Below are 56,490 nucleotides of genomic sequence, written 5' to 3'. Positions count from 1 at the left end.
ATAAAGTTTATAGCCAAACTCCTACTCAAAGACCTAATTTATATGAAGATAATTTCAACTCACAATATCAAAGAGATGAGGTTATCTATGAAGAACAATCTATCAAACCAGATTATTCAAAACCAGAATTAGATTTTCCAAAGAATCAAAATATCCAGTTTGGTGTTGAATATGCTGCAAACTCAAAACCTCCTGCAATCGGTAAAAATTATACAATCCGGTCAAATTCAATCATTTACAATGATGTTGTCATTGGAGATAATTTCAGAACTGGGCATAATGTCGTTATTCGTGAAAATACCAATATTGGAGATGATGTTTTGATTGGAACCAATACTGTTATTGAGGGTGATGTAATCATTGGAAATGATGTTAGCATTCAGTCTAATGTATACATTCCAACTAATTCTGTAATTGAAGATAATGTATTTATCGGCCCATGTGCTTGTTTTACAAATGATAAATATCCAGTTCGTATTAATTATGAACTTCAAGGACCTAAAATAAGGCGTGGAGCTTCAATTGGAGGCAATACAACATTTCTATCAAATGTTGAAGTAGGAGAAGGAGCCATCGTTGCTGCTGGAGCTATTGTAATACACTCTGTTCCACCATTTTATTTAGCTATTGGAACACCTGCACGTATTAAACCACTCCCTGATCATTTAAAGGTTCCAAATAGATTTTAATTAAAGGAGATTTTTTATGGCAAAGTATAAATGTAAAATTTGTGGTTATATTTTTGATGAAGACAATATTGAAGAAGGGTTAAATATTCCTGCTGGGATCAAGTTTGAAGATTTGCCCTCTTCGTTTAAATGTCCAAAATGCAAAATGTCAAAAGCTATGTTTGAAAAAATATAGATTAATTTTATATAGTTTATTGATTAAAATATTAAATAAACTATTTAATAAATATTTAGAGGTTTGTTAAAATGGCAAAATTTAAATGTAAATTATGTGGATATGTAACTGATGAATTCGAAGAACTCCCAGATGACTATAAATGTCCTATGTGTGGGGCATCAAAAGACATGTTCGAAAAAATAGAGTAGGTGTTATGAATGGCTTATATTTGTAAAGTTTGTGGATTCGTTTTAGAAGAAGATGAATTACCAGAAGATTACATTTGCCCAGTATGTGGTGTACCTGCAGCAAATTTTGAAGAACAATAAGTTCTTTTCTTTTTTTATTTTTCCAAAAACTGCTTATTTTTAAATTTAGTATTAATTTTTCCAGAGTATTTTTCAAATATTTTTAAAATATCTCTGTTGTCTTTTGATACAATGTCATAGCTAACTTTATCAGTATACTCTTTGTTTATGATTTCTAGATTATTAGTTCTAACTTCACTATCTACTGTTTTTATGTCTGAGTATTCAAAGTTAATGATATAGATATCATATTCTTCAATTTCAAGTATTTCAGCTTCACCAATAGCTTCCATAACTGATTTTGAATATGCTCTTACAAGCCCTCCAGCTCCAAGTTTGATTCCACCAAAGTATCTTGTAACAACTGCTGTAACATTGTGAAGCTCGTTTTTTCTTAAAACATTAATCATTGGTTTTCCTGCAGTTCCACCAGGTTCACCATCATCATCGAAGCCTTCTCCATCACTTACAATATAAGCTGTACAATTGTGGGTTGCATCATGATATTGTTCATTGAATTTCTGAATTATAGCTTTTGATTCAGCTTTTGTTTTAGTCGGAACTAATGAACAAATAAATTGGGACTTTTTGATATTAATTTCAATTTGTATTGCTTTTTTAATAGTTTTCATTTGTATCAATATATTTTTATATTATAGTAAACATATTATTGTTAATATGATTTTATAAGGTGAGATTATTGTCTAGTAAATCTGCAACTTTTTTAGTAATATTTATAGTAGCTATTATAGCTTTTTGCTTAGCTTGCGTTTGTGCATCCATGACTGGTGAAATATCAATTTTACCTAATGGAAATGAATCTGAAGGAGTGTTAGATAATCTTTCAACAATTATTAATGATTCTGAGGATACTGGTGAAAGTTATAGTTCTCAAAATCATGATGATTATAGCTCATCAAGTTCTGATAGTTCATATCGAGAGTCTAATGTAGAAACTACAGTAGATAATTCACACTCATCAAATCAAGATAATCCAGAATCATCAAACCATGCTGATAATAGTAATAAAGATACTCATGATGATAACCAACCAAGTTCTGATGAGTCTGGTGAGTCAAATTCTAATGCTGAAAAATAAAAATGATAGTTAATAATCTAATAGTTTTTCGATGTCTAGAATTACGGAGTTGATAGCTAGATTAAACAGCATTTCTCCGTATTCTTCATCTACATAAACACCATTTTCTTCAATATCACGTGCACCTTTTTCAATGTTTGGATCATCTTGGCGTGCTTGTTTAAATCCATATAGACCAACTTCTTCATATTCATTGATATTGGCTTGATTTATCACTTCTTCTTCATTGATAATACCTAAGACTTTCGCCATAGAAAGTTCTCCACTTCCTCCATGTGGACCTTCAGAGGAAATTACTTTATTATTAAATAGAATGGATAAGTCAGTTTTATCTTCAATATCCCATAATTCTGCCATTAATGGAATGTTTCCGCCGTGGGCATTGACAATCACTACTTTTTCTATATCTAAGAATTTTTTAGCATCATTAAGTGTTTTGATAACATTTTCTTTTAAAGTTTCAAGGGAAACATGTTTTCCATGGTCAATTGTGTCTAATTCATAGGCAGGGAATATTATTCCTAAAAATTTTGCTCCTGTATGGAGGGAGGACTGAAATGCAATATGTGCTCCAATTTTTGCATCAGTATCTATTGGAAGTGCTGGACCATGGTTTTCAAGGTGTGATCCAAGTGCTATAATTCCAATTTTATGAATTCCAGGGTCTCTTATATTTCCTGCTTGATATCTTAATTTAGCCATACTAATCACATTATAATTCAAAGTTCCAAATATCGTCACCAACATAGTGTTTGGTTTCAATTGCTTTTCCAGAATCATTTTCAATCATTTCTTCACTGGAAAGTAAACTTACACCAATAGCTAATGGTTTTCCGTGTGTTTCATCAATAATTAAAACAATATTTCCAGGTTCAACATCTTCTGAGGCATCAACAATTCCAGGACTCATAATATCTGCACCATTACTTACAAATCTAATAGCTCCCATGTCTACTGTTACAGTTTTAGCATCAATTTCATTAGCAAGCGCTGCTTTAAGTGTTGGAAACGGTCTTTCGTCAATTAATATGATATATGGTTCACCATCAACTAATATAAATGAATTAGGTTCTGCTTCAAGTATTTCAACATTTTTTTTTCCTTGAAGTAAATTTCCATATTCACCTAATTCTGCTTTTATTTCTTTAATTTTCTTTTTTTTCAAGAAATTTCTCTTTTTAATTTTTATAACCATATTAAATCCCAATTAATATTTTTATTAAATAATATTTATTGTTTAAAATAAATAAATTTATTTATTTATAACTATTTGAGATGGGAATAACATTGTATTTTATCCTGATTAAAATCCATGATATGTCCTGTGATAGTTAGAGTCATTTTTAATTAGTGCCAATGCATTTGAAAAATAATTTAAATATTAGTTTGGCTAATTAATAAGTATAAGTATTATTTTTTAATCTTTTTACTGGAAATAAAGTAACATTTATATACTAGATTAACTATAATTAATAGTATTAGTTTTAATTAGGTTTTGTCTTATCTTAACTTGATTATATTATGTCTAATAATGAGTGATTACTCAATTCATATTAAAAAACTAAAATTTGTTAATAATATAAGGTGATATAATGAGCGGACAAAATGTTCAAAGACCACTTGACGCATTAGGAAAATCTGTAGATGCTCCTGTTTTAATAAAACTCAAAGGAGATCGTGAATTTAGAGGCATACTTAAGAGCTTTGATTTACACATGAATTTAGTTCTTAATGATGCAGAAGAGTTACAAGACGGAGAAGTTACTAGAAGACTCGGTGTTGTGCTCATTAGAGGAGACAATATTGTTTATATTTCACCATAAATATTATTCAATACTTTCTAGATTATAGTTTTACGATTAAATAAAGGAGGTGTATCAATGTCAAAGGGAACTCCATCAATGGGTAAAAAAAATAAAAAGACCCATATTAGATGCAGAAGATGTGGTAGAAACACTTACCATATACGTAAAAAAGTTTGTGCTTCTTGTGGATTTGGTAAATCTAAAAAACTCAGAAGATACAGCTGGCAAAATAAAAAACCTACTACTAGACAAAGGTTAGTATAGGTTTTTTTTCATGTACTACTTTCGTAGTACTATTTTTAATTTATTTGGGATAATAAACGCATATTATCTCATAAATCAACTATTTTTAGAATTAATTTAATTAACTACATTTCTTTCTTCATTATCAATGAATGCTTTATAATTTTCAACAATTTCATTTACAAGTCTTTTTCTAGCATCAATACTTGCCCATCCAATATGGGGAGTTATTATTATATTTTTAGCATTAAGCAAAGGATTGTTTTTACTCATTGGTTCAACTGTAACAACATCTACTCCAGCAGATAACACTTTTCCACTATTTAGTGCACTAGCTAAATCATTTTCATTTACAAGTCCTCCTCTTGAAACGTTAACAATTCGAACTTGATCTTTCATTTTCTTAATGTTTTCTTCTCTTATGATTTCACTGGTTTCATCTGTTAGTGGGCAATGAAGTGAAATAATGTCTGATTTAGTAAATATTTCATCTTTATTTACAAAATTAATTTCATCTTTACTATATTTTTCTGGATGTTGCGTATTTACAAGTACATTCATTTCAAAGCATTTAGCTATTGTAGCAACCTTTTTACCAATATTTCCATAACCAATAATTCCTAAGGTTTTGCCTGCGAGTTCTGTTATTGGACTAAGCCAGTAACAAAATATTTCTGAATTTATCCAGTCTCCATTTTTCACACTTTGATTATGAAGCTCCAAGTTACATGTCTGTTCTAGAATAAGTGCCCATGTAAGTTGAACAACACTGTTTGTACTATATGATGGGACATTAGTTACGGTTATATTTCTTTTTCTTGTAGCATCTAAATCAACAACATTATACCCTGTAGCACATACTCCAATATATTTGATATTAGGGCATTTATTCAACACTTTTTCATCTATTATGACCTTATTGTCAAATATGACTTCTGCATCGCCAATATGGTCAATCTTGTTTTCTTCAGTTGTATTATCATAAATAGTCAAATCAACATATTTGGAAAGTTCTTCCCATGAGATGTCTCCTTTGTTGATTGCAGATTCTTCAAGTAGTACGCCTTTCATTTTTTTCATAAAATCATCTGGAATATTCTTTTAATTTAAATTTTAATTTTGAATTTAATGATATTTATATTATTTAAAAAAGGTAAGTGGTATATTATTTAGTGGGGTTAATCAAATGGTGATGGTTATAATAATATTAGATAAGTAAGTTTGTTACTTGGCCAAGAAGTGATTCAAAGTTTACTCCACGATCTTGGAAGTTTGGTTGTTTTGATGAAACAATCATTGCATCATGGGTGATATTTCCTGCAAATTCAACAGCATCTGCAAGATTTTTACCAACCATAATCGCTGCTAAGAGTGCACTTGCATATAAATCCCCTGTGCCGTGTAACATGTAAGGTAAAAATTCATTGGATAATTCAACAATATCCATATCTTTACCACCTACAAAATTACGGATGATGCCATCATCACGTTGAATACCTTTTAATACAACATATTGGGCTCCATGGTCTAAAAGAGCATTTAATATACGATGTGCTTCATCATCATCAATATTTGCACCACCCCATTTTTCACCAATAGGTTCTCCTAAAATAATAGCTGCTTCTGTAAGGTTAGGAGTAAGTATATCTGCTTCAGATGCAAGGTTTGCCATTGCTTGGCATAAATCATCATTATAAGTTGGATATATTTCTCCATGGTCTGCCATAACTGGATCTACAACTTTTAAAGCGTTAGGGTATGTTTTATACACGCTTTTAATTACTTCAACTTGTTCATCTGATCCTAAAAACCCTGAATAAATCGCATCTACATCTATGTCAATTTCTTTCCATGTATTTAAATAATCATTAAGGATTTCTGTGGTATCATGCATATACCAAGTAGGATATGCGGTGTGATTTGAAAATAAACCTGTTGGAACTGGGCAAACATCACAGCCAGCTGCTGAAAGTACTGGAATAGCTACTCCAAGTGAACATTTACCATATCCGCATAAATCATGAATAGCAGCTATGCGGGGAATATAATCTTCTTCTCTTTTATATAATACAATTTCATTTTTTTTAATATTTTCTTTGCTCATTTTTTTACCTCAGGCAAAATACTAATCATTATTTCATTTTTGAAATTATTATAGTTTAGTTATTATAATTCTTTTTTTGATATTAGTACAATTAATTTATATATCATTTGAGATAGCTTTAGATAAATTTATATAACAATTGATATAATATTAAAATTTATCATATTAAATCTTTAGGGGTCTTTTTTTGGTTGAATTAAAAGATATAGCTCAAGAAAATGGTGTTGATTTAGAAAATTGTGTTGTTTTTATAAGAGGTAAAGAGGATATTTTAGCTGTTGATATTTCTAATGCAGGAATTAGACAAAGAAGTGATGATACAATGGCTTTTACTTTTTCACTTAATCCAAAGCAAGCTTTAAAACTAGAAGAGTATTTTACTAAATTTGCCACAGGTGAAAAATTTTACTTTGATATTTCTCAAACTGGTTATAGGCCGCTTTATTATAGGGGTTTATCTACAATTACTAAAGAGATTAGTAAAGAATATGATGCAAAATTTAATATAACTTTATTTGCTCAAAAAGCTATTGTAGAACCAGATGATTCTTATTTTGCACCGACATGTGCATGTTGTGAATTCTGTCATTTATAATGGTGATATTATGTTGGGTTTAGAATTTTCCAACTATATTACATTAACTTCTAAAAAATTAAATAAATCCCTAAAATTAGATCAAAGAAGAGTTAAAATAAGAGAAAATAAAAATGGTTTAATGGCTATAAGTTATATAGGGCCAGTATTTGAAATAATGGATTTAGAAAATTTCTTTGATGATATGGTTTCTTCTGAAAAATTAAGTATGGATATTGGTGAATCAGGAGAGTTTAATGTAAGCTTTAGGGGAATAATAGATGGTAAAGGGAAAAATTTTCCTCAAAATTTAGATCATAAAATTATTCTCCTACAAGAACCTACTTGCCTAGATGAGAGGGTTAATATTCAAAAAACAGGTTTTTCAAAGTTTAAATTAAAAGATGAATTTTTAGATTAAAGTTCATCTTCAACTGCATCCCATAAGTCAACAGCCCAGCTATTTCCACCATCAATTACCATGTCAAGTAATCTTACTTTACCATCTCTAAAACGAAATAGTCTGTAGTCTTGTTGGGTTTTTCTTCCATTCTTTTCTTTATTGCAGTCAAGATATATTCCTTCATTGTATTCTTCTTCAAAGTTTCCTGCTTTAACAAAGTCTCCTACAAGAGAATATCCGTTTTTAACACTTTTATCAAGTTCTTCAACGGTTTTTAACCATCCACCTTTGGATCTAAATTTCATATCAGGGTCAATTTTTGTTATTTCTTTTTGCCAATTTATAATCATGTTTACCAAATCCTCATGTTTGTTTTTACTTTGGTATTTATGAACATATAAATAAATTGAAAGAGCATTTGAAAACAAATACATTAATGGTTACTTATATATAATTAAAAAATCATAATATTTTATATTATTAATTTATTTAGGCTATATTTATGGATTTATATGAAAAATTTGGCATTAAAACGGATAACAAAGTTTTATATGAAATGGCATTTACACATGGTTCATATTCCACTAAACATAATTTAGATTATAGTTATGAAAGATTAGAGTTTTTAGGAGACTCAGTTTTAAGTGTAATTGTTTCAGAGTATTTATATAAAAAATATCCTCACTATGGCGAGGGCAAATTAACAAAATTACGATCAAATTATGTTTGTCAATTTGCATTAATTCACTATTCTCATGAATTAGGGCTTGATAAATATTTGAATGTTGCAGCTCAGGAATCAAACTTAAGTAAAAATGAGATATTATCTATAACTGCAGATATTTTTGAATCATTTTTAGGAGCAATGTTTTTAGATCAAGGTTGGAATTTTGTAAAAGAGTTTGTATCAAATTCAATATTTAAATTCATTGATGCAAATACCATATTTTTTGCAGATTATAAATCTGCTATGAAGGAATATGGTGATGCCAAAGAATTAGAGGTTTCATATAAAATTCTAAAAGAATATGGTGTGCCTCATGATAAAACATTTGTCACAACAATATTAATTGACGGTGAAGAAATGGGTGTTGGAGAAGGTAAGAATAAAAAAGAAGCTGAACAGGCAGCTGCAAAAGTAGCAATTGAAAAGTTAAATATCAAAGTGTTTTAAATGAATAAGGAATCTGTGGGAATTGTAGAAACTAAATATCTGGACATATCCAATCCAATTACATTAGATGGCGGTGAAAGTCTTGAAAAAGTTACTGTAGCCTATGAAACTTATGGGGAACTTAATAAAGAAAAATCCAACGCTATTTTAATTTGTCATGCATTAACTGGTGATGCTCATGCTGCAGGATGGCATAAAGGAGATAGAAAACCTGGTTGGTGGGAAATGGTAATTGGTCCAGGTAAAGCATTAGACAGTGAAAAATACTTTATAATATGTTCTAATGTATTAGGGGGCTGTAAAGGAACTACTGGTCCAAGTTCCATTAATCCTAAAACAGGTAAAGAGTATGGGCTTGATTTTCCTGTAATTACTATTAATGATATGGTTAAAGTTCAAAAAGAACTAATAGATTCTTTTGGAATTACTCAATTAGCTGCTGTTATTGGTGGATCTATGGGAGGAATGCAGGTTCTTGAATGGATTGTAAGTTATCCTAAAATGATGAAAAAAGCAATACCAATAGCAACTGCAGGAATGTCTTCACCTCAGCAAATTGCTTTTAATGCAGTAGGTCGTCAATCCATATTTTCAGATCCTAATTGGCATGATGGAAATTATTATGATGCTGGTGAAATTCCAAGTAATGGTTTATCTCTTGCACGTATGATTGCCCACATTACTTATTTAAGTGATGAGTCAATGGATATTAAATTCGGAAGAGGTCTTCAGGATAAAGACGAAATTAGCTATGATTTTTCAGTAGATTTTCAAGTTGAAAGTTATCTAAAACATCAAGGTGAAACATTTGTAAAACGTTTTGATGCTAATAGCTATTTATTTATTACAAAAGCAGTAGATTTATTTGACATGTCAGTTAATAATTCATTAATTAATGGATTTAAAGATGTTGAAACAAAAATTGAAGTTATTTCAGTTGACAGTGATTGGTTATATCCAACCGAGCAAAGTATGGAAATCGTAACGGCTCTTAATGCTAATAATGTTGATGTATCATTTTCAGAAATAAAATCAAACTATGGTCATGATGCATTTTTACTTGAGAGAGGTCAACTTAATTATATTATCTCTAATTTCTTATCTGAAAATGTTGTTGATGATTTGATGATGGAAGAAATAGCTACAATCAAAGAAAACGCTGAAATTGTTGATGCTGCTAAATTAATGGTAGAGAAACATGTAACTCATATTCCAGTCGTTAATGATAATTTTAAACTTATTGGAATTGTTACAAGTTGGGATTTATCTAAATCTATCGCTACAAATTCTAATCGTCTAAAAGATATCATGACAAAAAATGTCAAATATTGTCATGCAGAGGATGCAATTGAAGAAATTGCACGTAAAATGCGTAAATTTGATATTTCATGTCTTCCTGTTGTGGATGATGACATGAAAGTTGTAGGTCTTATAACTACTGATCAAATTAGTAATTTACTTAGTTAAATTATTTCTTTTTTTATTTATCTTAATTTTTGGAGTCGTTATTATTTCAAGAAAGTCTAAATTTATTGATGGTGTTAAAAAAGGTATTCCAATCACTTTTGGATATGTTCCTATGGGAATTGGGTATGCTGCAATTGCAATCAAAGCTGGTATGGCTCCATTGCAAACAGTTTCAATGTCTGTTTTAGTTTATGCTGGAGCAGGTCAGTTTATTGCCGCATCAATGGTATTGACTAGTGCTAGTGTAATGGCAATTGTATTAACTAATTTTGTTGTTAACTTAAGATATTTTGTAATGTCTGCTTGTGTGTTAAATCAAGTTGAAGATTCTAATTTACCTTTGAATATATTAGCAGCCCATACAACTGTAGATGAATCCTTTGCTATGTTTTCATTAAGTGAAGATTCAAGTATTTGGGTTTATTTAGGTATTGCAATAACAGCATGGTTAAGTTGGATTTTAGGTGCAATAATTGGTGTTGTAGTATTGGACTTGCTTCCAGTAATAGTTACAAATAGTTTTAACATTTCACTTTATGCATTGTTTGTAGCAATATTAATCCCAGCTATTAAAAAAAGCAAACAAATTGCACTTTTGGTTGTAATAACTGCTATTTTAAATATTATTTTAAGCCAATTTTTGGGAAATTGGTCTTTGATTGTATCAACACTTCTTGGTGCAGTAATTGGAATGTATATAGTTGATGATGAATATTTGGTCCAAGGTGATGCTTAATGGATTATATGATGTTGGTTATTATAGGATGTGCTCTTGCGACATTTATTCCAAGGCTAATTCCTGCACTATTTATTGATAAACTTAATTTTTCACCAAAGTTTGAGAAATTTTTGGATTTGATTCCCTACACTGCTCTTGCAGCATTAATATGTCCCGGTGTATTGACAGTTGATAATGAATTATGGTATATTGGTCTTATTGGAGCTATTGTAGCAGCATGTCTTGCTTGGAAAAAGGTACCAATGGGAGCTATTGTAATTATAACTGTGGTTGTTTTAATAGCTGTGTATTCAATTGTTCCTTTTTTCTGATTTTATAAAATAAAGGGAATAAAAGGATGTTTAGAAACATCCTTAGTTTTTGATATGCTTTAGCGATTATGAGTTGAAATCATTATAATTTGATATCTTTTTTATTTAAATAGAAATAGGATATTCCTAAACCTATAATAAATGTTATTAAAATGATTGTATATATTATAGTTGTATTAGAGGTATATTGAGCTATTTCTCCTGCAGATATAATTCGTGGAAGTATCCAAGGATAATAAATTCCTTCATTATGACCATATGCAAACAGATTTCCAAATGTTAAAATAGCACCTGTAATCATTGCAGGAACCATATTTTTCATTAGCATTGAAATAAACATCAAAGGAGTCATGACTAAGAATAATAAAAAACCTCCTAAGAGGATTTCACCATAGTATTTTAGAATCAAATTTATAGTTATTCCTTCTATTCCAGTAACATATGCGAGTAATACAGAAGCAAAGAAACATACAGAACATAATATTAAAATCCAAATCAAAAATGCAATTGATTTACCTATCAAGTATTTTGATCTTGAAATTGGTGTGGGTATGATTGATTTTAGAGTATGTTCGTTAAATTCCCTGCTAAAAAGATAAGCAACAACGATTGTTGTTAAGAATATCCCGAAAATAGATAGCATATATAAATTTGTCTGTCCTGATAAAAATGCAAAATTAATGGGCTCACCATAATCAAACCTTCCTGGAAATACTAAATATACAAGTAAAGCTGGGGCTAATGAACCTAATAAACTCAATATGAACACTTTGGAATTTTTTAGTTTAAAGAACTCCATCAAAACAAAATTAATCATAAATCTCACCATATGTCTCTTTTTTATCAATTAAGTTAGTGAAATACTCTTCTAAACTTTCTTCAACTATTGATATTTCATTTACTTCAATTCCTGCATTTACGAATAATCTATTAATATTAGCTCTTAAATTAAGTTTGGTGAGTAAATGAATCTTGTTTGTTGTATTATCGACTTTAAAGTCAATTCCATTTATTAAATGTATTTTTTCCAATATTTTACAAGCTAAATCAATATCAGATACTTCAAAAGTAACATGTTTATTTAGTTTTTCATTTAATTGGTCCAGAGATACTTCTTCAATTAATAATCCATTATCCATTACACAAATAACATCTGCAATAGCTTCAATTTCACTTAGAATATGACTTGAAATGAGTATTGTAGTCCCGTAATTTTTAGATAATTCTTTTAAAAGATTTCTTATTTCTTTGATTCCCATAGGATCTAAACCATTAATAGGTTCATCAAGAATTAAAATCTCTGGGTTATGCATAATAGCAGCTGCAATTCCTAATCTTTGTTTCATACCTAATGAAAAGTTTTTAAATTTTTTATCTTTAGCATCGGATAGTGAAACTATTTTTAATGCTCTTTCTACATTTTCTTTTTTATAGTTTCCTCTAAGCTTTGAGAAGACTTTTAAGTTGTCAAATGCAGAAAGATTTTCGTAGAATCCTGGAGTTTCAATAATTGACCCTATCTTTGAATAAATTTCTTTGGAATTTTGTTTATAATGTTTACCAAAGAAAAATATATCTCCATCTGTTGGTTTTGAAAGATTTAAAAGCATACACATGGTTGTTGTCTTTCCTGCACCATTTTTTCCAAGTAATCCATATATTTTTCCTTTTTCAATTTTCATGTCTATGGAATTTACTGCCAATTGTTTTTTGAATCTTTTTTTTAAGTCCTTTTGTTTCAATTATATATTCAACCATTTTAATACCTCGATAATAGGTTAGTTAAAAAATTTAACCATTAAAATGGGATTCATATAATTAGTTATGCGCATAATAATTTTTTTGAACCCTGTGCAATATATTTCTAATAATATGTCAATAATTTTTTATAAAAGTTAAAAATACATTACATATGTTAATAATTAATTACATATTATATATACTTTTCTATTTTTTATTTTTTAATAAATTCTTAAAATTTTCATTTTAAATTTTAAATAAAAATTTATTAATCTTTTTTATAGATAATTAAACTAATATGCTGTTAATTTTATTGAAAAACGTTATATTTAATTTATTTTAGTTGTATGATCTAATTATATTAATTTAATTAATAATGATTAATTTTATATACTATGTAATTTAATATTTACATAAGTAATTAGATTTTGACATAATTACTTATGTGCTTAAATACTTTTTGAAAAATTAATTAATTTGTGGATTATTATGAGAACCATAATTAAATATTTAAGACAAGAGCTCAAAATGAGCCAAAAAGAACTTGGAGATAAAGTTGGAGTTACTAGGCAAACAATAAATGCCTTAGAAAATGGTAGATACAATCCTTCTTTATTTTTAGCTTATGATATAACCCGAGTCTTTAACAAAATGTTATTCAAAGAAGATCGAAAACAGTATTTTGTCATGGAAGATATTTTCATATTCGATGATTATTATTAGGTGATTAAATGATTTTAGATATATATAAAGATGCATTTGAATATTCTGCTAAAGATTGGAAAACACTATTAATATTGGGAGTAATTTGCTTATTCAGCTTTTTACTAATACCATTATTTTTGATTACAGGATATAATTACAGAGTTGTTAACACGGCAGTACATGGAATTATTAATGGAAGAGATCCATTACCTGACTTTGATGATGTTATTTCAATGTTTATTGATGGAGTAAAAGTTGTAATAATTCAGATTATTTACTTGATTGTTCCGGTAATTACATTTATTGTATTTATTCTTATTGCTAGTCAGTTATCTGGTGCTTTAAAATCTACTGTAGTGCTTATTGGATGTTTAGCAACATTAATTCTTGGAATTATTGCGTTTTTAATGATTCAAATGGGAATATGCCACATGGCTTATAATGATGGAGCATTTACAAAAGCATTCGCATTTAAAGAAATAAAAGATGTGATTAATGAAATTGGAGTATTTGAATGCATTTTGACTTATGCTGGAATAATTATTATATGTGTAGTTCTAAGTGTTGTTGTTACAGGAATAACTGGATTAATATTTACAGTATTTGGAATTTCAGGATCTATTTTAGGTGTTGGTGCAGGAGGAATCCTTCTTTTAGGCACATTGGTTAATGCAATAATTACAACATTTATTGTAGGACCATATTTAAGTATTTTTGCTGGAAGATCAATAGGATTATTATATACAATGCAAATATAGGTGATAATGATGGCAAGTATAACTGATTGTGTCGTTGAAGGGTTAAAATATCCTTTCAATGATTTAAAAAAAGTATTATGTTTTGGAGTGTTATTCACATTAACTAATTTAATATCATTTGCTATTAGCTTTAAATTCCTTGATATTCTAAAAGCATTTTCAAAATTAAGCGATCATGGAAATAATGTTGTTAGTATATTCCAATTACCTGCTAATGATATGTATATGATGATTGCTTTGTTAATTATTAGTTTAATCATCGTATTGTTTATAAATGGATATGAATGGGCTATTGTCAAATGTTCAATAAATAAAACTGAGAACCTCCCAGGATTTGATAATATAAGAGAAATGTTTGTTAATGGAGTGAAATATTTCATTGTTACTGTTGTATACAATATTATTCCACTTGTGTTATTGGGAATTGGTATGAGGTTTATCAATGAATCATTTGGATTAATTTTAGTGTTAATCTCAATAGTATTATTCATAATAGCTAATTTCCTTCTTATCATGGCTATAAATAATATGGTGGCACATGATAACTTTAAAAAAGCATTTGACTTTAAAGAGATAACTGGAAATATTTCTAATTTAGGATGGGGTAAATATGTAGGAATACTCATATTCACATTTATTGTATACTTCATTATAATGATTGCTATAGGGTTAATATTATCCATCATAACTATGTTTATTATGACAGGAATCAATGATAATTTCATTGTTGTATCTATAATTTTAGCAGTAATTGAAGGATTGTTTATATCTTCATATATGGGAATATTCTATAATAGAGTATTTGGATTAATTTATAGAGAATCAATTAAATAAGTAGGATGTTTATAACATTCTATTTTTTTTTTATTTTAATGGGAAATGATTTCCTTTTTAAGATAATGATGATTTATCATAAAATTTTAAACTTCTTATTTTTAAACCTTAAATTATAACTATCACTAAGTTGTAATAATTATTATATAACTAATAAAGGATTTTTTTGATAATATGTGTTCAATAGTAGGATTGCAAGGAGATGTCAAAGCAGAAGATATTGTTAAAATGTTGAAAGTTTCTAAAAATAGAGGTCCAGATTCATCAGGTATTTATTTAGATAAAATTTATGAAAACATTAATTTAGATGAATTTAATGATGAAGGCACATATCCTATAGCTTTTGGACATAATTTGCTTTCTATATATGATTCAAATAATAGAATTTCCAAACCTCAACCAGTATCTAATGGCAATATTGTTTTAGTGTTTAATGGGGAGATATATAACTTCCAAACTATTGGGAACTTTTTATCAAAAGTAGGTGTTGATGTTGAAATTACTTCTGATGTGGAAGCATTATTATATTTAATTGATTTTTATGCTAAAAAATTAGATTTACTTAAATCTGTCCAATCAGCAATTAGATTGATTGATGGGGATTATGCATTTGCAGTATGGGATGGAGAAAATTTAGCTATTGCACGTGATCCATTAGGTGTCAAACCTTTATTTTATGTAGAAAATAAAGGATTTGCTTCTTCAAGACAAGCATTAAATGAAGTGGGATTTAATGACATTAAAACATTAAAACCAGAGCATATTCTTTATAATTGGCAGGATATACCTCCTGTTTATCCAATTCATGAAAAAGTCTTTGAAGGAGATGTAACTAAAATAGATAAAATGTTAAGACTAAGCCTTGTTAAGAGAGTTGAAGGATTAAGGGAAGTAGGTGTAATTTTCTCTGGAGGTATTGATAGCTCATATTTAGCATTGCTTTTAAAAGAAATATCTGAAAATGTTCCTTTAAAGATTAAATTATATGCAGTAGGCCGTAGTGAATCTCATGATGTTGAAGCAGCAATTTATGCTTCTAAATTTTTAAACTTAGATTTAGAAATCTGCGAAGTAACAGAAGAGTTAATACATGATGCATTGCCTAATGTTGTTAAAGCTATTGGTGATGATAATCTAATGAAAATTGGTGTTGGTCTTACAACTTATTTTGCAACTGAAATGGTAGCTCGTGATGGTATAAAAGTAGCTATTTCAGGTCAAGGTGCTGATGAGCTATTTGGAGGATATAAAAGATATCTAGAAAGTTTTGTTAATGGAACCCTAAACTATGATTTAAGACAGGACATGTCTAATATGTATCATGTAAATCTTGAACGTGATGATGCATGTTCCATGCTTAATGGAGTTGAATTAAGATTACCATTTTTAGATAAAGCATTAGTTGAATTAGTTTTAAACATTCCAGATAATAAAAAGATTGTTTCAATGCATGATGATATGAGAAAAAGTATTTTAAGAAAATTAGCTTTTGAAGAGGGTCTTGATTATGAAATTGCTTATAGACCTAAAAAAGCAGCTCAATATGGAACAGGTATTGATAAAATCTTGAGAAAAAAGATTATAAAAGATACAGATATTTCTAAATTTCTTTAAACTATTTTTTCTTTTTTTATTTTTCAATCATTTAATATTAATAGAAATATAGCATTTAATCTTTAACTTTATTAATATTAAAAGATATAATATTTATATTATTACTAATTAGGAGTTTATATTATGACAATCGAAAAAGATGCAGAAGATATTATAGAAAAATTTTCAAAAATTTTAGAAGACATTCCAGATTCAGATGAAACTTGGTATATTACTGATAATTTAAATTTAACACGTGAAGATGAATCACAAGAGAAAAATTCTGAAAAAATTTTAAGGAATGCAAGAATTGATAAAGATGGAAATCTCATAGTTAAAAAAGCAGATTGGACAGCTTAAGGAGGAGTTAAATGAGAATGGACTTAGTTCTTGAACTTTTAGATGTTCCAGGACAACTCATTAAGGTATTAGAACCAATAAGCGCTCTTGGTGCTAATTTAGTGACTGTTATTCATAAAAGGGACTATAAAACTGAGCATGGAAATGTTCCTGTTCAACTTACTATTGAAGGTGAACTTGAAAGCCTTAAGGACGTAGTAAACAGATTTGGGGAGTTAGGATTCAGTATTATTGAAATGGATGGTGTTGTTAGAAAAGAAACAATTACTACAATTTTGTATGGCCATATTGTTGACAGTGATGTAAGAGATACTATGGATAAGATTAATAATCTTGAAGGTGTAGTAATTACTGCATTTGATATTAAATTAAATGGTGAGGAAGAATCTACTGCATTAATTAATATTGAAGCAGATATTGGTTTAAAACAGAAAGTTTTTGATAAAATTGCAGAAATTGCACAGGAAAAAGAATTATTAGTGATTAATGAGGTATAAGGGATTATTATGGATGAATGTAGAGTCATTATCATGGGATTTGGTTCAGTAGGTCAAGGTGTAGCTAATGCAATTTCCATGAAAAAAGATTTAATTAAAGATAAAACTGGAGTGAATGTTAAAATTGTCGCTGCAGCTGATTCATCTTCATCTGCAATCTCACAAGATGGATTGGATGAAGAATTACTTTTGAAGACTAAAAAAGAAGATGGGAAATTATTAGCATACCCCGAATTTGGATCTGATATAAATGGTGCAGATGTTTTAGATGCTGTTGAATACGATTGTCTTATTGAAGCAACTCCTACAAATATCGTTGATGCAGAACCTGCACTTTCATTAACATATAAAGCATTCGAACAAGGAAAAGATGTAATAACTTCTAATAAAGGACATTTAGCTCTTAAATTCAGAGAAGTTGTTGATGCAGCAGAAAAAGCAGGTGTAGAATTTAAATATGAGGCTAGTGTCGGTGGTTCAATGCCAATTATCAATTTTACAAAAGATACATTAGCATCATGTGAAATTAAATCAATTAAAGGTATTTTAAACGGTACTACCAATTATATTTTATCAAGAATGACCTCTGAAGGTTCAGATTATGAAGTTATTCTTAAAGAATCCCAAGATTTAGGAATTGCTGAGACAGACCCAACACAAGATGTTGAAGGTATTGATGCAGCTTGTAAAACTGTAATTCTTGCAAATTCACTTTTAGGAATTGATGCAACTTATAGTGATGTTAAAGTTGAGGGTATTTCAAAAATTAATTCATATGCAATTGAACTTGCTAAAAAAGAGGATTGTTTAATCAAATTAATAGCTGAAATATCTCCTGATAATTTACAAGTATCTCCTCGTTTAGTTAAAAGAGGAAGTTCCTATGATGTAAGTGGAACATTAAACATGGCTACAATCAAAACTGATTTAGCTGATGAGGTATCTGTAATTGGACTTGGAGCAGGTTCTCTTGAAACTGCTTCTGCGATGTTAACTGATTTAATTAATGTTTTAAAAAATAAAAATTAATTATTTTTTTACTTTTTTTTGATAGCATGAAATATGTAATATTTATTTTAGATGGTTCTAGCGACCTTCCACTAGATGAAATTGATGGTCAAACTCCTTTAAAAGTAGCTAATACTCCAAATATTGATAAATTAGCTAAAGCAGGATATGGCGGATTAACTAATAATGTGCCTGAGGGATACACTCCAGGTTCAGATGTAGCTAATATGAGTATATTCGGATTTAATCCAGTAGATTACTATACTGGTCGTGGTCCTCTTGAAGCAGGTAGTGTTGGAATCAAAACCACTCCATGTGATGTAATTTTTAGATGTAATACTATTTTTGAAAAAGATGGAAAAATAGAAGATTTCAATGCAGGTCACATTACAACTGAAGAAGCTGATGTATTAATGAAAGGACTAAACAAATATTTCCAAGAAAAATATCCTGGTTTTAAAGGAAAATTCTATACTGGAATTAGTTATAGGCATTTATTTGTTTATTCTTGTGATAATATTGAGGATGCAGAAACATTATCTAGTATAAAAACTATGCCTCCTCATGATATTTCTGGTGAAAATATTATTGATAACTTATTGGGTGATTGTGAATTAGCAGAGGAAATTCAATCTATAATGTTTGAATCAAAAGAATTCTTACAAAACCATGAAATCAATCAAAAAAGAGAAATTCCAGCTAATATGGTTTGGTTATGGGGGCAAGGAGTAACTCCAAAATTACCTAACTTTAAGAAGACTTATGGTCTTGATGCAGCAGTAATTACTGGTGTAGATTTACTTAAAGGAATTGGAGCATTTGCAGGAATGGAAATTATTGATGTGCCTGGTGCTACTGGATTTTTCGATACAGATTATGAAGCAAAAGGAAAATATGGAATTGATGCATTAAAAAGAAATGATGTATTATTTATCCATATAGAAGCACCTGATGAAGCAGGACATGCACAATTACTTGATGAAAAAGTAAAAGCGATTGAGCAAATTGATAAATTTATTGTTGGACCTATTTTAGATAGTTTAAAAGACCAAGATTACAGAGCAGCAATATTACCTGATCATCCAACTCCAATTGACATTGGAACACATACTCGTGATGATGTACCAATAATTATGTATGCCACTGATATGCCAGGTGATGAATGTGATGCATTTGATGAAGTAGCTGTTCTTAAGGGTTCTGTAACTAAAAAAGAAGGTTATAAATTAATACAAAGATTAATTGATGGGGATTTTTAAAATGAAAGTGTTATTAGTAAATGGAAGTCCAAATAAAAAAGGATGTACTTATACTGCATTAACTGAAGTTGCAAAAACTTTAAATGCTCATGATATTGAAACTGAAATATTTTGGATTAAAACAAAACCAATCACAGGATGTGTGGCTTGTTCTAAATGTATTGAATTAGGTAAATGCACATTCGATGATGATATTGTTAATGAATTTGTTGAAAAAGCATATGATGCTGATGCATTTGTATTTGGTTCACCTGTTTATTATGCAAGTGCAAATGGTTCATTTATTTCATTTTTAGATAGAGCATTTTACTCAAATGCACATGGAACTGGTGCTGAGGCATTTAAACATAAACCGGGTGCAGTTATATGTTCTGCAAGAAGAGCAGGTACTACTGCAACATATGATCAATTAATTAAATACTTAGGAATTTCTCAAATGCCCATTATTTCATCATTTTATTGGAATATGGTTCATGGAAACACTCCTGAAGAAGTACTCCAAGATGAAGAAGGATTAGGAACTATGAGGCAATTAGCACATAATATGGCATTTTTCTTAGAATGTCTTGAGGCAGGTCGCGAAAAAGGTTTAACTGTAACTGAGGAATCTAAACCTCGCACAAATTTTATAAGATAAATTATGAATATATTTAAAACACCTGAAGGGTATATTTATTCAAATAAAGCATTACTTGCTTTATTTATACCACTTTTAATAGAATATGCTTTAGAATTTTTTGTAGGATTCGCAGATTCTTTAATGGTTGCATCATTAGGTGAAGCAACAATTTCTGGAGTTTCTTTAGTTGATTTTTTAATTCAACTTCTTATTTTTTCTTTTTCAGCTCTTGCAACAGGAGGAGCTGTTGTGGCTGGACAATATTTAGGAAATAAACAAATTGATAAGGCTCAGGATTCTGCCAATCAGTTGGTTTGGTTTTCAACTGTTTTATCAGTTATATTGATGGTTTTTGTTATTGTTTTAAGACAATTTTTAATAGGAATTTTATTTGGTCAAATTGAAGCAAATGTTTGGCAAAATGCTGATAAATATTTATTTATTGTAGCTTTATCAATTCCGTTTTTAGCTATTTATAATGCAGGTGCAGCTATTTTTAGGACAACTAATGATGCATCACTGCCAATGAAGATACTTCTTGTATGTGATATATTAAATGTTATAGGTAATGCGATTTGTATTTATTATTTAGGTTGGGATGTTCGTGGTGTTGCTATTCCTACAGTAATCTCAAGGTTATTATCTGCAATTTTAATATTGTATTTTGTTCTTGATGAGAATTATAAATTACATATTAAACGAACATTAAAGCATAAATTTGATTTTAAAATACTTAGGAAAGTTTTAAAAGTTGGTATTCCTTTTGGTATTGAAAATGGTTTATTTCAATTTGGAAGAGTATTAGTTTTAAGTCTTGTATCAACATTTGGAACAATGGCAATTGCTGCAAATTCTGTAGGTTATACAGTAGGGATATTTTCAGTATTACCTGGTTTTGCAATTAATTTAGGTTTAACTGCAGTAATTTCAAGATGTGTAGGTGCTAATGATTATGAACAAGCTAGATATTATAATAAAAAATGTTTAATAATTGTTTTCATTTCTCATATTATAATTAACTTAGTCATATTTGCTATATTACCATATATATTAAATGTTTATCAATTATCTGCCCAAACTTCTGCTATGACAACTGAAATGGTCATTTGGCATGGGATATTTGCTATTATAATCTGGCCACTTGCTTTTACATTGCCAGCTACATTTAGAGGTGCTGGTGATTCAAAATCAGTAATGTATATTAGTTTAATTGTAATGTTCATATGTAGAATAGCTCTTTCATATGTAATTGCTGATTGGATGGGTGTTGGAGTATTCGGAACATGGATTGCAATGTTTATTGATTGGTATGTAAGGGCAGCGATTTATGTTTACATATATTTCTCGAATAAATGGACAGAATATAGGGTGATTTAATGGATGGAATCGTATATAAAAACACACATAACTTCAGTAAAAAGGAACTTGAAGAGTTATTTTTATCTGTAGAATGGTCATCTGGCCATTTTTCAGATAAATTAGTAATAGCTATGAACTTCAACACAGTCTTTTCTGCATGGGATGGAGATGAACTTGTTGGTTTGGTAAGTGCTATGGATGATGGGATAATGAATGCTTATGTTCATTATTTACTTGTAAAACCTGAATATCAGTTAAAAGGAATAGGAAAAGAATTAATAAATAGAATTAAACTTCATTATAAAGATTATATGCGTATTGTAGTAGTTGCATATGATGCGGAAACTAAATTTTATGAATACTGTGGATTTGAGAAGTCAGATGATTCAAGTCCAATGTTTATAACAAAATTATGGACATAGGTGATTTTGTGGTATTGTTTAGAGGAGATATTAAGTCTAAAAGTTTGCAAAGGCGTACTTCTATTAGTGTAATATTGCCTGCAGATAATATGCATTTTTTAAATGATTCAGAAGAAATTATTCCACAGCCTTATAAAACATTGTATCTGCTCCATGGATTGTATGGTAGTGATGATATATTCCTTGCAAATACTTCTATTCAGAAATTTGCAGAAGATAATGGAATAGCTATTGTAATTCCTTGTGGCGATAATAGTTTTTATGTAGATAACAAGCAAGCTCATGCTTATTATGGGCAATATGTAGGACAAGAATTATTAGATATTACAAGAAATATTTTCCCATTATCTCATAAAAGAGAGGATACATTTATTGCAGGATTTTCAATGGGTGGATATGGAGCTATTAGAAATGGATTAAAATATTCACAAAACTTTTCAAAAATCGGAATGATTTCAGCAGCTTTAATTACGGACGAAATAGTTAATTATGAAGAGGATAGTAATGTATTACGTTCTAGGGCATTTTATGAATCATGTTTTGGTAGTTTAGATAAAATTAAAAACTCAGATAAAGATCCAAAATATTTAATTGATTCATGTGAGGATATTCCAGATATATTTATGGCTTGTGGCATTGATGATTTTTTATATGATAAAAATATTGATTTTTATGAGTTTTTGAAGTCAAAGAATATTAATGCTAAATTTATTCAAGATTCCGGAGAACATACCTGGGAATTTTGTGATAAATATGTTAAAAAATTTATTGAAACATTAATTTAATTCTGTTTCAAAATATTTGTTAGATTTTATATATTATGACAAACTAATGTTATAGTATAAGTTTTATTTATGGAGAGGATTTTTCTGACAAAGTACATTATTATAACTGGTGGGGTAGTTAGTTCCATAGGTAAAGGTATTACATCTGCATCTATGGGAAGAATTTTAAGATCTTATGGTTTAAATGTTTCAGCTATTAAAATAGATCCATATTTGAATTGGGATTCTGGAACACTCAACCCATATCAACACGGTGAAGTATTCGTGACTAGTGATGGTATGGAAACTGATTTAGACCTTGGTCATTACGAAAGATTTTTAGATGTTGAACTTAAAGGAATGGCAAATATTACTACAGGTAAAGTTTATGAATCTGTCATTGCTAAGGAAAGGGCAGGTGGATACTTAGGTGAATGTGTACAAGTTATTCCACATATTACTAATCGTATTAAAGAAATGATTAGGGAAAACTCTGAAAGTGCTGATTATGATGTTGTTTTAGTTGAATTAGGAGGTACTGTTGGAGATATTGAAAGTCAACCTTTCCTTGAAGCATTAAGACAACTCAGAAATGAAGAAGGTCGCGAAAATGTTATGTTTGTCCATGTTACATTTATTCCCTACCTAAATGCAGCTGGAGAATTCAAAACAAAACCAACTCAACACTCTACAAAAGAATTAAGAAGTGTTGGTATTAACCCTGATGTTATAGTATGTAGATCACAAAAACCAATTGATAATGGCTTAAGAGGAAAAATTGCTCATTTCTGTGATGTTGATATTGAAGCTGTTGTAAACACTCCTGATGCAGATACAATTTATGAAGTTCCTTTAGTTTTAGAGGAGCATAATATTGGTGAATTCATTGTTAATAGAATTGGATTAGACATAAAACCTAATCATTCTAAATTAAATGAATGGAGAGAAATTGTTAAATCTTTAAAAATCAAGGAGCCTGTAGTTAATATTGGTATTGTAGGTAAATATGTAGAACTTGAAGATTCTTACATTAGTATTAGAGAAGCATTAATTCACGCAGCAGCAAGTATTGGTGTTAAAGCTAAAATCAAATTTTTAAGTTCTGATGTTGAAAAATTAGACCAAGATGCTATGGCTGAATTAGATGGTATTTTGATTCCTGGAGGATTCGGAGAACGTGGTTTTGAAGGTAAATTAGATGCAATTGAATATGCAATTGAGAATAATATACCTTTATTTGGTATTTGTCTTGGAATGCAATCTATGGTGACTCAATTTGCAAGAAGAAATGGTTATCCTGGTGCAAATAGTTCTGAGTTTGATGATAATTTAGAATTCCCTGTTATTGATATGATGGAAGAGCAAAAGAAAATTAAAAACATGGGTGGAACCATGCGTTTAGGATCTTATGATTGTAAAATCATTGAGGGTACTAAAACTTATGAAGCTTATGGTGAAGAAGATATTGAGGAACGTCACAGGCACAGATATGAATTCAATAATGATTATAGGAAGGATTTACAAGAAAAAGGTTTAATTATATCTGGAACCAGTCCTGATGACTTTTTAGTAGAAATTGTTGAATTACCAAATCATCCATGGGCTGTTGGTTGTCAATTCCATCCGGAATTTAAATCTAGATTAAATAGGCCTCATCCTTTATTTAAAGCATTTTTAGAAGCTATTTATGAATATTCTAAAAATTAGCTTTTTTCTTTTTTTCTTTTATTAAAATCAATTTTACGCGTCTATTTTCTATTTAATTAATATTGTTTAAGGTTAAATAATATAATTATGATTATGGATGTTATATTTTTAATTCAAATACTTATAACTGTTTTATTTTCTATAATTGCTGCAATTTATGATATTAAGAGTAATATTGTTCCAAATAAATTAAATTATTCTTTGATATTTTTTGGATTGTTTTCGAATTTAATTTTATCCATTATTTCAAATAATATTAAATACATTTTAGCTTCATTTATTTCAATGATTATTACTTATATCATAACTTATATGTTGTGGAAATTGAATATTTGGGGTGGTGGTGATGTAAAGTTATTTACTGCTATTGCCACAGTAATACCTTCTGGTCTTAATATTAATTTTTTGAATATTTTTCCACAATTATCTGTGTATCCCTTTTCATTTAGTGTTGTAATTAATAGCATTCTAGTTTCATTTCCATTTTTAGTTGTATTTGTTGCTCATTTGATATTTAAAAATAAGATATTTGATGATAATATTGATTTTTTAGTTAATATTTTCAATATAGGAAGCATGAAGTATATAAAAAATTCAACATTAAACAAATTGATTCCAATTAAAGATCTTAAAGAAGGAATGATTATTAATGATTATTATTTCAATAATGAGTATATTATTGAACTTTTAAGTGGAATAGAAGGTAATCTGGAGATATACAAATCAAATTGTAATGATTTTAAGTATTATTTTAAGTCACAAAGTGCAGGTGGAATAACCAGTAATGAAGTATGGCAACTCAAAATCATGAATTCACAAAATATAATATCAGACAATATATCAATTAAATTGTCATTTCCATTTACTCCAGCAATATTGTTTGGATTGATAATAGCAGTAATCTATGGAGATATGATGGTATTGCTTGTAAAAAATGTATTTTTGGTGATATGATGATTAAAGAAAGTGGAGGTCAAATTTCATTAGAATATATGATGATATTTACAATATCTCTAATTATTCTAATTGTTTTTACATTGCCTCTTGCAGAAGATTTGATTAAAGATACTTTGGATATATCGGACTCTTTAAATGTCAAATCAGATTTATCAGAAATATCTAATGCAATTAGACAGGTATATGGTGAAGGTCAAGGATCAAAACAAACAATTATCATTGAAAGTAAAAACAGACTTAAAATAGATATTTTAGATAGTCATGTTTCGACTAGTCTTAAACTTAAATCCAATTCAAAAAAGGATATAAACGAATATGTAACATCAAATATTCAAAAAACATCAATTTCCATAGATAAAGGAAAGAATACTATAATTGTAGAATGGCCAATGAATTCAAAAAATATGTTGATTTATACAGTATAATCAGTTCTATACAAAATTATTTTAACTATCTCATTTAAATATATAATTATAATAATTGAATAGGTGAATTTATGGATATAATAACTACAATTATTTACCTCTTTTTGTTTATAATAATGATGGTATTTGTTTTTTCAATTGGAATGTTAAAAAAATACATGCCTAAAAAAGAGGTAATATTAGTACTTCTTGTAGCTTTTTTAATTGGTTCAATTGGTGGGGCATTTTTCCTTGATCCGATTTATGATGAGCTACCGAATGTTGTGAATGCTTTTGAAAGAACAATGCCGAATAATGAAGAAACATTATATTTGGATTTGTCATCTTCAATTAATATTGATGAATTAAAAAATAACTTATCTGCAACTGATGGTTTTAAATCATTTGATGAAAAATCGATTAATATTCCAATGTGGTCATTTAATGAGCGAGAGCATGATTACTTTGATAAGATAGTTGGAAATATTGATTCAAATTATAAAAATCATACAATAGGTAAATCCGATATTCAAATTACTCTTGCAGATAATTATTCATCCTCTCAAGCTTTGAAGTCTTTTTCAAATTGGTATAAACTAGTTTATGATGATACTATATCTTATGCACAGGTTCATGCAGTATTAGTTGTCGATTCATCATCTTTTGATGAATTTGAGCAAATCTTACTTCAGAGAGGTATTGTTGCTTCAAAAATAGAAGGACCAATCCAAGATAGTATAAACAATACAAACTCATCAATGTTGACTAATACAGAGTTTACATTGGTTTGTGGTGGTATTGGTGTTGTTGTAGCATTTTTAGGAATTTATATTGATTCTGTTGTTCCAATAGTTAGGAAAACTAAGAAATTCTTAAGAGAAAAACGTAGACGGTAATTTTATGAATGTTGCAGTATTATTTTCAGGTGGAAAGGATAGTACTATGGCATTATATTATGCCCTAGAAGCGAAAGAAGATGTTAAATATCTTCTTTCCATGAAATCTAGAAATGATGAATCGTACATGTTTCATGTTCCCAATATCCATCTAACTGATTTGCTGTCAGAAGCATTTGATATTCCTATAATATCAGTTGAAACTGATGGGATTAAAGAAGAGGAACTTAAAGATTTACGTCATGCTTTTGAAAATCTTAAAAGTTTAGGTGTTGAAGCTATATATACTGGTGCACTGTATTCACAATATCAAAAATCAAGAATTGAGAAACTATGTGATGAAGTAGGGCTTGTAGCTATTTCTCCTTATTGGCATGTTAATGAATTGGAGTATATGAGAAAAATAGTATCATTGGGTTTTAAGATTGTAATCTGTGGAGTTGCAGCTTGGGGTTTAGATGAATCATGGCTTGGAAGAGTCATTGATGATGATGCTATTGATGAATTAGTGGAAATTCATGATAAATATTATGTTGATTTAGCTTTTGAAGGTGGTGAAGCCGAAACATTAGCTATTGATGGTCCTATTTTTAAAAAAAGAATTAAAATATTAAAGGATAAAAAAGAATGGAATCATGATAGTGGTGTTTATATTATAAAAGAAGCTGTTTTAGAAGAGAAATAAATTTAAAATTCTATTTCCTCTAAAAACTTATTTATGTTATTAGTATAACTGGTTAAATCTGTTTCATTAATAATTATTTTATCTGAAAGTGATATTACATCTCCAATTCCGAAATTTAATTCCATTTGATCTCTTGCTTTAAATTCAGTATAATCAGTGGAATCATCTTCTCTCATTCTATTTTTTAATCTTTCAAATCTTAGAGTTGGATTAGCAAAAATTGATAATATTATAAAGTTTTTGAAGTTTTCTTTAAACATATTAACTTCATGTGGACTTCTAATGCCTTCAACAATAATTTTGCTTTCGGGTTCTTCTTCTTGAAGTTTTTTAATTTTTTTAATAGTTAATTCTGAAACAATGTATTGCCCAAATTCTGCTCTTAAATTTTGAGCGGTTTCTTTACTGCTTTCTCCTCTTTTTTTAGCTTCTTCACGTATGATATCTCCCATACTTACAATAATTGCTCCTCTTTTTATTGCAATTTCAGAAACTAAACTTTTTCCAGAACCTGGTAACCCGGATATTCCCATTACTTGCATTATTTTCACTCTTTTATTCTAATTTGTTCTAATGATTCTTTTAAATTCTCTTCATTGTCAAAGTCTTCAACAATGTCAATTAATACTTTTTTATCTTGGGTTTTTAAATCAGTAGCGATTTTTGTCATGAATGGTATTGCACGAACAATGTTGTCCATAATAGAGACATCAGACATTTTTGATGTTCTAGAAAGTGGGTTTAAATCAATAGTGATGATATTTTTACCTCCTTTTTTCAATATTTCTGCTCTATCTCCATCTTCAAGAGGGATTAATATTGTATCTGCTGTGTAAATTCCATTTTTACTAGCACTTGCTCTGTTATTTTCTATATCATTGATGTATTCAATATCATCATCAAGACCACCAAGTATGTTTGTATAGCCGTGATCTTTGTATAACTGTGTAATTATTTTGACTCTTTCGTCTGTTCTATAAAATAAATTAATTTCAATTTTAGCATTAATAACATTTGCAAATTCAATTATTTCATCAATAGCTAATGCTGTTGTGTTTCCATTAACTGAAATCACAGGATTGTTTGATATAAGTAATGCTGCAACAGCAACATACATTGCTCTTTTTGCAGGATATGTTGTTTTCTCACCAATCAAATAATCAAAAGATTCGCCTCTACCATGAGCAATTAAAGCAGAATCTGCTAAATAACCTTCTTTAGAAGCGTTAACCATTTTTTCTCTTAAAAGTAATGATTCATATCGAGGGTGTGATTTTGGTATCATATTTTAATCTCCTTATTTTAAATCAATAGTCATTTGAGCTAAATATCCTATAAATGTTGTAATTAATAGAGTAAGTATTATCATTGAAAAAATGTGCATTGGATAATACCCAATGATATAAATTTCTTTTTGGGGGTTTATGAAAAATATATAATCAAGAATGATGTCTATTATGACAAAGATTATTCCTACTAATAAACCTTCAAAAATTTCATTATCATCAATAGCTCTAATGTATAATATTCCAAAAAATCCAGTTACAATTATTGTAATGATAGGCACTACTATGTTAACATTATGGACGTTTGCTGTAAAAAGAGGGTTAAATATGGATGAAAATACAAAGGTTAAAAGCCATATTAATACTCCAAATATTATTGCTAATTTAATTTTCATAGTAAAACCTTTTAAAATAATTGTTTATTATTTCTGATTTAAAAATAATATAAATTTTTCTAAGTTGCTATTAGATTGTAATTGTAATTAAAAATTATTTTTTTTATTAAAAAAATATATATTATTTGCTTAATATATTTTATTTTGATGGATGGTTATAGTGAGCATGAAAGATATTTGAGAAATGCATTATTTGGATTAAATGATTCATCAAATCCAAAACAAAAGGAAAAGAAGTTATCTAGTCATTATTTTGAAGATTTAAAGGAAAAATTGTTAATGCAATATGTGGATAAATCATTAAAAGATGTGATGGATTGTAATATTTGTAAAACCTCCTTTGGAGATGCATTGAAAATTACTACAAAAGAGAAAATTGATTTTAATATTAAAGATAATGACTTTAAAAATCAAATTAATCATAATCTTAAATTACTTCCAAGAATTGGTCTTAAAACTGAAGAAAACCTTAAGAATAAAGGTTATCTTACAATAGAATCACTTAAAAATCATGATAAATACTGTGATGTTGCATCAAACTTTTTAAATAAAATTGATGAGATGTCTTTTCATGAAATAGTGGATTTATTGGATAGTAATAAGTATTCTAAAAAGTGTAGGGATAATTTACTTAAATGCATAAGCTTAACTGATGTTGAAAACTTTAAGTTTATGGATATTGAAACTAAAGGGCTTTCAAATGTTCCAATAATTTTAATAGGTGTTGCTGAAATTAAAAATGATAAAATAGTTGCTTCACAATATTTCCTACGAGATTATGTTGAAGAACCTAATATTATTGAAGCATATCTCAATCATTTAGATGAAAATTCTGTTCATGTTACATTTAATGGAAAAAGTTTTGATGTTCCATTTATAAAAAATAGATGTGTTTACAATAGACTTGATTGTAATTTGGATTTACCTCATTTAGATTTAATGTATTTTGCAAAGAATTTATGGAAAGATTCACTTCCAAATTGCCAACTTCAAACTATTGAGCAAGAGATGTTTGGAATAACTCGTCATGAAGATGTTCTAGGTCAATATATTCCAGGATATTATGATACTTATTTGTTTGAAGATAATATAGGTCCTGTTGTTCCAATAATTGAGCATAACTGTCAGGATATTATTTCACTTGCAAGTTTTCTTGAGAAAATGTATGAGGATGTAAATTAGTATGGGTTTATTTGATAGATTTAAAAAAACTGATAAGAAAGAAAAGAAACTAATTCCAGATAATTTAGATATTGATGAAGAGGAATTACGTTTAAAAGAAATAGCTATTAATCATAAAGATAGGCTTGAGCGAGCACAAGCAGCAGATAAAATTTCAAATGAGTTTGTTGCACTGGATATGGCTAAAACTATTAAAGATAGAGCTATTAGATTAATCGCTGCAAACAAATTAAAAGATGAAGATTTATTAAGGGATGCTGCTTTAAATTCACAGTTTTTTGATGTTAGAAGTTTTGCATGGGAAAGACTTGGTGAAAACAACAAGTCCATAGCTGAAATGGTAATAAATACTAAGAGAAATTCTCATATAGATGAACTATTTGATAAGGTTGTTGACGGGGAAACTCTTAAATGGATTGCAATTGAAGCAATTGATAAAAAATACAGAACACGTGCTTTAAATAAAATTGATGATGCTGAAATATTATATGATTTAGTTTTTAAGTCAAAAGACAATTCTATTAAAAAAGCAGCTATTTTAAAAGATTCTTTTGTAGATGAAGATATTCTTAAAAAATTAGCTGTGGAAGATAAAGATGAAGGAGTAAAAAAAGCCGCAATTAGTAAAATTAAAAATGAAGATTCACTTGCATTAATAGCTCAAAGTGAAGATAATGCAAAGGTTCGCTCTTTAATATTTGATAAAATTAAAAACCCAGAAATTTTAAAGAACATGGTTTTAGATTCAAAAAAGTCTGATGTTAAAATTGATTTGATTAATAAGATAGATGATGAAGATATTTTAGCTAAAATTGCACTTGAAGATAGTGATAAAATAGTTAGAAGTGAAGCTGTTAAAAAAATAACTGATGAGAAAATATTAATTAAAGTAATTAATACAGAACAAGATAGATTTGTTCGCCAAATTGCAGTAAAAAACATAAATGATCCTCAAGAGTTAATTAAAATAGCTCTAAATGATGATGATCAATTTGTAAGAAATCATGCGATTTCAAATCCTGCTTTAACTGATGAAAATGATTTCAAATACTTAGCTATTAATTCAATACATGAAGATGTAGCAGAAGAGGCACTACTTCATATTAATAATGAAAATGATTTTATTGATATACTGAAAAATGCTAAAATTGATTCAATTAGGAAAAATACACTAGATAATATTAATGATTTAGAAACATTAATTAGAATTGTCCTTGCAAATGAGGATGAAGAATTTTCCCTTAAAGCATTAAATAAAATTAAAGTTGAAAAATGTTTAATTAAAATTTATGAACAAGGTATTTCAGAAAATATATCCATCAGAGCAATTTCTTTAATAAAAAATCAAAAATATTTAGGTGATGTTGCTAGAAATGAATCATCCTGGAGAATTCGTGAAGCTGCAGTTAAAAAAGTATTAAGTAGAAAAATTCTAAAAGAAGTTTCAAATAATGATGAAAATGAGTATGTGAGAAATGTTGCTAAAAAGAAATTGAAATTATAAATAATATTCAACTTCTTTTCTTTCACTGTTTGCACTTTCAAAAACAGGTTTTTTAGCTTCGAATGCTTCACCAGTAAATCTTCTAGCGTTTTCTTCACAAATGTGAATACATGCAGTACATCTAGAACATATATCAAGGTCAATAGCTGCAGGATCATCATCAGGAATTGCTTTTTCAGGACAAACTGTAACACAGTCATAACAGAATACACATTTATCTACATCACAGCTTATAGTAAATGGTAATTGCTTGTGATCAACATATGGTTTGTTTCCAGGAATTTCTGATTGTAAAGATTCACCAGATTCTATTTTTTCCACACATTTTTCTCCAAATTCACTGAGTTTTTCTAAATCAGCACTATCTGGTCTTCCTACTGCAACACCATCAAAAATAGAGTGATGGCTAACTGTAGAAATAGCTGCTGTAACATCAAAGTTATTTTCTTTGAGAAGATTTACTAATTCAAGTAATGCATCTCCTACTTTAGCATTTCCATAGTTTGCAACAGCTATTGCTTTTGTATTATTTCCAGATAATTTAGATAATCTGTCACGAGCAGTTTCTGGAATTCTTCCAGCAAAAACAGGCATTCCAACAATAATAATGTCATCATCTGTAAATTCTTTATTTTCACTAAAGTGTAATAGATCACAGACTTCACTTTCATACTCAAAACTGTTAGCTATTTTGTCTACTACTTGTTTAGTTGTCCCAGAAGGACTAAAAAATATTTCTGTTATTTTCATATTTTCACCTATATAAATCTACTGAATTTTTTTATATGAAAAAAATGATAATTTGACATATATATCATATTTTTGAATCTAGTTGTGTTTGTTAAGATAAATTATTATCCTTATAGTTATTTTGTTAAGTCCATTTTATAATTTTTCTTATTTTTAATAGTTTCTAAGTTTTATCTATTAAATTTAAAAAATTAACAAAGTTTTTAAAAGAGTTTTATATTTAAAAGTTTATCAAATAGGAAATAGAAATTAATTAATATTAATTAAATTATAAATTTATTTTGGTGATATGATGGAATTAATGAGAGAGCTATCTTTAGCACCAGGTGTATCTGGTTCAGAAGAAAAAATAGCTGAAATTATTACACGTGAATTAGAAGATGTGGCTGATAAAATTGAAATTGACAGTATGGGAAACCTTATTGCAACTAAAAAAGGTGAAAAGAAAGCTCCTACTGTAATGCTTGCATCTCATATGGATGAAATTGGATTGATGGTAAGATACATTGATGATAATGGTTTTATTAAATTTTCAAATATTGGTGGAATTAATGATCAAATGTTAATGAACCAAACTGTAACTATTCATTCTTCCGTTGGAGAACCAATTGTAGGTGTTATTGGCTCAAAACCACCTCATGTAACAACTGCTGAAGAAAGAAATAAAGTTGTTAAATCTACAGATATGTTTATTGATATTGGTGCAAAAGATAAAGAAGAAGCAGAAAAAATGGTCAAAATTGGGGATAAAATGACCTTTAATTCTTTATTTGTTGAATATCCAAATAATTTAATCATGGGTAAAGCATTAGACAATCGTGTAGGTTGTTATGTAATGATGGAAGTTTTAAAAAGAGTAAATACCAGAGCTACTGTTTATGGTGTAGGTACTGTTCAAGAAGAAGTAGGACTTAAAGGAGCTAAAACTTCTGCATTTAAATTAAATCCTGATCTTGCTATTGCACTTGATGTAACATTATCTGGTGATCATCCTGGAATTAAACCAGAGGAAGCACCTGTAGTAATGGGTAAAGGTCCAGCTATTATTCTAGCAGATGCAAGTGGAAGAGGTATTTTAACTCAACAATCTGTAAAAGACTTACTTATTAATGCTGGAGATGAAAATGAAATTCCATATCAATTAGAAGTAAGTGATGGTGGAACTACTGATGGAACTGCAATTCACTTAACTCGTGAAGGAATTCCAACTGGTGTTTTATCTGTTCCTACTCGTTATATACACACTCCTGTAAGTGTATGTAGTATGGATGATGTTGAAGCAACCATTGAATTAATTACTGAAGCTATTAATAACTTATAGTGATTAAGGAGATAAATTTAATCTCCTTACTTTTTCATTCTATTTACAGATGAATTTATATTCTTTACTTTAAAGATAATATAAAAAGGTGAAATTATGGTTAATTTAAAAGGTAGTAAAACTGAAGAAAATTTAAAATTCGCATTTGCTGGTGAATCTCAAGCACATACAAAGTATCAGTACTATGCTAGTCAAGCTAAAAAAGACGGTTATGTACAAATAAAAGAAATCTTTGAAGAAACTGCTAGAAATGAAAAAGAACATGCTAAATTATGGTTTAAATATTTGCATGATGACGGAGTACCTTCCACTCCTGAAAACTTACAAGATGCAATTGATGGTGAACATCATGAATGGTCTGAAATGTATCTTGAGTTTGCTGAAGTTGCAAGAGAAGAAGGCTTTGATGAAATTGCAGATAGACTTGAATGTGTTGGAAAAATTGAAAAAGAACATGAAGGCAGATATCAAAAATTATTAAACAATATTAAAGATGATTCTGTCTTTGTTAAAGATGAAGAAATAGAATGGAAATGTGGAAATTGCGGATATATTCATAAAGGTGCTGAAGCTCCTGAAGAATGTCCTGCATGTGCACATCCAAAATCTTATTTTGAAATTAGAGCTCAAAATTACTAAGAGAATTCATTTTCTCTTTTTACTTTTTTTTAATAATTTCAAATATTCTAATTATTTAAATCTGTCATCTGATTTTTGTGATTTTGCTTTTTGATGTTTTGATTCAAACCAACCTATTTTTAACTCGTCAATTGTGTCTTCATATAATTGTGGAACATATGGTTTAATATCTAAAAGAGGGGTTCCATCAAGAATATCTATATTTTCAACATGTATTGTGTTTCCTTCGACTTTATTTAATTTGACAACACTCATTCCAATGCGGTTTGGTCTTTTTGGGGATCTTGTTGCAAATACGCCATGTGTTTTTGTGTCCATAAATGGTTTGACTTCAAGTTTGTATCCTTCAACTTTGTGGAGTAAATAAATTAAATGAATGTGTGAGAATTCGTTTAAATCTTTTAAACCGTCAATAAATTTGTTTTCAATTTCAATTGTTCCTTCTATTCCTTTTGCTCCAGTAGGTTGAATTGGCATTCCTTCGATTTCTTTGAATTGTGTGTGGATTGTACCAATTGATTCTAATTCGATATTCATAGTTATTATATTCAACTTTATATCTTAAAATATTTTCTTTTTGTTAATTTACGATATGAATGATTTTAGGTAATCGTTTTTAAAATGCTTTTTTACATTAAAACAAAAGATTTATATATCATTTCGTACTACATATTTATTGAAGAATAGTATATGATATGAATCATTTACTGTTTATTTTTAAGGAGATTATTAATATGCAATTAAGTGCAAGAAATCAATTAAAAGGTAAAATAACTGATGTAGATTTAGGTGCTGTAATGGCTAATATTAAAATTGAAGTAAGTGAACCTAACGCTATTACTGCTGTAATTACTAGAGAATCTGCAGAGAAATTAGGTTTAACTGAAGGTGATGATGTAACTGCTATTATCAAATCTACCGAAGTTATCATTGGTAAATAAATATTCAAGGGATTAAGATTATGCAATTAAGTGGAAGAAATCAATTAGAAGGTAAAATAACTAGTGTAGATTTAGGTGCTGTAATGGCTAATATTAAAATTGAAGTAAGTGAACCTAATACTATTACTGCTGTAATTACTAGAGAATCTGCAGAGAAATTAGGTTTAACTGAAGGTGATGATGTAACTGCTATTATCAAATCTACCGAAGTTATCATTGGAAAATAAATTTTAGGATTAATATCCCATTAATCCTACTAATATTAAAATTATAAAAATAATAACGCCTGCTTTTAATAATGTTTTTAAGTTTTTAAGTATAGCATAAATTATTAAAAACAAGATTATTAATCTTAAAATAAAAAGTAATGAGAACAACTTTAACCTCCTGCGAGAATAACTTTTGTTCCTTCATCTGAAATTTCTTCTTTTTTAAACTCAACATCAAATTTAACTGTTTCAATTACTTCTTTTAAAGCGTTATAACTTTCATCTCTGTGATAACCTAAAACAGCAACTAAGAATAATAAATCACCGGTGTAAAATTCACCTATGTAGTGTACAACAGATATTTCAGCAACATTGTGTTTGATTTTAGCATTTTCAACAATTTTTTCAATTTCAGCTTTAGTTTTTTCTTTATCAGGTGTAGTTAAAATCAACTTTTGTAAATTCATATTTTCTTCTTTTCCCCTTACAAAACCTTCAAAACTGAAAATAGCTCCACAATAATCAACTTTGCTATTTTTCTTTAATTCATCTATTAAATCTGCAGTTGTAACTTTGTCTTCTTTTGATTCAATAACTCTTACAACCATTATCTCATCTCCATTATTTTATATTGTTTTTTGTATTATTATATTTCACTAATTTCTTTTAAAGATAAATTTTTTATTCTCTCAACACCATTAATCTCTTTAATAAGATTAACAGTTGCATTAGGAACTAATTCCTGCCAGTTTTCACCTTCAATCATTCTACGTCTAACTTCTGTTCCAGATAATTGTAACCTATCATAAAGTGGAGGTTGTCTAACTTCATATCCTTCTTCTAAAAATAGTTGTTTAACCAAATTATTTCCAGAATAAACCTTTGTAAATGGAGGTGTTAACATTTTAACATGAGAAACCCAAAGAGCATTAAAATTAATGTCTTGCATAGGAATGATATAGTATTGTGATGGATTAATGCCACGATCAGCTAATGCCTGATTAATCATAACAACACGCTCACCAGCAGTAAATGGATTTTTTATACTATGGCTCAATTGAGCACTACCTATGCCGATTATAATTTCATCTACTTCCTCTAAAATGCTATCAATAATCTGCATATGTCCATTATGGACAGGTTGCATTCTTCCAATCAAAATTCCACGAACTTTATTCATTTTAATCACTTAAGCTTCTAAACTATCTAAACTTTTAACTAAATTCTCTGCAGTTTTTTGTTTTTCCATTAAAGCATCAGTAGTTGAAATTTCCATGAGTAATGTATTAATTCCTTTTTTTGCTATTGGTATTGTAACTTTTTCAGGACTTGTCCCAGATTCAAACTCATAATCAACTAAATTAACATCATTAGCAATTTTTGAAATAAAAGAGTCAATTGTATCAGTTCTGTTAGATAGACTAAATATGAAATTGGAATATTCATAATCAGGATTTATTTCATGAACATCTATTACAATAAATGGTTTATCTTTAACAATATTTGGAACAATATATTTATTAGCTAATTCCTCTCCAGCGGGTCTTGTATCATCACGTGAAGTTAAATTGTCTTTAGTCTTAATATAATATATTACATATTTCTTAGTAAGATTATTAGTTCCATCTTCAGAGGTAATATTGTAAATTGTTTTATTTACAGCTTCGTGAATTTCATGTTCTCTTGGATGAACTCCTAAAATAAGTCCAACGGTCTCATTAGAGGACATATTTCCTGCCTCAATTTTATAAACAGTACCATTATTATTATGTCCCACTTTTGTAATATTATAATCATTATCTGGTGTAGTCATAATAGAACTAAAAATAACTACTAAATTAAATATTACTATAATTATTAGAACAATAAGTAATAATTGATATTGCATTTTTTTATTCATAATTTAACCTTATTTTGTTTTTAATATAATTAGATATCTAACTAAACTTATATTAAAGACTTTTTACTTATATCTTATTAATTAAATTAAGGAGTTTTTTCATGGAAAATAAAAATATAATTATTATTCTTGCAATAGTTGTAGTGATTATTGCAATTGCTGGTGTTTTATTTGCCACTGGTTTTATTGGTGATAATAAAAATGTTGAAACTACTCCATTTAAAATGGATTTTATGGAAGGTAGTTTTGTAGGCAATGTAAGTCTTGAAAATGATAAAGAAAAGTTCATGCATTCTTATGAAGATAAAGAAAATAAAATAACTTATAATATTTCTACTGTAGATAACTCTTCAGCTTTAATGGAAATATATCAAATTCAAGGTGTGGGTTATCCTGAAGTAAGAACATTCAACGGTAATGAATGGAATATCTATTTTACACAAGCAATTCCGAATACTAATTCAAGTAATAGCTCTTCTAATGATAATGCTGTAATGAATATTATTATTGGTGAATCACAAGGTAAAAAACAAGGTTATTTAATTTATATGATTATTGATGGAAAATCTAAAATCAATGCTACTGGTAATATATATAGTGAAGCATATACTGATTATTTTGAACCGTTACTTGAAAGTCTAACTTTAAAAGAAAGTAAAAATGTTCCACATATTTATGATGAATTTGGACTTTCAAAAGAACAATTTAATCAAGAAATGGATTTAATACAACAATATAAAGCAGGAAATACCTCTGTACTTCAAGGAGCCCAATAATCATGAAAATTACAGTCTTTCATGCAAATGAATGTGATAGGAAGAAATGCACATCAATAAAAATGGAAAAAATGGGTAAATGTAGATTAGTTTATGATATTAATAAAATTCCAAGTGGTGCAATTGTTTTAAATCCCTATGCTGAGAAGGCTGTATCATATGAAGATTATAGATATGTACAAAGAAGAGGGGTTGTAGGTTTAGATTGTTCTTGGAATGAAGTATCTAAATCTAAAAAATTCTTTTCTTTATCAAAATATCATAGATCACTTCCTTTTTTAATAGCAACAAATCCTGTAAATTATGGAAAACCATGTATTTTATCAACAGTTGAGGCTATTGCTGCAACACTTTATATTACTCGTTTTAAAGATGAGGCACGTGAAATGATGGATGGATTTAAGTGGGGACATACTTTTTTAGAGTTAAACCATGATTTACTTGAAGCATATAGTGAAGTGGATACTAGTGCTGAGGTTGTTAAAGTTCAAAATGAATTTTTAGAAAATTCTCAAAAAGAAGATATTGATTGATTTAAAGAGATTTATTAGTTAATCTCTTTTTCAAATATTTTATTTTTTATAAAAGCATATTTTCTTTATTTAAAGTTAAATAACTAAACATTTAAATACTATTAAGTTTAAATAATTAATTAATAGTTATGAATACCATAACAGTTTATTATTATTAATTTTCACGGTTATAAGGAGGAGTTTTAATGGCAAGATTCGAAGAAGCAGAAAACAGAATGTTCAATGTAAAAATCTGCTTAAAATGTAATGCTCGTAACCCTGCTGGTGCTACAACTTGTAGAAAATGCGGTTACAAAGGATTAAGATTCAAAGCTAAAGAACCAAGAGGATAAATTCATTCTCTTATCTTTTTATTTATTTTTTTTAAACTTATTTTTAACTAATTTTTATTTATAAACAATTAATTTAATATATTATTTTTAATAAATTCTATTTTAGGTATTCTTATGAAAGATGTTGAAAATTATATTAGAGAGATATTAAAAAGTAGAAAAATACATTTTACTTTAATAGACCCTGATGAACAAACACCGGAGGAAGCTTTAGAAATAGCTACTCAAGCTATTGAGGGTGGAACTGATGGTATTATGATTGGAGGATCTACTGTTGATGGTGATGATGTAGATAATACTTGTAAAATATTATCTGAGAATATTGCTGTTCCAATTATTATTTTCCCAGGTAATACTAGCAGTGTAAGTAAATATGCTGATGCTATTTTTTATATGAGTTATGTGAACTCTAGAAATCCATATTGGATTAATGGTGCTCAAGCATTAGCTGCACAAGCAGTTAAAACATCTGGAATGGAAGTATTATCCATGCATTATATGGTTGTTTCTCCTGGTGGAACCGTTGGTTGGGTTGGAGATGCAAATTTAGTACCTAGAAATAAACCTAAAATACCTGCAGCATATGCAATGTCTGCAGAATTATTTGGAATTAAATTCTTTTATCTTGAAGCAGGTTCAGGTGCAGAAGAACCCGTCCCTCCAGAAATGGTTGGTTATGCTAAAATGGCTGGTCCAAAAAATATTCTTATTGTTGGTGGAGGAATTCGTGATGGTAAAGCAGCATATACAGCTGCAAAAGCTGGCGGAGATATTATTGTAACCGGTACTGTTGTTGAAGAAGTCGATAATGTAAAAGATAAAATTCAAGAACTAACTGGAGCTATTTTAAAGGCTTCAATGGAGTAGTTTTCAACTGCTCTTACAATACTTTTTTTATTTATTATTAACATAATTATTTTATAGTGATATTTATGTTAAATTCATTATATGAAAAAGCCATAACTAAAAGAGGATTTATTCGTGATATTGATTCACAAACAGATGTTAAATCTAAATTAGAAGATAAATGGTTTAATAGGGATATTCTAGAAAGTAATGCTGATTTTTCTATTGCTGCAGGTGATGGAAGTTTTAATAAAAAGAAATTTCTAACAACTAATTTTTGTGCAGTTGGTGCGGAATCCATAATTTATGATGAGGGTAATATTAAAAAAATCGATGATTCAGATATTTTTGATATTCCACATGTTTCTTTTTTAGATGAACTACTTGGTAATTATATGGCAATTTATGAACTTAAATGTGCACTTAGAGCTATTAATGATTATGATGTTGATTATTATATGTTTGATGGGTCTATTCTTGGAAATTTACAAAATGCATTTCCAAGTGGTGCTAAATTACCACTTAAACTTAAAAGTCATTTAGATGAGGGATTACTTAAAGCGTTTGAGGAAAGATTAGTTATAAATAAATATGGTTTGGCTTTTCCAGAAATTAGGGATTCACTAAATCTTGTTGAATTGCCAAAAAATGAAAATTCAAATAAAATAGAAGAATATAACCTCTACCTTGCATCTATTGAAAAAATTGTTCTTTTAAAAGAACTTTTACAGTTTAGAAAAAGAATTATTTCAATTTCAAAATCATCATCTGATAATGATTTATTTCAGTGGAATATTCCAGATATTGCATTTTTAGATAAATTCACAGAAAAACAAGGAATCTCATCAATTAAATATAGACAAGTTCATGAAAAAGTGGCATTTCCATACTTTGGTGATTTGTTTAAGAGTATAACTTTCACAATATTTTATATTAGATTACAAGACAAGAAGAATGTATTAAAAGTAGAATTACCTTATAAAGCATCAAAAGAAGAAGTGTTTGAGTTAATTAAAAAAATTAATAAATTAACAGTTCAAGGTTATCCATATTTACTTAATAGAGCACATAATGATGTTGTAATTACAAATAAGAATATTAAAGAATTATTGAAAATAGCTAGAATTTATGAAACAACTAATAGGGAAGTGATGTCATGGTAGTTGGAATTTGTATTGGGGAAACTTCACTTACAGAAGTAACATTTATTTCAGATAAGATGCCAAAAGTTGGCGAATATGTTACAATGGAATATGACGGGAAAAAAGTTTTAGGAATGATTGAAAATTTAATTAGGGGAAATGATTCTTTAAATGTAGATATTAATGATTTTAATGCAATTCAAAAGATTGCAAGACTCGAAGTTGGTGACAATTACGTTAAAGGTAGAGTGAAAATTCTTGGAGATGTAAACGATAATTTAAAATTACCAAGAACACCAGCACTTCCGGGAACAGAAATCCATTTAGCCGACAAAGAAGTTCTAGATGAAATATTTAGTGTAAAAAACCCTATTAAGTTAGGTTGTCTTGTAAATCAAAGTGATGTTGATGTTAATGTTGAGGCAAATCCAATTTTATCAAGACATTTAGCTATTCTTGCAATGACTGGTGCAGGTAAATCAAACACTGTTTCTGTTTTAATAGACCAATTATTAGGTTATAATGTTCCTATTTTTGTTTTTGATATGCATGGGGAATATAAAGATGCAGAATTTCCAAATGGTGAGGTTAATGTAATAAAACCTAAACTCAATCCTCATTATATGAATTTCTATGAAATCAAAAAATTAGTAAATATTGGAGCAAATAGTTTTATTCAAGAAAGACACTTTAGAAAAGCATTCAACGAAGCTCAAGCAATATTAAGAAATGGTGAAAATGAAACTATCAACTTTTTAGAGATAATGTATGATATTCTTGAGTCAAAGTCTATGGAAGAAGGTTCTGATAGGCAAATAATTGATGTTATGAATAAAATCGATGATGCTATGCTTAAATATTCTAACTTATTTGATAAAAATGCTGGAAATATCTTATCAAATATCAAAAAGGGACATGCTAATGTTTTAGATTTAAGTCAAGTTGATGAAGCAGTAGCTAGTGTTTTAGTGAGTCATATTTTAAGGAATTCACTCCAAAGAAGTAAAAATTCAGCTCATAAAGGGGACAAGAAAGAATTACTTGATAATTCAGTATTTTTTATTTTAGAAGAAGCACATATTTTAGCTCCAAATAGACGAGAATCTGATTCTAAAAGGTGGATTCAAAGAGTTGCAAGAGAAGGTCGTAAATTTGGTTTAGGATTATGTTTAGTAAGTCAATCCCCAAAAACTGTAGATCATGATGCATTATCCCAAATGAATAATATGATTATTTTAAGGCTTGTTGAACCTGAAGATCAAAGGCATGTTCAATCAGCTAGTGAAAGTTTATCACAGGATTTAATAAATCAACTGCCATCATTAAATGTCGGAGAAGCTATTGTTTTAGGATTAATGAGTAAAATACCAACTCTTGTTAAAATTGACAAGTTCAAAGGGCGCCGTCATGGTGATGATATGGATATTGTTTCTTACTTCAAAGAATCTTTAAAAAGAGATGAAGAAGAAATTAAACATGATGAAAGAGAGTCATTAGATATGGGATATGATTATTAATTCCATATTTTTTTTTAAAATTTTTCAATATGATCTATTTTTAATGCAATTTTTATTTATTTTCAAATGCTCTCATTGAAAACTATTAAATATGGAAAATCATAAAATAGTATTTACTTAAATACTTTAGATAGTGTTTATTGGTTATATACAAAAATTTTAAAGGTAATATAATGAAATTTGCACATTTGTCAGATACTCATTTAGGTTATCGTCAATTTGGTTTAATTGAACGTGAAAAAGATTTTTATGAAGTATTTGAAAGAGTTATAGATAAAATTATTGAAGAAAAAGTAGATTTTGTAATTCATAGTGGGGATTTATTTGAAACTGCAAGACCATCTCCTAATGCACTTTTAGCCTTTCAAAGAGGTTTATTGAAGTTAAAAGGTGCTGGAATTCCAATGTATGCAATTGCAGGAAATCATGATTCTGTAATACGTAGAGGTGCTATTCCACCACAGGTAGTATTTAAAAAATTGGGTTTAAAAGTAATTAGTCCAATTAATCCCAATTATATACAGGGGGATATTTTTATTGCAGGTTTACCATATTATCCATCATCAAAAAGTAAAATATTAAAGTCTAAATTAGCAGAATTATCTAAAAAAGCAGCTGATTATGAAAAATCTATTTTAGTTTTACATCAAGGTATTGATAAATATTTAGGATATCAATATGAATTGGAAATTGGTGATATTCCAGATAATTTTACTTATTATGCTTTTGGTCATATTCATAAATATGTTAATGAATCTTTTGGTAAAGGAAGATTAGTATATCCGGGATCAGGGGAAATCTGGAAAACTAATGAACTTGAGGATTATAAAAAGAATGGAAAAGGTTTTGTTGTTGTTGATTTTGATGGTCCAAAACCTATTGTTAAAAGAGTAAAGATAGATATTCCTCGTGAGTTTATTAAAAGGTCACTTGATTATGAAAACTTAGAAAATGGTATTGCAGGTATTAAAGAAACAATTAAAGATTTTGATAAACAACCTATTTTAGATTTAACAATTAGAGGTGTTGAATCTGATGCAGGTGATGTTTATGATATTATTAATGAAGAGTTAGGTGATTTATCATTAATGATTAGACCAAAATTTAATGTTAAAAGTGATGAACTCATTGATGAAGATTATATTAAACAGAAAGGTTTAGGAGCTAAGGAGATAATTGTAGAACAATTAAAGAAATATAACAATGATGATGTAACTCAGTTAGCTATTAATTTGTATGAATATTTATCAAAAGATAAGATTGAAGAGTCAGAGGATTTAATTAAACAATTCTATAATGATTTTTATAATTCTACAAAAAATGAAATTGAAATACAAACAGAAGAAAAAGTTGAGCTTAAAGCACCTCAAAAAAAGTCAGAGAGTATTCAAGAAACATTTAATGAGGTTTTAAAATGATTTTCACGAAATTAAGATTAAAAAATTTCAAATCTCATGAGGATACAATTATTAGATTTGAAAAAGGTATTAGTGTTATTGTAGGTGAAAATGGTGCAGGAAAATCAACAATTTTGGAGGGTATTAGTTTTGCTTTATTCAAACAACATACTGGTAAAAAAATTGATGATTTAGTTAGAAATAATGCAAATTCAATGTTTGTTGAATTAGAATTTATTTCTAAAGGAAAAAAATACAAAATTATTCGTGAAAAAAAATCAAACTTAAAATCTACATTATATAAGAAAACTTCCATTGAAGGTGAATATATTCACGTTTGTAGTGGAGATAAAGAAATATCAAATGAAATCCATGAAATCTTGGATATAGATTCTGATTTATTCTTAAATGCAATTTACATTAGACAAGGAGAAATAGCTGAATTAGTTGACAAAACTTCTGCAGAGAAAAAGCAATTAATTGCTAAATTATTAGGTATTGACTCTTTAGAAAAAGCTTGGAAACATTTATTACCAGTTATTAATGATTATGAAAATCAACTTTCAGAACTTAATGGTAAACTTTATAATTCAGAGGAATTAGCAGATGATTTGACTAAAAAAAGAGAAGAATTATCCTCATTAAAACAAAGAGGACATGAACTTGAGGAAAATATTGAAGAAGTCAATGTGTTACTTAAAGAGATTTCTGAAAGCAAAAGGAACATGGAAAGAGAAAAAGAAATTCATGAAACACAAGTTATTAATCTTGAAAACGAAGAAAAAATATTGTCTAAATTAGAACAAGATAAACATGGAATTCAAGATAATTTAGATAAGATTAAGGAAGCTGAAGAAAAAATTTCAAGATTAGCTAAATATGTATCTAAATTAGATCTTTATCTTGATTTTGAAAAGTCTGTTTTAAGTATTCAAAATTTAAAAGAAAAAGAACAAGAAATTGATAATAAATTAGATTCTATTGCTCAGCAAAAACAACTTGTTGAAGATAATAAAGAGGATTTTAATAAATTTTTAGCTTCAGAAGAAGAAATTAACAGATATAATAATCAAAAAGTTAGTTTTGAAAAAGAATTAGCTACTATGGCTAAACTTGATAATGATAAAAAAGATCTTTTAAAAGAAATCCAAGATGAACGGGATGAAATTAATCAATTTTTTGTCATAGCTAAAGATAAATTGAATGATTATGGAGTAGATCAGGATAAATTAACTGAGGTTAATGATATTGAAAGTATTGAAAAAACAACAAATAGTTTTTTTGATGAAATATCTGAAAAAATTAAAAGTTTGTCTAATGATATTGTTGCTAAAAAGGAAGAGATTATTGTTTTTAAGCAAAATATTAAATCAAGCCAAAAACCTTTAAATGATTTGAAAAATGTTGAGGGTAAGTGTCCAGTTTGCCAAGCAGATATTGATGAAAATAAAAAATCAGAATTAATTAAACAGTATTCTATTGAAATTGAAGAAAATAATAATTTAATTTCAGAATATGAAGAAAGTGTTCGTTTACTTACTAAAAATAAACTAAGTTTTGAAGATAAATCTAATAAATTATCTGAATTGTCTAAGGAAATCATTGAATATAAACATAAATTTGGTCATTTGCAAAATCAACTAGTTAAATTAAATAAACTCGATGATGAGCTTACATCTAAGGAGTTTATTAGTGGAAAATTAGGTGAATTAATTCTTATTATTGCAAATAAAAAGCAAGATCGCGAATCTTACAGAGAGGCTTATGATACATATAATAAAGCTAAAGGTGCACTAGAAGTTTTAGGTAATGAAACTGAAACTCAATATGAATTAAAACAAGTTAAAAATGAGATTGACAATCATGTAATTAATATTAAACTTGCAATTGAACAAGATCCTCATTTAAGTGGAGATATAACATCTGATGAGCTTCAAAATCGTATAGATGATTTAAAGTATAAAAATGAAGAATACAATCAACTTAAAGGATTTATTCAAAATAAACCATCTTATTTATCACAATTGGACTCTGTTAAAGAGGATATTGGTATGTCTATTAATCAAATAGACATTATTAGAAACAAAATAAAAGCTTCTGTTTATGATAAAGAGAAATATGAACAAATTATTTATCATTCAGACATCTATGAAAGAAGATTTAATAAGTTTAATAATGAGCTTTCAGGTATTAAGGGACAAGCACGTGAAACAATTACTCAAGTTAAAGATTTAACTAATAAATTGGAAACTATTGATATATTCAAAAAACAATATAATGATATTTCTGATTATATTAACTTATTAAATCATTTCAGGAGTTTGTACAGTAAGAACGGTATTCAAAAGGATTTAAGAAATATCTCAAGACCATTAATTCAAAAATATACTAAAGAATTTTTCAATGAATTTAACTTCAATTATTCTGATTTAACTCTTGATGATGAATATGATGTTACTGTTTATGGTCCTGAAGGTGAATCATCAATGAGTATGGTTAGTGGTGGTGAAAAAATAGCTATTGCATTAGCTTTAAGACTTGGTATTACACAAGCAATGGCTAATGGTGAATTAGATAGTATTTTACTTGATGAACCTACAATTCATTTAGATGCATCAAGAAGACATGAATTAATTAATTTATTAAAAGAAATGGCTGTATTACCTCAAATGATAATTGTAACTCATGAGGCACAGCTTGAAAATGCTGCTGATAATTTAATTAAAGTAGAAAAGGTGAATGGTGTTTCAAAAGTAATAATGTAATTACATTATTATTTTTTTTATTTTTTTTTACATGGTTTCAGGTGCATCTTTAATTGCATCAATTATACAGTTAGCATTCCATCCAACAATTGTAGCTGCCTTTTCTTCTAATTCAATTGGAACTTCTTCTATACCTAATGGTCTAACTAAAACAATAGGTATTTTGTATTTTTCACTTGCATTTAATAAGTCTTTAAAGAGTTCTTCATTGTCATTATAAATGCCTGCTAATAGAATTATTCTATCTACTTTTTGATAAAATTCTTCACCAGCACTGGAATATGATCCAGACATGGATTCTTTCCACAAGAAATCTGTTTTTGAGTATAATCTTTCTGTAAATTGACCGTATTCTTTGTTCTTATCAAATCCATTTGTTATGATTAAATTATAAATTTTATTATCTCTTTCATCTTCAAACATTTTCTCACCTGGTCTTATTTTAAATATTATATTATAAAAATATTTATTAATTTTAAAAATGTAATGTTAATTATTAATTATTTATTTTAAGGAATTATTTTTTATGAAAGCAGCAGTAATAGGATTAGGTGTAGAAGGAAAAAAGGCAGTAAACTCTCTTTTAAATCATGGATGGGAAGTTTATGCTACTGATTTAAATATTAATGTGGATTTATCTGGTTTAAATTTACCAAATTTATCTTTTGATGTAATTGATGAAACTCAGACTATTTCAATTGTTGGGGAAGGTATAAATATTGATTTAGGATTTACTAATCCATATGATATTGATCAATGTGATGCAGTTGCAATTAGTCCTAGTATGTTTGGTGGGGAATTTGCAACAAAGTTATTAAAAAATTCAGCATTATTAAGTGATGTTATAGATAAACATAAAAAAATATTCACAATAGGGATTACTGGAACTAATGGTAAAACAACTACTGTGCATATGATAAAAGAAATATTGGAAAATGCTGGCAAAAAAGTTTTAGTTGGTGGAAATGGTGGTGGTGGATTTTCAGGTTATTATGACTTAATTCTTGATGCAAATGAAGGGGAATATGATATATTGCTTGTTGAAGTATGTGATATGACTCTTGATTTTTGCAGATATTGCTTTGATTTTGATATGATTGGCCTTACTAATATTGGTAATGACCACATGGATGTTCATAAAACTATTGCTAATTATAAGGATTCTCTTGTTAGTTTTTTTGAAGGAAAAACAGTATTTACTGCTTTTAATCAAGATTTTAATAGTGATTTTAAGGAAGTTAGTGATAAAAATATTCCTTATTTTGAATATCAGGATGAGTTAAAATTATTTGGTAGATTTAATTTGCTTAATGCGGGTCTTGCAACAGCCATAGCAAGGGAATTGAAAATACCAAAAGAAACTATTAAATCAACACTTTCTGAATTTAATGCTGTTGAAGGAAGATTGGATGTTTATAAGATTAATGATGCATCTGTATATGTTGGAAAAACTGATAATTCCGATGCATTAGCTTCTATTTTATCTGAAAAAGATTTTTATGCTATATTTATTGGCACTCCACGTCATAATGAAGTTCATAGGTTGGATATTTTAGATGTTGCTGTTAAATACAATCCTGAAGTTATTGTTTTGTTCCCTGGATTGGATGATACTTTAGATATGGCAATTTATAGATTAAATTCTCTTGGTTATATGGGAAATATCCTTACGGTTAATTCCCTTGATGAGATTATTGAGTTAGTTGCCGAGTATTCACATGAAGATGCAATATTAATCGGTGGTAATGGTCAAGATACAATTATTAATATCCAAGAAAGAATTAAATTAATTTCTGAAAATTTATAAAGAATTAGTGGTTAGTAATAATATTTTTATACTATATTAACTAAATTATAATATTGTTATTTATATAAAATTATAGATTAGTTTTTATTGTATTTACTAGGTGTATTAAATGAGTAGTGATTGGAGAAAAATATCTGTTACAATATTTTTAGTATTAATTGTTTTAAGTATACTGTTTGTTGTTTTTAGTGCGACAACGGATGCTACCTCATATACTGCTCAATCAATTGCAAATGAATATAATCTTCCTATTGGACAGTCCATGTTTGAAAATCAATCAATTTTAGGTCAACAAGATCCAATTAGAGTGCCATTATTGTCAAATATTGGATTTTCACTTCATGAAATTACAGCATTTGATATTCAAGGTTTATTAATGACCATGACTACTGGTTTGGTTCCATTTGATTTTTCAACCATATCTGGTGAAGGTATAGATTCATATGGTAATGTGGTTGATGTTGAGGGTCCAGGATTTTTAACATATGCTGGAGATAAATTAGTTGTAAAATCACCAGATAATTATGTATGGGGATACAGTACTCCATACAAATGGTTAGTCAAAACAAGTACTGGTGTGGATGTCGTAGAAAATGGAACTGTAATTAAGTCTGTTCCTGAAAGTGAAATTAAAAATTTAGATTATCATAATGATTACTATAATATTTCAACAATCAAAAGTTGGTATAATTATGATGCTCAGGAAGGATCTACATTTGTTTTAGAAAAAGGAATGTCTTCTTTTTCTGATGGAAGAAATAATATTACTGCTGATGATGTACCGCTAATCTTTGGTAAAGATGTTGTTGATTATGCATCAGAATATCCTACTGGGTCTCCTATTCTTTTATATTCTGGAAATTATACTGAAAAAGAGGGTGAAGTTTATGGAACTTCTTTAGGTTCTCATGCACAGTATGGTGATTCAATTAGGGAGATAAATGCAAGACAATTTGTAGATGCATGGAATGGAACTGTAATTCCTCCTAATTCAACTTCAAGTGGTAAAGATTATGTGTACTTTGAATCAGCTGTTGACCCATCTGCTCCTGGAGGAAGTGCTGCACATGGTGTATGTCCATCTGCTAGAGCTTTAAGAGCAGCAGTTACTGCTGAAGGTTTTGATTTACCTGTTGGTATGAGTTGGGAAGAAGATGCAGTTTTATTCGGATTTAATCCAGCACAAGATATTATGGTAACAAACAACCATGATTATCCTGTATTAATTAAAATGTGGACTGAAGGTGAAGGTACTGGAATGGGTATTTACTCTCAAGTTGTAAGATATATTCCAGAATAAGGAATTTATCTTTTCTTTTTTTCTTTTTTTATGTCAATTTCAACTATTATTACAGCAGCTGGAAAAAATTCCAGAATGAGAAAAGACCAAATTTCTCGAAATATCGAATTAAAAAATAAACTTATTTTACCTTTTAAAGATAAGACTGTTATAGAGACAACTATTGATAATGCATTATCTGCAGATGTAGATGAATGTATTGTAGTACTTGGTCATTATGCTAATGAAATAAAAGAAGCTATTTTTGATAATTATAAAGACTCAGTTAAATTCATAATTAATGATCCTGTTGATGTAGGTTTATCAGTATCACTTTACAATGGTCTGGCGAATATTGACTCTGAATTTGCATTATGTATTACAGCAGACCAACCAACAGTGTCAACTGAAACATTTAATCGTATGATTAAAGCAAGCAATAATTCAGATGATCCTTATCATACAATATCTATTTTAAGAAGAAGAAAAACTGGATTATTAAATACTGCTGAAGGATTAGGTATGCCTTTTGTAGCTCCACGGTTAAATTTGATGAAGTATTTAGAAAATGAGGATGATAATTTAAATCCAATTTTAAGAAAAATATTTTCTGATGGATATACATTTTATGGAATAAAAGAAAAAAATAAAAAAGAATTATTAAATATTAATCATTATGATGATTATTTAGTACTTTTAGATTGAATCTAAGCCAGAAATAACTTCTTCGATTTTAGCTTTACTAATACCTACTGTCATTTCATTATCTTTGATATCTGCTGCTTTTCTTGAACCATCACAGCCTAAGGTAAAATTAATGCCATCTGTGATATGTGGGTTTGCAAATGCATCTCCACATAATGATTGGATACCTGCAAAAGAAGGTTCAATTTTTGCACCTGTTTTATAGACAATAGATTGAGCAAGTTTCATTCCACCAACTGGTTCAGTTATGACTTGAATAACATCTGCTTCAAAGTCTGCTTCATCTAAAGGAGCATAAATCATTCCCCAATGTATATCTTCAACGATGGAAAGCTCTGCAGTTAATTTTTTAGCAGTTTCTAAATCTTGGAATCTTCCTAATGAGAAATATTTTTCACCATTTGCTAATTTTTCAGGCATGTCTCTAAGTCCAATTGCGCCTGCTCCACCTAAACATAATTGTTGTTCAATTGTGGAGTAAAAAGTGTTTCCAAGAGATGCTTTTCTAATCATTTCGCAATGTCTAATTTTTTCATCTATTAAGTCTATGCCTTCAGGTAAGTCATCTTCAGTTTTTATTAACTTCATAGCAACAGGTTTTGCATCAAGTTTGATTTTACTTTCGATGGTTTCGCAATATTTTTGGTTTGTTTCTAAATTACTCATTATAATCGCCAGTGTTATTTTTGTATTATGGGATTTTAAAGTCTTTTGTTTTAACACTGTTATTTTTACAGAAAGTCTTAAAATCGCAAGCACTACATGTTCTTTCATCAGAATCTCCTTTCCATGCGTCTTGAATTTTACATCCATTCATTTCTTTAATTAATGATTCTTCAATGTTAAAAACTACATTATCGAATTTTAAAAGAGCTTTTTCTCTTTCAGCTTCATCAACATTAATGATTCTAATTGATCTGTCCATTTTAAAGCTATCACTTAACTCAGGAGCTTTATCATCTTCTTGCCAATTATTAATTAATTCTATATCTTTATCATATTCATATCCAACATCAGTTAATCCATTGTTTAATTCTTCTTTAATCAATACTAAATCTTCTTTTGATGGAACTAATTCATTTAAATAGAAAATAATTCCTGCAATTATTGGTTTAGAAGATTTTTGTTCTGATCTAAGCCAAGAATAGGTTAATATCTGTTGTTTATGAGTTTCCCATTTATCTTCAGCTTTAGGATTATTAACTTTCTCTGGTGGTCTTTTCATTCCTTTATAATCAATAAGAATTTCATATTCATCGTCATTGTCGAATTTAGCTACTCTTTTTTGGAAATTTTCATCTTTTTTTAAGTATTCTAATATTTTATTATTATAATTATCAAGAGTACTTTGCTCTAGTGTCTTGTTGATTTTTACAGATGATGAAACATCTACTATTCCATTAATTCCATAGTAATTTGATCTGCTTCTGTTTTTATCATAATTAGGCATATTACGTATACCTTTTATTAAGTGTTCAGATGAATCAATTAAAGGAAATAAATCTTTTCCCCAAATATTTATTGCTTTTTCTGCTCTAGCACTAGCTAATTTCTTATGGTCATGTTCATTTAAATCATCAATTGTTAATTTTTCATCCGTTTGATTATGAATACTGAAAAATAAATCTTCATCAAATGGGTAAAGACCTCTAATTTGTAATCTTAAATCAATTAAATCTTCAATTGGTCTAATATCTTTTTTCCACTCCCATGGAAACTCTATATCGTATTGATCCCATTGGATATATGCTTCTTCAATAACACCATGAATAAATTCTCCAAACCATCTTTGAACAGGTTTAGATGGTGGTAATGTTCCTTTATTCTGGTATCTGTATTGTAAATTACAAGTTAAGTATGATAATAAATCGCCAGTTACACTATATTCTGGAATCATGTATGATTTTGACCTTGAGGGTAATTTCACATTATCACTTCCTAAATTAGATAGATTTCATTAAATCCAACATATTTTTCATCCCTGCTCCATCCAAGAGCAACATTTGGAATGTCAAAATGGTCATTCTTTTTATTGTAACCTTCAATAGCAGAATTCAAACCAATTAATAGTAATACTTTTTCAGCTCTTGAAAATGCAACGAAATATAGTCTTGTTAAATCATCAAATGATTTGTCTTTTTCTCCTCTTTTATTTTCTCCAAGTTTACTGTATTGTCTTATTCTATTTTCAAGTGTTAATTCTTCTGTAATTAATTTTGGGAATCTTAATTTTTGAGTTCTCACATCATTCTGTTTAAATCTAGAACCAACATCCACAATAACTAAGGGGAACTCTAATCCTTTGGATTGATGAATAGATAATACATTAATTCTGTTATCTGGTAATGTTTCAAGTAATGATTCATCAATTTTTACTCCTCCTGTGGATAAAGGAATGAAAATATTCCAAATAGCTTCAAGAATTGATGCTTTTTCTTCTTTCGGGTTTTTAAAGGAAATGTTTGAATGATAATCATTAAAAAATCCAGTTTGTGTAATTGATTGGGTAATTGCTTCTAAATATACGATACCTTCTACATCTTCTTGTAATTCTTCAATCCAAGTTGTTATTTTATATGCAAGTTCCATTAGACTTGCAGTTTTTGGCCAGTCAGTATATCCTATTGGTCGTCTAAGTTGCCAATGAGTAACAAATTGAGATAATGTAATTGGGTCATGAGGTTCAGGATTTAGCTTAATAAAATCCTTAGCTTTCATTCTCCAACGTCTCATGTTGTGAATTGCTAATTTAGGTATAGTTTTATCAGATTTTTGCACATTGCTCTCTGGATCAACACATTCAAGAATTAAACCACAGAAAATACCAACAATATCAATATCTTGAAGTTCAATGCCCCGAGGGTTAAATACTTCAATGGGTTGTCTTAATTTTTTGAGATTTTTTCTTAGATAATGTAAGAATGAACGGTTTCCATAATGTGATTCTTTAGGAGAATATGATAAAATTGCAATATCAGATGCTGAACCATAATCACTATCTAATTTAAGGGTTATACTTTCAATTTCACGACCTGCTTTTATATTTTCCTCTTTAATTTGTTGTAATCTTGCAATATCAATTGCACCGTTTATTTTTTCATAGTATTCTTTATTTAGGACTTGTAAGACTTTTATCTTAGCTTCACCTTTGTTTACAAGTTGATTTATTAATCTAGTTAAATCTTTTGCAAGCATCTCTGGATTGTTCCTAAACATTCCTAAAATTGGCATTTTATCGTTATCAAAATCCGGAGCAATGATTTTAGGTTTATTTTCAACTCTTGCTTTTTGATATTCCATATCTAATTCAGCAAATTGATTACAATGTTCAATTATATTTTCTGTTGAACGATAATTTGTCCTTAAATTTATTTCTTCAACATTAATACCTAATTTTTGATTAATACGTTCTTGATAATTAGTAAATAAATCAACAGTTGCTCCTCTAAACCTGTAAAGTGATTGATCATCATCACCTACAACAGTTATATTACCATTATTATTAAGAGCATAATCAGCAATTGTAAAGTAAATATCTTCTTGAAGCAAGTTTGTATCTTGATATTCATCAATTAAAACAATTTTAATTTCATCTAAAAATGTTTTTAATTCATTATTTTTTAATTTTTTAAGGAATTCTGCTTCAAGCATTGTAAAATCAATTATATTCCTATTTTGAAGTTTATTTTCATATTTTTTTATACAATCAAGAGCAATACGTGCTCCACTACCTTCTTGTGTTTTATGGTATAATTTATTAAAATCAACTTCATCATAATAAATCCTATTTTTCATTTCAATAAGAATTTCACTCATTTTAGAGGGTTCTTCAAGTTTTTCTCTACCACTTACTTCTTTTAAATATTCTACTAAATTCTTATTAAGGTATCTTTCATCTTCAATTAGGATTTTTATCATTGCAGAATTAGCTACAAATCCTTCAATGACAATAGATTGGTTTTCACCAGGTTTTTTATATTCCCTAAGTAATTCTTCAGCAATACTATCTGTTGTACCGATTATTATCTGATTAAAGTCAATTGATGTAATTTTTGCAATGGTATCAAAGTCATCGTTGTTGTTTAGAAGATGATTTTTAATCATATCTCCCCAACCAAGTATCCTAGAATACAATTCATCAGCTGCCTTTCTTGTAAATGTTGTAGCTATTATTTCATTAGGTTCAACATCATCTACAAAAAGGTATTTTAATATTTTCAGTACCATAACTGTTGTTTTTCCAGAACCTGGTCCCGCAACAAGAAATAATGATTTATTACATGGAGCTAATATTGCATTTCTTTGTTCTTTATTTGAAGAAATATCTCTTTTAAGTATATTCACAACTATATCTTCAAATTCTTCATATAAAATCATATTCTCACTCAAAATTTAATATAGTTTAATGTATGTAGATATCTTATTAATATTTTTTATATGGCTTAGATTAAACAAGAATATGAAATTGATTTAATTATTAATTGACATGAGTTTTTTTAAGGTTTAATTAGGTTAGATGGATGAATAAATAATAAAATTGAGGTATATGTTTAAGAGGAAAAAGTTAATTTATTTTTTTTCATTAAACTTTCTATTTTTTTCAAAGTGTAGAATCTATTTAAACCTTAAAATATAATGATTGTTAAGTATTCAATGTAAAGAGCATTTGAAAAGTAGTAATGGATATTTAAGATAAACTTTTAATAATTTTAAAAATATATCATAACTTGGGAATTAACCTTCCCTAATATGCATAAATTTAAGTTAGGAAGTGTTTCTTTCTAACTTACTATTTTTAAAAACACGAATTATTTAAATATTATTTTAATTTAAAATATAATTATTAATTTTAATTTTAGCTGGTATTATGGTTGAGATAGATAATATTGACATGTTTAAAAATGATGTTAGATATAGGGAAAATATCGCTTATATTGAAACAATTCCAGCTAAAAAGGCTAGTTATAAAAAAGTTGATAATTTAAATGAGAATATTGTTAATTATTTAGATTCAAAGAATGTAAGATTATATAAACATCAAGCAGATACATATGAATCTATTAAAAATGGTGAAAATGTAATTATTACAACACCAACAGCATCTGGGAAAACTTTAGCTTTTAATTTACCTATAATGGAGACTATGATTGAAGATAGTGATGCTACAGCTCTTTATATTTATCCTGCAAAAGCTTTATCTAATGATCAATTACATGTCTTAGAAAATCTTGAAAAAGAGTTGGGTATAACAATTAATCCAAGAACTTATGACGGAGATACTCCAAGAAATGAAAAGAGAGGAATTCGTGAAAAATCAAGGATTGTTCTAACAAATCCCTATCAACTACATCTAATATTGTCATGGCATCATCAATGGTCTAGATTTTATAAAAACCTTAGGTATATTGTAATTGATGAATCTCATTATTATAAAGGTGTATTTGGTTCTAATGTTGCATTCTTAATTAAAAGATTAAAAAGAATAGCTAATTTTTATGGAGCTTATCCTCAATTTATATTATCTTCTGCAACCCTTGCTAATCCATTAGAATTAGCTAATAGGTTGACTGGTGAAGATTTTGTATTAGTTGATGAGGATACTTCACCTAGTGGGGAAAAAGATT

The 56,490-nt window shown here is 28.3% G+C and carries 68 protein-coding genes; 48 read left to right on the top strand and 20 right to left on the bottom strand.

Translation table 11 applies throughout. The features are described from left to right. Positions 1-101 precede the first annotated feature (101 nt). From ACI389_RS01920 to ACI389_RS01905, 4 genes are all read left to right on the top strand, one after another. A complete protein-coding gene (locus ACI389_RS01920; protein ID WP_439779867.1) occupies positions 102-689 on the top strand; it encodes an acyltransferase in 588 nt (195 codons plus the stop codon). A gap of 16 nt (positions 690-705) precedes the next feature. Beyond that, complete coding sequence (locus ACI389_RS01915; protein WP_439779862.1) at positions 706-864, top strand: rubredoxin; 159 nt, start codon at positions 706-708, stop codon at positions 862-864. A 71-nt stretch (positions 865-935) separates the two neighbouring features. Then, a complete protein-coding gene (locus ACI389_RS01910; RefSeq protein ID WP_439779861.1) occupies positions 936-1,055 on the top strand; it encodes a rubredoxin in 120 nt (39 codons plus the stop codon). A 9-nt stretch (positions 1,056-1,064) separates the two neighbouring features. Beyond that, complete coding sequence (locus tag ACI389_RS01905; RefSeq protein WP_439779860.1) at positions 1,065-1,175, top strand: rubredoxin-like domain-containing protein; 111 nt, start codon at positions 1,065-1,067, stop codon at positions 1,173-1,175. A 14-nt stretch (positions 1,176-1,189) separates the two neighbouring features. Here ACI389_RS01905 and ACI389_RS01900 read toward each other — a convergent pair whose 3' ends face one another. Beyond that, positions 1,190-1,786: a YigZ family protein gene (locus ACI389_RS01900; RefSeq protein WP_439779859.1), complete on the bottom strand. Its 597-nt coding sequence runs from the start codon at positions 1,784-1,786 to the stop codon at positions 1,190-1,192. A 68-nt stretch (positions 1,787-1,854) separates the two neighbouring features. On the opposite strand from ACI389_RS01900, the gene ACI389_RS01895 reads away from it, so the two are divergent. After that, positions 1,855-2,253, top strand: a complete 399-nt coding sequence (locus tag ACI389_RS01895; protein WP_439779858.1) for a hypothetical protein — start codon at positions 1,855-1,857, stop codon at positions 2,251-2,253. A gap of 9 nt (positions 2,254-2,262) precedes the next feature. Here the strand turns inward: ACI389_RS01895 and arfB are convergent, their stop codons facing one another. Further along, positions 2,263-2,955, bottom strand: a complete 693-nt coding sequence (arfB, locus tag ACI389_RS01890; RefSeq protein ID WP_439779857.1) for a 2-amino-5-formylamino-6-ribosylaminopyrimidin-4(3H)-one 5'-monophosphate deformylase — start codon at positions 2,953-2,955, stop codon at positions 2,263-2,265. A gap of 10 nt (positions 2,956-2,965) precedes the next feature. Beyond that, on the bottom strand, positions 2,966-3,448 hold the full coding sequence (locus ACI389_RS01885) for a DUF1947 domain-containing protein (protein ID WP_439779856.1): 483 nt from the start codon (positions 3,446-3,448) through the stop codon (positions 2,966-2,968). Between the two features lie 397 nt (positions 3,449-3,845). Between ACI389_RS01885 and ACI389_RS01880 the strand changes: the two genes are divergently transcribed. Both ACI389_RS01880 and ACI389_RS01875 read left to right on the top strand, forming a co-directional pair. Next, complete coding sequence (locus tag ACI389_RS01880; RefSeq protein ID WP_067042787.1) at positions 3,846-4,076, top strand: LSm family protein; 231 nt, start codon at positions 3,846-3,848, stop codon at positions 4,074-4,076. Positions 4,077-4,133: 57 nt separating this feature from the next. After that, a complete protein-coding gene (locus ACI389_RS01875) occupies positions 4,134-4,322 on the top strand; it encodes a 50S ribosomal protein L37e (RefSeq protein WP_067042784.1) in 189 nt (62 codons plus the stop codon). A 96-nt stretch (positions 4,323-4,418) separates the two neighbouring features. Here ACI389_RS01875 and ACI389_RS01870 read toward each other — a convergent pair whose 3' ends face one another. Further along, positions 4,419-5,381 (bottom strand): D-2-hydroxyacid dehydrogenase, encoded by a 963-nt coding sequence (locus ACI389_RS01870; RefSeq protein ID WP_439779855.1) that lies wholly within the window; start codon positions 5,379-5,381, stop codon positions 4,419-4,421. A 127-nt stretch (positions 5,382-5,508) separates the two neighbouring features. Next, the gene (locus ACI389_RS01865) at positions 5,509-6,405 is read right to left on the bottom strand and encodes a bifunctional hydroxymethylpyrimidine kinase/phosphomethylpyrimidine kinase (protein ID WP_439779854.1); all 897 of its coding nucleotides are present in this window, start codon (positions 6,403-6,405) and stop codon (positions 5,509-5,511) included. A 187-nt stretch (positions 6,406-6,592) separates the two neighbouring features. Between ACI389_RS01865 and ACI389_RS01860 the strand changes: the two genes are divergently transcribed. Together ACI389_RS01860 and ACI389_RS01855 are read left to right on the top strand one after the other, a co-directional pair. Further along, positions 6,593-7,000 (top strand): hypothetical protein, encoded by a 408-nt coding sequence (locus tag ACI389_RS01860; RefSeq protein ID WP_439779853.1) that lies wholly within the window; start codon positions 6,593-6,595, stop codon positions 6,998-7,000. Between the two features lie 10 nt (positions 7,001-7,010). Beyond that, positions 7,011-7,400: a hypothetical protein gene (locus tag ACI389_RS01855; protein WP_439779852.1), complete on the top strand. Its 390-nt coding sequence runs from the start codon at positions 7,011-7,013 to the stop codon at positions 7,398-7,400. Here the strand turns inward: ACI389_RS01855 and ACI389_RS01850 are convergent. Further along, positions 7,397-7,732 carry a hypothetical protein gene (locus ACI389_RS01850; protein ID WP_439779851.1) on the bottom strand — a complete coding sequence of 112 codons (336 nt, stop codon included), beginning with the start codon at positions 7,730-7,732 and terminating at the stop codon, positions 7,397-7,399. The two genes, ACI389_RS01855 and ACI389_RS01850, sit on opposite strands and share 4 nt — an antisense overlap. Positions 7,733-7,884: 152 nt before the next feature. On the opposite strand from ACI389_RS01850, the gene rnc reads away from it, so the two are divergent. Genes rnc through ACI389_RS01830 form a run of 4 tightly spaced genes read left to right on the top strand, consistent with a single transcriptional unit; the run spans position 7,885 to position 11,073 of the window. Then, positions 7,885-8,556: a ribonuclease III gene (gene rnc / locus ACI389_RS01845; RefSeq protein WP_439779850.1), complete on the top strand. Its 672-nt coding sequence runs from the start codon at positions 7,885-7,887 to the stop codon at positions 8,554-8,556. Beyond that, a complete protein-coding gene (gene metX / locus ACI389_RS01840) occupies positions 8,557-10,023 on the top strand; it encodes a homoserine O-acetyltransferase MetX (protein ID WP_439779849.1) in 1,467 nt (488 codons plus the stop codon). Beyond that, the gene (locus tag ACI389_RS01835) at positions 9,995-10,759 is read left to right on the top strand and encodes an AzlC family ABC transporter permease (RefSeq protein ID WP_439779866.1); all 765 of its coding nucleotides are present in this window, start codon (positions 9,995-9,997) and stop codon (positions 10,757-10,759) included. Before metX ends, ACI389_RS01835 begins: the two co-directional genes overlap by 29 nt. Next, positions 10,759-11,073 (top strand): AzlD domain-containing protein, encoded by a 315-nt coding sequence (locus ACI389_RS01830; RefSeq protein WP_439779848.1) that lies wholly within the window; start codon positions 10,759-10,761, stop codon positions 11,071-11,073. Before ACI389_RS01835 ends, ACI389_RS01830 begins: the two co-directional genes overlap by 1 nt. Positions 11,074-11,155: 82 nt before the next feature. Here ACI389_RS01830 and ACI389_RS01825 read toward each other — a convergent pair whose 3' ends face one another. Then, positions 11,156-11,890, bottom strand: coding sequence for an ABC transporter permease (locus ACI389_RS01825; protein WP_439779847.1), 735 nt, complete (start codon positions 11,888-11,890; stop codon positions 11,156-11,158). Beyond that, the gene (locus ACI389_RS01820) at positions 11,883-12,815 is read right to left on the bottom strand and encodes an ABC transporter ATP-binding protein (RefSeq protein WP_439779846.1); all 933 of its coding nucleotides are present in this window, start codon (positions 12,813-12,815) and stop codon (positions 11,883-11,885) included. Before ACI389_RS01820 ends, ACI389_RS01825 begins: the two co-directional genes overlap by 8 nt. Before the next feature lie 487 nt (positions 12,816-13,302). On the opposite strand from ACI389_RS01820, the gene ACI389_RS01815 reads away from it, so the two are divergent. From ACI389_RS01815 to ACI389_RS01735, 17 genes are all read left to right on the top strand, one after another. Then, positions 13,303-13,536: a helix-turn-helix transcriptional regulator gene (locus ACI389_RS01815; protein WP_439779845.1), complete on the top strand. Its 234-nt coding sequence runs from the start codon at positions 13,303-13,305 to the stop codon at positions 13,534-13,536. 8 nt (positions 13,537-13,544) lie between these two features. Then, a complete protein-coding gene (locus tag ACI389_RS01810; protein ID WP_439779844.1) occupies positions 13,545-14,276 on the top strand; it encodes a DUF4013 domain-containing protein in 732 nt (243 codons plus the stop codon). 9 nt (positions 14,277-14,285) lie between these two features. Then, positions 14,286-15,110, top strand: coding sequence for a DUF4013 domain-containing protein (locus ACI389_RS01805; RefSeq protein WP_439779843.1), 825 nt, complete (start codon positions 14,286-14,288; stop codon positions 15,108-15,110). Between the two features lie 174 nt (positions 15,111-15,284). Then, a complete protein-coding gene (locus ACI389_RS01800) occupies positions 15,285-16,724 on the top strand; it encodes an asparagine synthase-related protein (RefSeq protein ID WP_439779842.1) in 1,440 nt (479 codons plus the stop codon). 123 nt (positions 16,725-16,847) lie between these two features. Beyond that, positions 16,848-17,063: an Asp-tRNA(Asn) amidotransferase subunit GatC gene (gene gatC / locus ACI389_RS01795; RefSeq protein ID WP_439779841.1), complete on the top strand. Its 216-nt coding sequence runs from the start codon at positions 16,848-16,850 to the stop codon at positions 17,061-17,063. An 11-nt stretch (positions 17,064-17,074) separates the two neighbouring features. Further along, complete coding sequence (locus tag ACI389_RS01790; RefSeq protein WP_439779840.1) at positions 17,075-17,560, top strand: amino acid-binding protein; 486 nt, start codon at positions 17,075-17,077, stop codon at positions 17,558-17,560. Positions 17,561-17,569: 9 nt separating this feature from the next. Further along, complete coding sequence (locus ACI389_RS01785) at positions 17,570-18,589, top strand: homoserine dehydrogenase (RefSeq protein WP_439779839.1); 1,020 nt, start codon at positions 17,570-17,572, stop codon at positions 18,587-18,589. Positions 18,590-18,615: 26 nt separating this feature from the next. Continuing rightward, the gene (locus ACI389_RS01780) at positions 18,616-19,827 is read left to right on the top strand and encodes a cofactor-independent phosphoglycerate mutase (RefSeq protein ID WP_439779838.1); all 1,212 of its coding nucleotides are present in this window, start codon (positions 18,616-18,618) and stop codon (positions 19,825-19,827) included. Position 19,828: 1 nt separating this feature from the next. Next, entirely contained in the window at positions 19,829-20,464 is a 636-nt protein-coding gene (locus tag ACI389_RS01775; protein WP_439779837.1) for a flavodoxin family protein, read from the top strand. A 3-nt stretch (positions 20,465-20,467) separates the two neighbouring features. Next, complete coding sequence (locus ACI389_RS01770; protein ID WP_439779836.1) at positions 20,468-21,823, top strand: MATE family efflux transporter; 1,356 nt, start codon at positions 20,468-20,470, stop codon at positions 21,821-21,823. Further along, on the top strand, positions 21,823-22,227 hold the full coding sequence (locus tag ACI389_RS01765) for a GNAT family N-acetyltransferase (protein WP_439779835.1): 405 nt from the start codon (positions 21,823-21,825) through the stop codon (positions 22,225-22,227). Before ACI389_RS01770 ends, ACI389_RS01765 begins: the two co-directional genes overlap by 1 nt. A gap of 8 nt (positions 22,228-22,235) precedes the next feature. Beyond that, positions 22,236-23,012: an alpha/beta hydrolase gene (locus tag ACI389_RS01760; protein ID WP_439779834.1), complete on the top strand. Its 777-nt coding sequence runs from the start codon at positions 22,236-22,238 to the stop codon at positions 23,010-23,012. A 69-nt stretch (positions 23,013-23,081) separates the two neighbouring features. Beyond that, positions 23,082-24,698: a CTP synthase gene (locus tag ACI389_RS01755; protein WP_439779833.1), complete on the top strand. Its 1,617-nt coding sequence runs from the start codon at positions 23,082-23,084 to the stop codon at positions 24,696-24,698. Positions 24,699-24,791: 93 nt separating this feature from the next. Then, positions 24,792-25,652: an A24 family peptidase gene (locus tag ACI389_RS01750; RefSeq protein WP_439779832.1), complete on the top strand. Its 861-nt coding sequence runs from the start codon at positions 24,792-24,794 to the stop codon at positions 25,650-25,652. Next, positions 25,649-26,080, top strand: a complete 432-nt coding sequence (locus ACI389_RS01745) for a class III signal peptide-containing protein (protein WP_439779831.1) — start codon at positions 25,649-25,651, stop codon at positions 26,078-26,080. Before ACI389_RS01750 ends, ACI389_RS01745 begins: the two co-directional genes overlap by 4 nt. A gap of 71 nt (positions 26,081-26,151) precedes the next feature. Beyond that, on the top strand, positions 26,152-26,955 hold the full coding sequence (locus ACI389_RS01740; RefSeq protein ID WP_439779830.1) for a hypothetical protein: 804 nt from the start codon (positions 26,152-26,154) through the stop codon (positions 26,953-26,955). Positions 26,956-26,959: 4 nt separating this feature from the next. Beyond that, complete coding sequence (locus ACI389_RS01735; RefSeq protein WP_439779829.1) at positions 26,960-27,640, top strand: TIGR00289 family protein; 681 nt, start codon at positions 26,960-26,962, stop codon at positions 27,638-27,640. A 2-nt stretch (positions 27,641-27,642) separates the two neighbouring features. On the opposite strand, the gene ACI389_RS01730 is transcribed toward ACI389_RS01735, so the two are convergent. The 3 genes from ACI389_RS01730 to ACI389_RS01720 are packed head-to-tail and all read right to left on the bottom strand — an operon-like array spanning position 27,643 to position 29,321. Further along, positions 27,643-28,182 carry a nucleoside monophosphate kinase gene (locus tag ACI389_RS01730; protein ID WP_439779828.1) on the bottom strand — a complete coding sequence of 180 codons (540 nt, stop codon included), beginning with the start codon at positions 28,180-28,182 and terminating at the stop codon, positions 27,643-27,645. 5 nt (positions 28,183-28,187) lie between these two features. Continuing rightward, positions 28,188-28,925, bottom strand: a complete 738-nt coding sequence (locus ACI389_RS01725) for a 4-phosphopantoate--beta-alanine ligase (RefSeq protein ID WP_439779827.1) — start codon at positions 28,923-28,925, stop codon at positions 28,188-28,190. Positions 28,926-28,937: 12 nt separating this feature from the next. Beyond that, positions 28,938-29,321 (bottom strand): hypothetical protein, encoded by a 384-nt coding sequence (locus ACI389_RS01720; protein ID WP_439779826.1) that lies wholly within the window; start codon positions 29,319-29,321, stop codon positions 28,938-28,940. A 147-nt stretch (positions 29,322-29,468) separates the two neighbouring features. On the opposite strand from ACI389_RS01720, the gene ACI389_RS01715 reads away from it, so the two are divergent. Both ACI389_RS01715 and ACI389_RS01710 read left to right on the top strand, forming a co-directional pair. Further along, the gene (locus tag ACI389_RS01715; RefSeq protein ID WP_439779825.1) at positions 29,469-30,503 is read left to right on the top strand and encodes a ribonuclease H-like domain-containing protein; all 1,035 of its coding nucleotides are present in this window, start codon (positions 29,469-29,471) and stop codon (positions 30,501-30,503) included. Between the two features lies 1 nt (position 30,504). Beyond that, positions 30,505-32,007: a HEAT repeat domain-containing protein gene (locus ACI389_RS01710; protein ID WP_439779824.1), complete on the top strand. Its 1,503-nt coding sequence runs from the start codon at positions 30,505-30,507 to the stop codon at positions 32,005-32,007. Here the strand turns inward: ACI389_RS01710 and ACI389_RS01705 are convergent. Then, positions 32,002-32,757, bottom strand: a complete 756-nt coding sequence (locus ACI389_RS01705; RefSeq protein WP_439779823.1) for a 4Fe-4S binding protein — start codon at positions 32,755-32,757, stop codon at positions 32,002-32,004. The genes ACI389_RS01710 and ACI389_RS01705 overlap by 6 nt on opposite strands. Before the next feature lie 289 nt (positions 32,758-33,046). Between ACI389_RS01705 and ACI389_RS01700 the strand changes: the two genes are divergently transcribed. Then, positions 33,047-34,078, top strand: coding sequence for a M42 family metallopeptidase (locus ACI389_RS01700; RefSeq protein WP_439779822.1), 1,032 nt, complete (start codon positions 33,047-33,049; stop codon positions 34,076-34,078). 96 nt (positions 34,079-34,174) lie between these two features. Then, a complete protein-coding gene (rbr, locus tag ACI389_RS01695) occupies positions 34,175-34,717 on the top strand; it encodes a rubrerythrin (protein WP_439779821.1) in 543 nt (180 codons plus the stop codon). Positions 34,718-34,768: 51 nt separating this feature from the next. Here the strand turns inward: rbr and tsaA are convergent, their stop codons facing one another. Continuing rightward, positions 34,769-35,254, bottom strand: coding sequence for a tRNA (N6-threonylcarbamoyladenosine(37)-N6)-methyltransferase TrmO (gene tsaA / locus ACI389_RS01690; RefSeq protein WP_439779820.1), 486 nt, complete (start codon positions 35,252-35,254; stop codon positions 34,769-34,771). A 197-nt stretch (positions 35,255-35,451) separates the two neighbouring features. Between tsaA and ACI389_RS01685 the strand changes: the two genes are divergently transcribed. Continuing rightward, positions 35,452-35,658 carry a TOBE domain-containing protein gene (locus ACI389_RS01685; RefSeq protein ID WP_439779819.1) on the top strand — a complete coding sequence of 69 codons (207 nt, stop codon included), beginning with the start codon at positions 35,452-35,454 and terminating at the stop codon, positions 35,656-35,658. 20 nt (positions 35,659-35,678) lie between these two features. Further along, positions 35,679-35,885, top strand: a complete 207-nt coding sequence (locus ACI389_RS01680) for a TOBE domain-containing protein (protein WP_439779818.1) — start codon at positions 35,679-35,681, stop codon at positions 35,883-35,885. Between the two features lie 152 nt (positions 35,886-36,037). On the opposite strand, the gene ACI389_RS01675 is transcribed toward ACI389_RS01680, so the two are convergent. The 3 genes from ACI389_RS01675 to ACI389_RS01665 are packed head-to-tail and all read right to left on the bottom strand — an operon-like array spanning position 36,038 to position 37,680. Continuing rightward, positions 36,038-36,475, bottom strand: coding sequence for a molybdenum cofactor biosynthesis protein MoaE (locus tag ACI389_RS01675; RefSeq protein WP_439779817.1), 438 nt, complete (start codon positions 36,473-36,475; stop codon positions 36,038-36,040). A 38-nt stretch (positions 36,476-36,513) separates the two neighbouring features. After that, on the bottom strand, positions 36,514-37,047 hold the full coding sequence (locus ACI389_RS01670) for a nicotinamide-nucleotide adenylyltransferase (protein WP_439779816.1): 534 nt from the start codon (positions 37,045-37,047) through the stop codon (positions 36,514-36,516). 9 nt (positions 37,048-37,056) lie between these two features. Further along, on the bottom strand, positions 37,057-37,680 hold the full coding sequence (locus ACI389_RS01665) for a hypothetical protein (protein ID WP_439779815.1): 624 nt from the start codon (positions 37,678-37,680) through the stop codon (positions 37,057-37,059). 188 nt (positions 37,681-37,868) lie between these two features. Between ACI389_RS01665 and ACI389_RS01660 the strand changes: the two genes are divergently transcribed. From ACI389_RS01660 to ACI389_RS01625, 8 genes are all read left to right on the top strand, one after another. Beyond that, complete coding sequence (locus tag ACI389_RS01660; protein WP_439779814.1) at positions 37,869-38,543, top strand: hypothetical protein; 675 nt, start codon at positions 37,869-37,871, stop codon at positions 38,541-38,543. 2 nt (positions 38,544-38,545) lie between these two features. After that, positions 38,546-39,076, top strand: a complete 531-nt coding sequence (locus ACI389_RS01655; RefSeq protein WP_439779813.1) for a DUF367 family protein — start codon at positions 38,546-38,548, stop codon at positions 39,074-39,076. A 185-nt stretch (positions 39,077-39,261) separates the two neighbouring features. Next, on the top strand, positions 39,262-39,408 hold the full coding sequence (locus ACI389_RS01650; RefSeq protein WP_048812436.1) for a 50S ribosomal protein L40e: 147 nt from the start codon (positions 39,262-39,264) through the stop codon (positions 39,406-39,408). 114 nt (positions 39,409-39,522) lie between these two features. Next, positions 39,523-40,275, top strand: a complete 753-nt coding sequence (locus ACI389_RS01645) for a geranylgeranylglyceryl/heptaprenylglyceryl phosphate synthase (RefSeq protein ID WP_439779812.1) — start codon at positions 39,523-39,525, stop codon at positions 40,273-40,275. A gap of 65 nt (positions 40,276-40,340) precedes the next feature. Beyond that, complete coding sequence (locus tag ACI389_RS01640; RefSeq protein ID WP_439779811.1) at positions 40,341-41,417, top strand: DNA double-strand break repair nuclease NurA; 1,077 nt, start codon at positions 40,341-40,343, stop codon at positions 41,415-41,417. Beyond that, the gene (locus tag ACI389_RS01635; RefSeq protein WP_439779810.1) at positions 41,411-42,913 is read left to right on the top strand and encodes a helicase HerA-like domain-containing protein; all 1,503 of its coding nucleotides are present in this window, start codon (positions 41,411-41,413) and stop codon (positions 42,911-42,913) included. Before ACI389_RS01640 ends, ACI389_RS01635 begins: the two co-directional genes overlap by 7 nt. Before the next feature lie 173 nt (positions 42,914-43,086). Continuing rightward, on the top strand, positions 43,087-44,331 hold the full coding sequence (locus ACI389_RS01630) for a metallophosphoesterase family protein (RefSeq protein ID WP_439779809.1): 1,245 nt from the start codon (positions 43,087-43,089) through the stop codon (positions 44,329-44,331). Beyond that, entirely contained in the window at positions 44,328-47,075 is a 2,748-nt protein-coding gene (locus ACI389_RS01625; RefSeq protein ID WP_439779808.1) for an AAA family ATPase, read from the top strand. The genes ACI389_RS01630 and ACI389_RS01625 overlap by 4 nt, the downstream gene beginning before the upstream one ends. Before the next feature lie 27 nt (positions 47,076-47,102). Here the strand turns inward: ACI389_RS01625 and ACI389_RS01620 are convergent, their stop codons facing one another. Next, positions 47,103-47,498 carry a nuclease gene (locus ACI389_RS01620; RefSeq protein ID WP_439779807.1) on the bottom strand — a complete coding sequence of 132 codons (396 nt, stop codon included), beginning with the start codon at positions 47,496-47,498 and terminating at the stop codon, positions 47,103-47,105. Between the two features lie 103 nt (positions 47,499-47,601). On the opposite strand from ACI389_RS01620, the gene ACI389_RS01615 reads away from it, so the two are divergent. From ACI389_RS01615 to ACI389_RS01605, 3 genes are all read left to right on the top strand, one after another. Beyond that, positions 47,602-48,882, top strand: coding sequence for a Mur ligase family protein (locus tag ACI389_RS01615; protein WP_439779806.1), 1,281 nt, complete (start codon positions 47,602-47,604; stop codon positions 48,880-48,882). Positions 48,883-48,991: 109 nt separating this feature from the next. Beyond that, positions 48,992-50,182 carry a hypothetical protein gene (locus tag ACI389_RS01610; protein ID WP_439779805.1) on the top strand — a complete coding sequence of 397 codons (1,191 nt, stop codon included), beginning with the start codon at positions 48,992-48,994 and terminating at the stop codon, positions 50,180-50,182. A 30-nt stretch (positions 50,183-50,212) separates the two neighbouring features. After that, positions 50,213-50,866, top strand: coding sequence for a nucleotidyltransferase family protein (locus ACI389_RS01605; RefSeq protein WP_439779804.1), 654 nt, complete (start codon positions 50,213-50,215; stop codon positions 50,864-50,866). Here the strand turns inward: ACI389_RS01605 and ACI389_RS01600 are convergent. Genes ACI389_RS01600 through ACI389_RS01590 form a run of 3 tightly spaced genes read right to left on the bottom strand, consistent with a single transcriptional unit; the run spans position 50,858 to position 55,243 of the window. After that, positions 50,858-51,640 (bottom strand): DUF169 domain-containing protein, encoded by a 783-nt coding sequence (locus tag ACI389_RS01600; protein WP_439779803.1) that lies wholly within the window; start codon positions 51,638-51,640, stop codon positions 50,858-50,860. The two genes, ACI389_RS01605 and ACI389_RS01600, sit on opposite strands and share 9 nt — an antisense overlap. Next, positions 51,558-52,793 (bottom strand): PD-(D/E)XK nuclease family protein, encoded by a 1,236-nt coding sequence (locus ACI389_RS01595; RefSeq protein ID WP_439779802.1) that lies wholly within the window; start codon positions 52,791-52,793, stop codon positions 51,558-51,560. Before ACI389_RS01595 ends, ACI389_RS01600 begins: the two co-directional genes overlap by 83 nt. An 11-nt stretch (positions 52,794-52,804) precedes the next feature. Then, positions 52,805-55,243, bottom strand: a complete 2,439-nt coding sequence (locus ACI389_RS01590; RefSeq protein ID WP_439779801.1) for a UvrD-helicase domain-containing protein — start codon at positions 55,241-55,243, stop codon at positions 52,805-52,807. Positions 55,244-55,733: 490 nt separating this feature from the next. On the opposite strand from ACI389_RS01590, the gene ACI389_RS01585 reads away from it, so the two are divergent. After that, the coding region (locus tag ACI389_RS01585) for a DEAD/DEAH box helicase (RefSeq protein ID WP_439779800.1) at positions 55,734-56,490 on the top strand (757 nt) is incomplete at its 3' end.

The organism is Methanobrevibacter sp., from assembly GCF_051877095.1.
Taxonomy (GTDB): domain Archaea; phylum Methanobacteriota; class Methanobacteria; order Methanobacteriales; family Methanobacteriaceae; genus Methanocatella.
This window is presented reverse-complemented; position numbering and strand designations above follow the sequence as displayed.

Coding starts and splice junctions, on each gene's coding strand:
- ACI389_RS01665 (WP_439779815.1), bottom strand. CDS start 37,680: ATGACTACACCAGATAATGATTATAATATTACAAAAGTGGGACATAAT.
- ACI389_RS01645 (WP_439779812.1), top strand. CDS start 39,523: ATGAAAGATGTTGAAAATTATATTAGAGAGATATTAAAAAGTAGAAAA.
- ACI389_RS01805 (WP_439779843.1), top strand. CDS start 14,286: ATGGCAAGTATAACTGATTGTGTCGTTGAAGGGTTAAAATATCCTTTC.
- rbr (WP_439779821.1), top strand. CDS start 34,175: ATGGTTAATTTAAAAGGTAGTAAAACTGAAGAAAATTTAAAATTCGCA.
- ACI389_RS01630 (WP_439779809.1), top strand. CDS start 43,087: ATGAAATTTGCACATTTGTCAGATACTCATTTAGGTTATCGTCAATTT.
- ACI389_RS01770 (WP_439779836.1), top strand. CDS start 20,468: ATGAATATATTTAAAACACCTGAAGGGTATATTTATTCAAATAAAGCA.
- ACI389_RS01755 (WP_439779833.1), top strand. CDS start 23,082: ATGGAGAGGATTTTTCTGACAAAGTACATTATTATAACTGGTGGGGTA.
- ACI389_RS01725 (WP_439779827.1), bottom strand. CDS start 28,925: ATGATACCAAAATCACACCCTCGATATGAATCATTACTTTTAAGAGAA.
- gatC (WP_439779841.1), top strand. CDS start 16,848: ATGACAATCGAAAAAGATGCAGAAGATATTATAGAAAAATTTTCAAAA.
- ACI389_RS01735 (WP_439779829.1), top strand. CDS start 26,960: ATGAATGTTGCAGTATTATTTTCAGGTGGAAAGGATAGTACTATGGCA.
- ACI389_RS01640 (WP_439779811.1), top strand. CDS start 40,341: ATGTTAAATTCATTATATGAAAAAGCCATAACTAAAAGAGGATTTATT.
- ACI389_RS01885 (WP_439779856.1), bottom strand. CDS start 3,448: ATGGTTATAAAAATTAAAAAGAGAAATTTCTTGAAAAAAAAGAAAATT.
- ACI389_RS01870 (WP_439779855.1), bottom strand. CDS start 5,381: ATGAAAAAAATGAAAGGCGTACTACTTGAAGAATCTGCAATCAACAAA.
- ACI389_RS01685 (WP_439779819.1), top strand. CDS start 35,452: ATGCAATTAAGTGCAAGAAATCAATTAAAAGGTAAAATAACTGATGTA.
- ACI389_RS01700 (WP_439779822.1), top strand. CDS start 33,047: ATGATGGAATTAATGAGAGAGCTATCTTTAGCACCAGGTGTATCTGGT.
- ACI389_RS01715 (WP_439779825.1), top strand. CDS start 29,469: ATGGATGGTTATAGTGAGCATGAAAGATATTTGAGAAATGCATTATTT.
- ACI389_RS01745 (WP_439779831.1), top strand. CDS start 25,649: ATGATGATTAAAGAAAGTGGAGGTCAAATTTCATTAGAATATATGATG.
- ACI389_RS01825 (WP_439779847.1), bottom strand. CDS start 11,890: ATGATTAATTTTGTTTTGATGGAGTTCTTTAAACTAAAAAATTCCAAA.
- ACI389_RS01905 (WP_439779860.1), top strand. CDS start 1,065: ATGGCTTATATTTGTAAAGTTTGTGGATTCGTTTTAGAAGAAGATGAA.
- metX (WP_439779849.1), top strand. CDS start 8,557: ATGAATAAGGAATCTGTGGGAATTGTAGAAACTAAATATCTGGACATA.
- ACI389_RS01765 (WP_439779835.1), top strand. CDS start 21,823: ATGGATGGAATCGTATATAAAAACACACATAACTTCAGTAAAAAGGAA.
- ACI389_RS01785 (WP_439779839.1), top strand. CDS start 17,570: ATGGATGAATGTAGAGTCATTATCATGGGATTTGGTTCAGTAGGTCAA.
- ACI389_RS01670 (WP_439779816.1), bottom strand. CDS start 37,047: ATGAATAAAGTTCGTGGAATTTTGATTGGAAGAATGCAACCTGTCCAT.
- ACI389_RS01615 (WP_439779806.1), top strand. CDS start 47,602: ATGAAAGCAGCAGTAATAGGATTAGGTGTAGAAGGAAAAAAGGCAGTA.
- ACI389_RS01675 (WP_439779817.1), bottom strand. CDS start 36,475: ATGGTTGTAAGAGTTATTGAATCAAAAGAAGACAAAGTTACAACTGCA.
- ACI389_RS01655 (WP_439779813.1), top strand. CDS start 38,546: ATGAAAATTACAGTCTTTCATGCAAATGAATGTGATAGGAAGAAATGC.
- ACI389_RS01625 (WP_439779808.1), top strand. CDS start 44,328: ATGATTTTCACGAAATTAAGATTAAAAAATTTCAAATCTCATGAGGAT.
- ACI389_RS01810 (WP_439779844.1), top strand. CDS start 13,545: ATGATTTTAGATATATATAAAGATGCATTTGAATATTCTGCTAAAGAT.
- ACI389_RS01620 (WP_439779807.1), bottom strand. CDS start 47,498: ATGTTTGAAGATGAAAGAGATAATAAAATTTATAATTTAATCATAACA.
- rnc (WP_439779850.1), top strand. CDS start 7,885: ATGGATTTATATGAAAAATTTGGCATTAAAACGGATAACAAAGTTTTA.
- ACI389_RS01775 (WP_439779837.1), top strand. CDS start 19,829: ATGAAAGTGTTATTAGTAAATGGAAGTCCAAATAAAAAAGGATGTACT.
- ACI389_RS01790 (WP_439779840.1), top strand. CDS start 17,075: ATGAGAATGGACTTAGTTCTTGAACTTTTAGATGTTCCAGGACAACTC.
- ACI389_RS01910 (WP_439779861.1), top strand. CDS start 936: ATGGCAAAATTTAAATGTAAATTATGTGGATATGTAACTGATGAATTC.
- ACI389_RS01855 (WP_439779852.1), top strand. CDS start 7,011: ATGTTGGGTTTAGAATTTTCCAACTATATTACATTAACTTCTAAAAAA.
- ACI389_RS01605 (WP_439779804.1), top strand. CDS start 50,213: ATGTCAATTTCAACTATTATTACAGCAGCTGGAAAAAATTCCAGAATG.
- ACI389_RS01800 (WP_439779842.1), top strand. CDS start 15,285: ATGTGTTCAATAGTAGGATTGCAAGGAGATGTCAAAGCAGAAGATATT.
- ACI389_RS01915 (WP_439779862.1), top strand. CDS start 706: ATGGCAAAGTATAAATGTAAAATTTGTGGTTATATTTTTGATGAAGAC.
- ACI389_RS01875 (WP_067042784.1), top strand. CDS start 4,134: ATGTCAAAGGGAACTCCATCAATGGGTAAAAAAAATAAAAAGACCCAT.
- ACI389_RS01600 (WP_439779803.1), bottom strand. CDS start 51,640: ATGAAAGAACATGTAGTGCTTGCGATTTTAAGACTTTCTGTAAAAATA.
- ACI389_RS01680 (WP_439779818.1), top strand. CDS start 35,679: ATGCAATTAAGTGGAAGAAATCAATTAGAAGGTAAAATAACTAGTGTA.
- ACI389_RS01635 (WP_439779810.1), top strand. CDS start 41,411: ATGGTAGTTGGAATTTGTATTGGGGAAACTTCACTTACAGAAGTAACA.
- ACI389_RS01880 (WP_067042787.1), top strand. CDS start 3,846: ATGAGCGGACAAAATGTTCAAAGACCACTTGACGCATTAGGAAAATCT.
- ACI389_RS01850 (WP_439779851.1), bottom strand. CDS start 7,732: ATGATTATAAATTGGCAAAAAGAAATAACAAAAATTGACCCTGATATG.
- ACI389_RS01730 (WP_439779828.1), bottom strand. CDS start 28,182: ATGCAAGTAATGGGAATATCCGGGTTACCAGGTTCTGGAAAAAGTTTA.
- ACI389_RS01710 (WP_439779824.1), top strand. CDS start 30,505: ATGGGTTTATTTGATAGATTTAAAAAAACTGATAAGAAAGAAAAGAAA.
- ACI389_RS01900 (WP_439779859.1), bottom strand. CDS start 1,786: ATGAAAACTATTAAAAAAGCAATACAAATTGAAATTAATATCAAAAAG.
- ACI389_RS01750 (WP_439779832.1), top strand. CDS start 24,792: ATGGATGTTATATTTTTAATTCAAATACTTATAACTGTTTTATTTTCT.
- ACI389_RS01830 (WP_439779848.1), top strand. CDS start 10,759: ATGGATTATATGATGTTGGTTATTATAGGATGTGCTCTTGCGACATTT.
- ACI389_RS01740 (WP_439779830.1), top strand. CDS start 26,152: ATGGATATAATAACTACAATTATTTACCTCTTTTTGTTTATAATAATG.
- ACI389_RS01650 (WP_048812436.1), top strand. CDS start 39,262: ATGGCAAGATTCGAAGAAGCAGAAAACAGAATGTTCAATGTAAAAATC.
- ACI389_RS01865 (WP_439779854.1), bottom strand. CDS start 6,405: ATGAGCAAAGAAAATATTAAAAAAAATGAAATTGTATTATATAAAAGA.
- tsaA (WP_439779820.1), bottom strand. CDS start 35,254: ATGAATATCGAATTAGAATCAATTGGTACAATCCACACACAATTCAAA.
- ACI389_RS01610 (WP_439779805.1), top strand. CDS start 48,992: ATGAGTAGTGATTGGAGAAAAATATCTGTTACAATATTTTTAGTATTA.
- ACI389_RS01705 (WP_439779823.1), bottom strand. CDS start 32,757: ATGAAAATAACAGAAATATTTTTTAGTCCTTCTGGGACAACTAAACAA.
- ACI389_RS01590 (WP_439779801.1), bottom strand. CDS start 55,243: ATGATTTTATATGAAGAATTTGAAGATATAGTTGTGAATATACTTAAA.
- arfB (WP_439779857.1), bottom strand. CDS start 2,955: ATGGCTAAATTAAGATATCAAGCAGGAAATATAAGAGACCCTGGAATT.
- ACI389_RS01815 (WP_439779845.1), top strand. CDS start 13,303: ATGAGAACCATAATTAAATATTTAAGACAAGAGCTCAAAATGAGCCAA.
- ACI389_RS01780 (WP_439779838.1), top strand. CDS start 18,616: ATGAAATATGTAATATTTATTTTAGATGGTTCTAGCGACCTTCCACTA.
- ACI389_RS01660 (WP_439779814.1), top strand. CDS start 37,869: ATGGAAAATAAAAATATAATTATTATTCTTGCAATAGTTGTAGTGATT.
- ACI389_RS01720 (WP_439779826.1), bottom strand. CDS start 29,321: ATGAAAATTAAATTAGCAATAATATTTGGAGTATTAATATGGCTTTTA.